The sequence below is a fragment of the Halanaerobium sehlinense genome, assembly GCF_055379485.1.
In genome coordinates, this window is record NZ_AP042442.1 from 57672 (window position 1) to 115342 (window position 57671).

The following is a 57671-nucleotide window of genomic DNA, read 5'->3' on the forward strand; positions in this document are numbered from 1 at the left end:
GAAAAGGTTGGTTTAGTCAAAGTAAGATTATATCGTCCATTCTCTAAAAAGTACTTCATGAAGGCTCTTCCAGAAACTGCTGAGAAGATTGCTGTATTAGATAGAACAAAAGAACCTGGTGCAGTAGGAGAACCACTTTATGAAGATGTAAGATCATTATTCTATGATCAAGAAAACCGTCCTGTAGTTGTTGGTGGCCGCTATGGTCTTAGTTCAAAAGATACAACACCTACTCACTTTAAGGCGGTATTTGATAATCTTAAGCAGGATGAGCCTAAAAATGGCTTTACAATTGCTATTAATGATGATGTTACACATACTAACCTTGAACCAAAAGAACATATTAATACTTCTCCAGAAGGCACAGTTCGCTGCAAGTTCTGGGGTCTTGGTTCTGACGGTACTGTTGGAGCTAATAAAAACGCAATTAAGATTATCGGTGATAACACTGATAAGTATGCTCAGGCATATTTCTCTTATGACTCTAAAAAATCTGGTGGTGTAACAGTATCCCACTTAAGATTTGGAGATCAGCCAATTAAGTCAACTTACTTAATTGATGAGGCTGATTATGTAGCCTGCCATAACGAATCATATGTAGATAAGTTTGATATGGTACAGGACTTACATGATGGTGGAAGCTTTGTTCTAAACTGTACCTGGTCAGAAGACGAATTATCTGAGAATATTCCGGCAAAAATGAAGAAGTATATCGCTGATCACGATATTAACTTCTATACAATTAATGCTGTAGATATTGCTCAGGAAGTTGGTTTAGGACAGAGAATCAACATGGTTATGCAGACTGCCTTCTTTAAGGTTGCTGACATCATTCCTGTTGATGAAGCTGTTGAATATCTAAAAGAAGCTATTCAGAAATCTTATGGTCACAAAGGTGACAAGATTGTTGAAATGAATAATAAAGCTGTAGATAAAGCTCTGGACGCTCTAGTTAAGATTGATGTACCAGCAGAATGGTCCAGTGTAGAAGCTGCAGAGGAGGAAGAGGAAGAAGACGTGCCAGCATTTGTTAAAGATGTACTCAGAGTTGTTAATGCACAAAAAGGTGATGAATTACCTGTTAGTACATTTGTAGGTCGTGAAGACGGACACTTCCCTCAAGGACTTTCTAAATATGAAAAACGTGGTATTGCAATTAATGTACCTGACTGGTTAAGTGATAAGTGTATTCAGTGTAACCAGTGTTCATTAGCCTGTCCACATGCTGTTATTAGACCTTTCTTACTGGACGAAGAAGAAGCTGCAAATGCTCCAGAAGGATTCGAAACTCTGGATGCTCGCGGTAAACAGTTAGAAGGACTGCAGTATAAGATTCAGGTAAGCCCTTATGACTGTACAGGTTGTGGAGTTTGTGCTGATGTATGTCCTGTTGATGCTCTAGAAATGACTCCATTTGCAGAAATGGTTGAAAAAGATGCAGACAACTGGGATTATGCTATTAATGAAGTAACTCCTAAAGAAGATAAAATGGATCAATTTAATATCAAAGGTAGTCAGTTCCAGCAGCCATTACTTGAGTTCCACGGTGCTTGTGCAGGTTGTGGAGAAACAGCTTACGCTAAGCTTGTAACTCAGTTATTTGGTGACAGAATGATTATCGCAAACGCTACAGGTTGTTCTTCAATTTGGGGTGGATCTGCTCCTGTATCTGTTTACACAACTAATAAAGAAGGACACGGACCTGCTTGGGGTAACTCCTTATTTGAGGATAATGCCGAGTATGGTTATGGTATGTTCTTAGCTAACGAACAGATCAGAGCTAAAATTGCTGATCTAATGCAGGAAGCAATTGAGCTTGACTTAGATGCTGAATTAACAGAACTAATGCAGGAAATGTTAGATAACTATAATGATGGCGAGAAGACTAAAGAAATCAAGAAGAAAATGATGCCTTTACTTGCTAAGTATAGTGACAACGAAGTAATTGCTGAGATTGTAGACCGTAAAGAATTTATTACTAAGAAGTCTCAGTGGATCTTCGGTGGAGACGGCTGGGCTTATGATATTGGTTACGGAGGTTTAGACCATGTTCTTGCTTCTGGTGATGATGTAAACGTACTTGTATTTGATACAGAAGTTTACTCAAATACCGGTGGCCAGTCTTCTAAAGCTACTCCAACTGCTGCAGCTGCTAAGTTTGCTGCTTCAGGTAAGAAGATTAAGAAGAAAGACTTAGGTCAGATGGCTATGACTTATGGCTATGTTTATGTTGCTCAGATTTCACTTGGAGCTAATATGAATCAGGCTATTAAAGCTATCAAAGAGGCTGAAGCATATGATGGACCATCTCTTGTAATTGCTTATGCTCCATGTATCTCTCATGGACTTAAAGCAGGAATGGGTTGTAGTGTTAGCCAGGAGAAAGATGCTGTTAAAGCAGGATACTGGCACCTATTCCGTTTCAATCCTGAATTACAGGATGCTGGAGAAAATCCATTTACTATGGATTCTAAAGAGCCTACAGAAAGTTTCAGAGATTTCTTACTCAGTGAGGTACGTTTCTCTTCCTTACAGAAGACATTCCCTGAAATTGCAGAAGAGCTCTTTGAACAGTCAGAAAAAGATGCAAAAGCACGCTACAAGTCTTATAAGAGGCTGGAAGCAGCTTATGCACCTGAAGATGAATAATAAAATAGCTTAAAAAATAATATAAGTTCAAGGATAAAAGACCAGCGGGACACCGCTGGTCTTTTTTGCGTTGTGTGCGTTTATGTGCACGCATTATGTGCACGCACCGTGAACCTGTCGAAATAAGTTTAATTATGTCTTTTCCAATAGCTTTTTATTTAAATTGTAAAAAAATTGAAATAAATTTAGTAAAAGGATATAATATAATTAAAGTAAAATATTGGAAAGGGGTAGTGGAAATGGGACATAAAAAAAGAATATGGTATCCAGGAACAAAATATCATATAATCTCTCGGGGGAATAAAAAGAAAAAAATTTTTACGATAATTTTGTAATGTATAATTATAAGAAAAACAATCATAAAAATAGACATTAATCGACAGGTTCACGGTGCATGTACATATAGGTGCACGGAACTTAAAATATATGTTATAATAAGGTAAAAGAAATATATGGAGGTGCTTAGATTGATTTTAGATTTGGTAGGTGTTTTTCGACTCGTTTTATCAGCTGTTTTAGCATCCTTAATTGGTTATGATAGAGAAAAGCAGAATAAGGCAGCAGGTATTAGAACAAATGTTATTGTTGCTGTTATTTCCTGTGTAATAATGATTTTATCAGTCGAAGTTGCAAGATTCAGCAGCTCTGTTAGCGGAGTAGAAGGAGATCCAGCACGCCTTGCTGCCCAGGTTGTAAGTGGGATTGGGTTTTTAGGTGCAGGTACTATTATTAAACAGGAAGACAAGGTAGAAGGTTTGACTACAGCTGCCAGTCTCTGGGGCGTTGCTGGCCTTGGACTAGCAGTTGGTTATGGTTTATATGATATTTCGATTGCTGCAGCTTTGATCATTTTTATTAGTCTGCGGGTAGCACCTTCCTTAAAGAAGCGAGTTTAACTATGACAGTTATTGTACCAATCGTATCAGCAGCACTATTAACAGCAGCTAATTATTATCCGAGCTTATTTTTTTTAAGTTGGATTGGTTTTTTGCCTTTCTTATATTTTATTTTTATTTTAAAAAAGGGACAACTGGATTATAAGAAATCATTTTTAATGGGCTGGAATCTGGGCTTTTGGATTTTAGTCTTTTCTTCAAATTTTCTCTACTACTCAATTGAGATGTATACAGAACTTTCATTTTTTTTAATAGCATTTGTTTTGCTTTTATTATTTTTATTATTATCTTTAATATATGGATTGTTTTTCACTATTTTTTTCTATTTGCAGCAAAAATCATTGGCAAATAAGCAATTTAACCCGATTCTTTTTGCAGTTATTTGGACTTTAATGGAGTTTGTTCGTTATCATTTATTCTACTTTTTTCCCCTTGCAAATCTGGCTTATACACAGGCTGAATTTTTATCTTTTATTCAGCTGGCTGAAATCGGTGGTGTTTGGATTTTAACCTTTATTATTGTTCTACTAAATGCCTTGATTTTTAAACTTATTTTTTATAAAAATTATAAAAATGCTTTTATTACAGCATGTATATTTTTATTGATTTTTACTTTTGGTGATCATCGAGTCCAAACTATTTCTGAAAGCAGCAGTCAAAATGATCGTATTCAAAACCTTAAAATAGGTATAATTACCAGCAGAATTGATCAAAATAAAAAGTGGGATTTAAAGCAGCTTAAACAAAACATTCAGCTTACCTTAGATGCATTTTCCAATTTAGAGGGAGCAGAATTAATAATTTCTCCTGAAACGAATATTACTTTTGACTTTCACGCTAATCAAGAGTATCGAGAAGACTTTCTGAATAAAATTGCAACAGAATTTGATAAACCGGTTCAAATAGGTTCTCTTGCAGGCAAAAATTTTACTAGCGAACGTTTTAATAGCTCATTTTTAATTTCTCCTGCAGGAAAAATAATTTCTCGATATGATAAGAATTTGCTTCTTTATTTTGGAGAAAAATTTCCGTATGAAGATACTTTGAATAGATATATTCCTTACAATTTTTCTTCGCTTAATGCCGGGCAAAAGAAACATATTTTTAAATATGGGCATTTGAAGTGGAAAACAGTAATTTGCTCTGAAATATTGTATCCAGATTATGTTAGAGCTGAAACTAAAAATATTGACTTTATAATAAATCAAACAAATGAGGCCTGGTTTAAAGACAGCGGGCTGCTTAAAAATGTGATGTGGCAGGCAGCTGTATTGAGGGCGGTAGAAAACAGAAAAACAGTTATTAAAACAGGAAACTATTCACATAATGGAATAATTTATCCTTCTGGAAATTATAAGAAGACTGATTCAGATCAAAATTATCATTTATTAAAATTAAATTAATTTCTCCCAAATACTTTTCAAACACTATTTCTTTCTGATATAATCAACTAAGAAAATGTTTTCAAGAAATTTTTATTATGGTAAAAAATCCCAAAAGTAGGGCTTTTGGGTAAAAATTAATACTTAAATGTTGTGGATATATTAAAGCAAAGGCTTAATATCCACATTTTTTGTCGCTCAAAATTTTTTGCCAAGCAATTTTTGTTGATTATAAATTTAAATTTGGAGGTGCCTAAATGGCAGTTGAAGATGTAAAAAAATTTCCTATTGGTGGAGTTCATCTACCTGAGAAAAAAGAGCTAACAAATGATCAAGAAATAAAGATAATGCCCGCCCCCAAAGAAGTAGCTATTCCCTTATTACAACATATAGGAGCTCCGGCTGAACCGATTGTTGGAATTGGAGACTTGGTTAAAAAAGGAGAATGTATAGCAAAACTGCAGGGTAAAATTTCAGCAAATGTGCATTCCAGCGTAAATGGAATAGTTAAAGGAATTGTAGAAAGAAAAAAGCCGGGCCAGGGAAAATATAAATGTATTTTAATCCAAAAAAAAGAGAAAGAAAAAATAAAATTAAAAAAGGAAAATTTGGATCGGACTGTGCTGCCTGAGGTTCAAACTATTAGAAAAAAAGTTGAAGCAGCTGGAGTAATAGGAATGGGAGGAGCAGGTTTCCCAACTCATGTTAAACTGACCCCACCTGCTGATTTAAAAATTGACACAGTAATCATTAATGGAGCTGAGTGTGAACCTTTTTTAACAGTTGATCACAGATTACTATTGGAAGAATATGAAGACCTTTTTAGAGGTTTAGAATTGATAAAAAAAGCAGTTGGAGCAGAAAAAGGGATTGTAGCAATTGAATTAAATAAAAAAAATGCAATTGAAAAGCTGCAGGAAAAAGCAAAAGCCTGGCCAGGAATTGAAGTTCAGGCTTTAGATACACGTTACCCACATGGGGCAGAAAAACACTTGATTAAAGCTGTTTTAAATAGAGAAGTTCCTAAAGGTGAGCTGCCAATGGCTGTCAATGTGGTTGTTAATAATGTTCAGACTGCAGTTAAAATTGCCAGAGCTGTTGACTTTGATGAACCGGTAATTGATCGAGTAGTAACTGTAAGCGGAGATGCTCTTAAAAATCCAGCTAATGTCAAAGTTCCGATTGGGACTTCAATTAAGGATTTAGTTGAGTTTTGCGGTGGTCCCAAAGATAGGGAAGATTATCAAGTAATTATTGGAGGACCGATGACTGGAATTAATGTTAATGATGAAAATATTCCGATTGTTAAATTAAGTTCCGGTATTGTTTTAATAACTGCAGAAGAATATGCAGACAGTGAGATCCGTCCCTGTATTAGATGTGGCCGCTGCGGAGAAGTTTGTCCTATGTATTTAACTCCAAATCGGATTTGTGCTTTTATTAATAATGATTTAATTGAACGTTCAAGAGAAGTTGGTTTAATGGACTGCATAGAATGTGGTGCCTGTGCTTATATCTGTCCATCTAAAAGGCCTTTAGTCCGCTGGATCAAAAGAGGAAAGGCAGAGCTTAGAGCAAATGATAAATAAAAGAGGTGGTAATTTAAATGGCAAATTTATTTAGGTCGAGTGGACCTCATATTGAGAGTCCAGAAACTATAGAAAAAAATATGTGGAGTGTTGTGATTGCATTAATTCCTGCTTTACTGGCAGGGGTCTATTTTTTCGGCTTTTATTCTCTTTATCTAGTTTTAGCCAGTGCTTTAAGTGCTGTTATATTTGAAAAACCTTTTGTTAAAAATAAAGCCACCTTTGGTGATGGGAGTGCCTTTCTTGCAGGTACTCTGCTTGGGCTAAGTCTGCCTCCTACCGTTCCCTGGTGGCTGCCGATACTTGGGGGCTTTTTAACAGTTGTTGTTGGAAAACACTTATTTGGCGGGCTCGGGAGTAATATTTTCAACCCGGCTTTGGTTGCAAGAGCAATTTTGCTTTTATCCTATCCAGCGTTAATGATTGAGTGGATAAGTCCGGTTGATGGAGTTTCTACAGCTACTCCGCTGCAGTTAGGTGCTGATTCTTTTAGTTATACAGAGTTGATTGTGGGAAATATTCCAGGTAGTATAGGAGAAACATCAGCGGTTGCTTTAATAATTGGCGGTATTTATCTATATTTAAGAGATTATATTGATTTAAGGATCCCAATTTCTTTTGTCGCTGGTGCTGCTGGAGGAGCCTTGATTTATGGTCAGGACCCCATTTTCACAATTTTTTCTGGAGCTGTAATTTTTGCTGCAATTTATATGGCAACAGATATGGTAACTTCTCCGGTAGCAAAATGGGCCAAAATAGTTTATGGTCTCATGGGAGGATTTTTAACAGTTTTTATTCGGAGATACACTCCTTATCCAGAAGGAATAACTTTTGCTATATTGATTATTAATGGAGCTTCTTATTTTTTAGATAATGCATTTGAAGGCCCACACTTTGGTGAAGTTGAGATGGTTAAGAAGAAAGTTGCCCACTTTAGCGCAATTTTTCTGGCCTCAATCTTAATTTTACTGGTAGGCTTGACCTTGATTGATGATGAAGCTCCATATCCAGGAACATTAACATACAGTCACCTTAAGAATGCTGCTCCTGCTGCAGAGAGTTTTGAAATTACTGAACGCGATGGTGATGATATCTTATTTGCAGCCCGTCAGAATGATGAAGTTATTCAAGAACTAATTTACATATCACGTAATGGCTTTGAGGCGCCAATAGAAATCTTAATATTATTAGGGGAAAAAGATAATGTTAAAGAAATAGAGGTTATCAAGGAAAGCGAATCTCCAACTCTTGGTGCAAAAATTAAGTCTGAAGATTTTTTAACTCAATTTGAAGAATTTTCTTTAGCAGATGTAGATCAGCTAATGTCTAAAACAGATATGATTTCTGGAGCTACTTTTTCCTCTCAGGCAGTTTCTAGAGCGGTTCGTGCTGGTTTGCAGCTGATAATAGCTGCAAGAGAATCAGGTCTTCAGGATGGAACTTATCAGGGCCAGGCTGAAGGTGTTAATGGAGAAATTCTCATAGAGATAACAGTAGAAAATGGAGATATAACTACTTTAGATATCTTAGAGGAACAGGAAACTGAGCATTTGGCTCAGCCAGCTTACAAATCATTGGAAGCACAACTTTTAAGAGAACAGACAGCTGATCTGGATGTTGTATCAGGTGCTACTTATACAAGTGAGGCTTTTATGGAGGCTGTCCAGAAAGCTATAAATAAGGCAAAGCCTGATTCAGAGTCTAAGTTTGAATTAGAAGATGGAGAATATATTGGTTCAGCAGAGGGTCATATTGGAGAGGTTGAATTAATGGTAGTCCTGGAAGATGGAAAAATTACAGAAATTGAAATATTATCACAGAATGAGACAGCTGGCCTTGGTGATACTGCGATTGAAGAAGTTAAAACAGCAATTATAAATGAACAGAGCTTAGAAGTTGACACTATTGCCGGTGCAACAAATTCTTCTAAAGCAGCAATTACAGCTGTTAAAAATGCTCTAAATAACTCTCGGTCCGCAGCATCAGTTTCCGAAACTGCGTCAGAAAGTGAAACAGCTTTGGGAGATAAAAAATCAGAAACTGAAGAGACAGATGCTGATTCTTCAGCCACCTGGGAAGAAGACAGTGAAGAAAACAAAAATGGAGAAGATGATGCTGAATCAGAAAACAGCAGTGAACAAAACACATTAGAGATTGATCTTCAAGACGGGGTCTATCAGGGAGTTGCTTCCGGTCATGTTGATGAGATCAGATTAAACGTAGTAATTGAGTCTGGCAAAATTATGGAAATAAAAGTACTCTCACAAAATGAGACAGCTGGCCTTGGTGATACTGCGATTGAAGAAGTTAAAAAAGAAATTATAAATAAACAGAGTTTAGAAGTTGACACTATTGCTGGTGCAACAAATTCTTCCAGAGCTGTAGTAGAAGCTGTTAGAAATGCTTTAAATAATTCTGAAGCGGAAGGAGGTTCCAATGAATAAAAATTTAACTATATTAGAAAAAGTAATGCTGATGGGGCTGCTACCTCTGCTTGGAGCTACTAATAATTTAAGACAGGCTTTGATCACTGCTTCAGCAGCAGTTGTGATAGCTATTTTGATAAAGTTTTTGGCTGGATTTATTTCTGACCGAGAAGATTACCACTGGTATCTATTGATTGGGGTTGGCATTACCTTAAGTTATATTTTTTATGTAAGTATTATTGATATTTTTCCTCAGTTTGAGGTTTATATTAATAACTATTTATTACTCTTAGGCGTAACTCCTTTAATTTATCTTGGTGCAGGCAAAAAAGAAGTCGATTTTTTTGCTTATCAGAAAGATTTCTTTATTTTAATGATTTTTGTTGGAGCTCTGAGGGAAGTTTTAGGTTATGGAAGTATATTTTCAATTAATTTAACTCCAGCAGGTTACCCACCGCTTGGATTTGTCAAAGATTTCCCGGGTGCCTTTTTAATAGTAAGTATCATCTATTTATTGGTGGAACTTTTTAGAAAAGATAAAGACTGCTTAAAGGAAGGAAGTGAAAAACTTGTCTGAATTAACTCGTTTATTTTTAAATTCATTATTGAGTGAAAATATGAGTATTGCTTTTTTCCTGGGCATATTATTTATGATGGTTGAGTCTGGAACAATAAAGGCTACCATAAACAGAGGTTTGAAATATGCAGCAGCTGTTTTTGTAATTAACGTCTTAGGCTGGTTTTTACACACTATGCTGCCTGGAGCTTTAGATCCATTAAATCCAGCAATTTTCTTCCTAACTACTATTTTGGGAATTAAAGTTCTTAGATACTGGGGAGAGCTTCAGGGCGATTGGTTTGGCTTGCCTAAGTTTATATTAGCTTTAGGTCCCTTATTTGGGAGTCAACTATTGATTCAAAATAATGGATATTCTTATGCTGAGATGATGACTGTCAACTTGGCTTATATCATTAGTGGGTATCTGCTTTTTGTATTGATTGCAGCTATCAAAGAAGAAATAATTGTTTCAGATGCAGCACCAGTATTTAAAAGCTATTCTACTTTACTGGCGGCAATTGCAATGATTGCTCTAGGTGTAATTGGAATTCAGATAATCTAACTGAAAATTAAGGAGAGCTTATGAATTTTCTATCATTTTTACCTACAGCAATAATAGTCTTAAATATAATTTTTATTATTCTGCTGATCTTTTTTGAAAGAAAAGATCCAACAGTTACCTGGGCCTGGCTTTTAATTCTAACGCTAATACCTGTTTTAGGGTTCATTTTGTACCTGTTTTTTGGATTAACACCTAAAAAAAGAAAGATTTATCAGAGAAAACAGCAGGAAGATGAATTAAATAATAATCGGGCTAAATACGGCAGTTCTAAACTAGAAGAACAGAAACCATTTTTTGATCATTTAGAGCAGAGTATAATGAGGGTAGGATTTAAAAACGAACTTCCTTCAGAAATTGGATATAATAAATTGAAAATTTACAGTAGTGGAGAGCAAAAATTCAAAGATCTCTTCCATGATCTAAGGAATGCAAAAAAATTTATTCATGCTAACTATTATATAATAAATGATGATGAGCTGGGAAATAAGTTTTTGCGGATCCTAGCCCAAAAGGCAGAAGAAGGATTAGAAGTAAGACTTCTTTTTGATAAAATGGGATGCAGGAACCTTTCGCGTTATTCAATATTTAGTTTGGAAGATTCCGGAGTTGAAGTTGTGCCCTTTGCGCCTTTTGTTTTAGATATTAACTATAGGAATCATCGTAAAAATGTGATTATTGATGGTCAAATTGGTTATCTTGGCGGTATAAATATTGGTGACGAATATCTTGGCTGTTCTGATCGATTTGGTGATTGGAGAGATACTCATCTTAAAATTCAGGGAGAAAGTGTTAACAGTCAGCAGTATCGTTTTCTGCTTGACTGGAAATTCGCCTCTGGTAAGGATCTTTTGGAAAAAGAAAAATACTTTCCTGAAAATAAAGTTCAGGGAAATTCTGCCGTTCAGATTGTAAGCAGTGGTCCTGATTCAAAAGAAGCAGAAATTAAGGCAATGTTTCTAAAAATGATATATGAAGCTGAGGAGACTATTTATATTCAGACCCCTTATTTTATTCCTGATCAACCAATGCTGGAAGCATTAAAACTGGCCTCAAGATCTGGAGTTGATGTTAAAATAATGATTCCTGACCGGGGAGATCATCCCTTTGTTTATGCAGCCAACAATTCTTTTGTTGGGCAACTTCTAGAAGTTGGTGCCCGTTGTTATCGCTATACTAAAGGATTTCTGCACAGTAAAACAATTTGTATTGACAGCCGGGTGCTTTCAATTGGAACAACAAACATGGATGTGCGCAGTTTTAAGCTTAATTTCGAGATTAATGCTTTCATTTACGATAAAGAAAAGGCTCGCTGTCATGATGATTTATTTGAAGATGATTTGAAATTTTCTGCTGAGATAACTCGCGAAGAATTTGAAAATAGAGGTTGGACAATGAAAGTAAGAGAATCAGTATCCAGGTTGCTTTCTCCGATCCTATAATATGCAACCTACGTTTTCGGGACCAATTATTTCCAATTGATAATTTTATTTATGATTGAATGGTGGTGTCAAAAATACATTTTTTGCAGGAGAATAGATTTTTTTGTTGAATATTGTTTAATGACAATAATTTGGGAGAAATGAAGTTGAAACTGAATTTCAACCAGTAATATTAAACTTAAGGAAGAGAAATAGGATTCGGCCTGTTTTGATCCTGAGCCAACACATTACTGTGTTGGTTTTTTCTATTTTGTTTACATTTTTTTCTATTTTACATTTTAAATTGGGGGAGCTGGAAATTAGTGAACAAATATGCAGCCTTGAATCATGAATTAAGCAAATTGTATAAAAATATAGCTGGAAAGGGGCCTAAATATTTAAAAACATATGCAGTGGAAAATATTTTAATTGTAAAAATTAATTGGTATTCAGAAAAAATATTTAATAATTTTAATGATAATCATGGTCAGCAGATAATTAAAAAGGTTTATAAGTATATTTTTGAGTTCTGGGGTCAAAAGGCAAAATGTATTATCGAAAAAGTTCTTAAATTTAAGGTAACTGATTTTTATTATGATGAAAATATGGCTTTATCAGAAAATGAAAAAATAATTATATTTATACTGGATGATATTCTAGAGTAAATAACTTTATTAGTAAGAAGGGAGATGGAGATGGAATTAGGTAAACGTTTACTTACAGGTGTAGAAGGTTTGGATTTGATTTTAAATGGAGGTTTGATTTCAAATAAAACATATCTATTGAGGGGAGGTCCTGGGACTGGGAAAACAACTCTTGGAATTCACTATCTGATGGAAGGTGTAAAAAAAGATGAAAAGTCAGTTTTAATAACTTTGACAGAGAATAAAAACAAACTAATTAGAGATTTTAAAAGTAGAAATTTTAACTTAGAAAAAATTAGTTTTATTGACTTGAGTCCCTCTTCTAATTTAATTGAGAGCAGTGAAAGCTATAATGTTTTTCCTGTGGAAGAGGTTGAAAAGGAGCCCTTAATTAATAAGATAATTACTAAACTAAAGGAAAGTAATGCTGATAGGGTATATTTTGATGGCTTAAAACAGCTCAGATTTTTATCTAAAAATGAATATGAATTTAGAAAATACATGCTTTCAATGCTGCAATTTGCAGCGGATAATGAAATAACTTTATTAGTCTCTTCTGAAGCCAGCAAAAATGAGCCTGATGATGACCTTCAATTTTTATCAGATGGTGTTTTAAATCTAAATTTTATTGATAAAAACAGAAGATATATTAATATTAGTAAATTCAGAGGTTCAGATTTTATTAATGGAAAACACTCTTTTAAAATTAAAAAGGGGGGAATAGAAGTTTATCCCAAACTAAGGGTTCAGAAAGATAGAAAAGATCACAAGAAAGAAATGATTTCGTCGGGAATAGCTGAAATAGATCAATTACTTCACGGTGGTATAGAAAGTGGTACTACAACTGTAATATCTGGAGCGAGCGGAGTAGGAAAAACCACCTTTGGAATTCAGTTTATGCGGGCTGCGGCGGAAACAGGAGAAAGATCTGTGATTTATACTTTTGAGGAAGATGATAAGACTCTTTTAAAAAGATCTGAGTCAGTCAATATCGATTTAGATAATGTGATAAATAATAATAAGCTTGCAATAAAAAAAGTGGATCCTTTAGAATATACTCCGGGAGAATTTACTCATCTTTTAATTAAAGAAGCAGAAAAAAATAAAACCAAAACAATTATGCTCGATAGTGTTTCAGGATATAAGTTATCTTTTGCCAGTTCAACAGAAGATAAAGACGAGATTATTAGAAGTTTACATTCATTAACTAATTACTTAAACAACAAAGGGATTACAGTTTTGCTGGTTAATGAAATAGCCAATATTACCGGTGATTTTAAGGTAACAGAACTGGGGATAAGTTATCTGGCCGATAATATAATGTTCCTGCGCTATTTAGAATTTAATGGGGAATTAAATAAGGCAATAGGAGTTTTAAAAAAACGATTGAGTGATTTTGAAAAACAGCTGCGTGAATTTAAAATCAGCAGTCAGGGAATTAAAGTAGGGAAGCCATTAACCAACCTGCGGGGGATTTTAAGCGGGAATCCTGAATTTGCAAATACAAAATTTAAGGAAATTTCAAAAAATGAGTTTAAATAAACCAGTAAATCTAAACAGATTGTTAGAGAAATTTAAATTGAATAGAAAAAATAAGATACTAATTATAAATAATAACGTGCAAAATATTAAACTTCTTAAAAGATTTTTGAAGAAAGATTATCAGGTGGAACTCTTTAATGAGAGATCAGAAGTATTTGTTGAAGACAGTGATTTAATTATTATAGATGAATATTATTTTCAAAAATATCAGGAAAAGCTAAAAAGATTAAGAGAAAGCAAAAACCCTATATTTTTACCAATAGTACTACTGTCCAGTTCAAGTCATGATAGTCTTCGATTTAAAAAATTAAATTGTATATACGATGATATTTTTATGCTCCCAATAAAAAAACAAATAATGAAGCATAGGCTAAATAACTTATTAAAGATCAGAAAATTATCCTTAAAGTCTGAATATAGATATTACGAGCTTGCCGAAAAATCACCGATTGGAATTTTCATCTTAAATCAGGGAAGAATTATTTATGCTAATCCTGCCTTTCTTAAGATACTAAAAACAAATTATGAAAGACTTACTTGTAAAGCACTTACTTCTCTTATCTACAAAAAAGATAAAAGACGAATAAAAAAAATATTAAAGAATAGTAAAAATAGTGGAATAAAAAACGAAGAGATTAGAGTTATAGATTCTCATCAGCAAATAAAGTGGCTCAGTTTAAACAGCAGTCAGGTGAGCTTTAATAATAAATTTTCGGTACTGATAACAGCTCAAAATATTACCGATAAAAAAGAAAATCAAAATAAAATAAGGTTCTTAAATTATCATGATAAACTAACAGGATTATATAACCGCAACTATTTAGAGGAAGAAATTAAAAGGTTAAATACTATTCGTCAGCTTCCTATTTCAGTAATTATGGGAAATGTAAATGGATTAAAATTGGTTAATGATGCATTTGGCCATCAAAAAGGGAATCAGCTGCTAAAATCAATAGCTAGTGTTTTTAAAAATGCCTGTCGAGCAGAGGATATAATTGCCAGATGGGGTGGAGACGAATTTGTTATCTTATTGCCCAGGACTTCAATTGGAGATGCTCGTAAAGTTTCAAATAGAATCAGAAAACTCTGTGCTGAAGCAGATAAAAATCCAATCAAATTAAGTATAGCACTTGGGGTGGCTCAGATAATAGAAGAAAATCAGTCTTATGAAGAGGTTTTTAAAAAAGCTGAAGACAGGATGTATAGGAATAAAATTGCCGGTAGTGAAAGTGCAAGTAATTCAATTATTTTATCACTGGAGAATACTCTGCTGGAAAACAGTCATGAAACAAAAGATCATGCAGAACGGATGAATAGATTAGTGATTAAATTTGCTGAAGAATTAAACCTTTCTACAAGCCAAATTGATAATTTAAAACTATTGAGCCGCCTACATGATATAGGAAAAGTTTCTATTCCTGAAAAAATATTAAAGAAACCGGGTAAATTAAGTAATCAGGAGTATAAAATTGTTAAAAATCATCCGGAAAGTGGCTACCGGATTGTTAAATCAATACCGGAGCTGGCATCAGTAGCTGAAGGAGTACTATCACATCATGAGCGCTGGGATGGTGGGGGCTATCCTCAGGGTCTATTTGGAGAAGATATTCCATATACAGCAAGGATTATAACAATTATTGATAGTTATGATGTGATGACCCATCAGAGATCATATAAAACTGCAATGACTAAAAAAGAGGCTCTAGCGGAAATTGAAAAGTGTTCAGGTAGTCAGTTTGATCCATATCTAGCAGGAAAGTTTATAGAAATGATTAGAAATCAGATAAAAACGGGGGAATTTGATGTTTTTTAAAAAAAGTTTTAAGTTTAAATTAATGGTCGTTGTTTTTGTTTTAATGCTTATCCCACTTGGGATCTACACTTATGTTACACTTAGCAATAATGTTGAAAATCAGACTGAGGCAGCTTTTGAAAGTAATCTGGAACTTGCACTCGGTTTTAAAAGTGAAATAGAGAGGATTCTTGATTATGTAGAAGAACCTGTTGATATAGCAGCCAGGACTGACATAGTAAACACTTTAGAGATAGAAGAAATGGAGGACCTACTTTTAAAAACTGTTGAGTATAACAGTTATATTGATGGAATAGCTGTTTATGACAGCAGCAATCAGGAAGTTTTTAGTAAAAACATGAAGGTAGATGATAAAATAAATTTATTGGTACAGGAGAAAGGATACTCAGATATTTTTATTAATGATCGTGGTGAAGCAGAATTTATCTATCGAGTACCAGTTGAAAGTGATGGTAAAACTCGTGGTATGATATATGCTCAAATTAATTTAAGTGTTTTAAGCCGCATCTCGAGTGATTCCAATTTAGGTGAAAATAGTTTTGCCTTTGTCGTGGATAATCAGGGCAAGATAATTGGCCATCCCGACAGTCAGTTGGTAGAGAACAGAGAAAATTTAACTGACATTTTGGTAGTGTCTGAGGTTGCAGAAGGAAATCAGGGGAGTGGAGAATATACATATCAGGGAGAAGAAAAATTTGCATCCTATACACCGCTTGCAAGAACAGGTTGGGGAGTTGTAGTTCAGCTACCGCGGGATCAAGTCTTTACAGGACTTATAGATCAGTTGGTAGCAAGCTCAACAGTAATTATTATCTCACTGCTGGTAGCCTTAATCATCACCTTTTTTGCTGCTGGTTACATAACCAAACCGATTTTGAATGCAGTTAACTTTGCTGAAGAAATCGCAGCAGGTAAATTAAATATTGAACAGCTGGAAGTTAAATCTGCAGATGAAATTGGAGATTTAAGTAGGGCTCTTAATCTTATGCAGGAGAATCTGAGGTCAACTATGATAAAAATTGATAAAATGGCACAGGATATAGCTTCTTCTAGTCAAGAACTTTCTGCCGCGGGAAGCCAGCTCAGCCGTTCTGCAGAAGAGGTGGGTTCATCAGTTCAAAATTTGGCCTCCGGAGCTGAAGAACAGACTGCTCAAATTACAGAGATGAATCATAATATGGGAGAACTGGATGATCAAATAGAAAATGTAGAGAGTGCTTCTCTAGAGATGGATCAGGCTTCAAAACGAGTGGTTAGAAATATAGATCAGGGAAATAGAAAAGTTGATCTGACAATTTCCAAAGTCAATGAGGTAAAGAATGATTCTGAAGAGGTGGCAAATACAATTTCTGCTTTAGACAAATTATCAAAACAGATTGGCAAAATTGTTGAATTTATTAGTAACATCTCAGAACAAACTAATTTACTAGCACTTAATGCAGCTATTGAGGCCGCTCGGGCTGGAGAAGCAGGCAGAGGTTTTTCAGTTGTAGCAGATGAAATTAGAGAGTTAGCTGAAGAATCATCTAAAGCTACCGAGAAAATAACAAAAATCATTAATGAAATTCAGTCTGAGGTGGAGAAAGCTGTTGATAGAATGGAAGAAAACGCTGAAACTGTAGAAGAAAGTGTTGATGCAATTAATAGTACTGAAGAAGTTTTTGATCAAATTGAAGCAGCATCAGACCAATTTAGAAAAATAGTTAAAAAGTTAAAAAATAATTCTCAAAAAATGGCAAACAACAGTGATTATCTTGAAAATTCAATGAGCGAAGTCGCATCTGTAAGTGAAGAATTTGCTGCCAGCAGTCAGCAGGTTGCAGCTAATGGGGAAGAACAACTCGCAGCTACTGAAGAAATATCAAGCAGTGCAGATAGGTTGGCTAAAATAGCTGAAAATCTTGAATCTGATCTGGACAAGTTTGAATTATAAAGTAGCTAACTTTCACCTTGCTAACTTATTAAAGTAAATATTACTTATTTTACCGTCCCTTTTTCTCGGGACGGTTTTTCTATCCTATGATACTGGTAATCAATGATTTATAAAGGGATTTAGATAGTTGTATAGAATATAATTATTAATAACTATTATTATTTCAGGATAAGCTGTAATGTGAGGTGAGCAAATATGAAAGAGATAAATATGATACTGGATACAATTGAAACTCAGGTCTGGTATCTAAAAGATCCTTTTACTTATGGAAAAGCAAATCAGGCCCACGCAGAGTTTTTAGGAGTCAATAAATCAGATATAGAAAATAAGGAGTTAAAAAATTTTATGTCTGATAAAGAGGTTCAAATATGTAGTTTGAGCAATAAAAAAGTCTTTAATAAAAAGAAAAAGATTAAAACAGAAGAATGGTTAAAGAATCATCAGGGTGAGAAAAGATTACTTGCAATAACTAAAAATCCTAAATTAAATAAAAATGGGCAGGTGGATTATGTCGTCTGCTCAGCTGAAGATATTACAGATCAAAAAGAAAAAGAATATGTGGTTAAAGAGTTGCATAAGATAGCTGTAGAATTTAAGGATTTAATAAAAGAAAAAGAAATATGTAAAATGACTGTAAAAGCAGCTGAAAGCCTCTTAGAATTTAATCTCTGTAATGTTATACTGGCAAAAGAGGGAGAATTTATACCATTAGCTTCTTCAAGTGATTTTAAACAGGATAAAATATCAATTTCGGAAAAGAGCATAGCTGCTAAAACTTATAATGAAGGAAAAAGTATTATTGTTGATGATATTCATAATAGCTTTGAAGCTGTCTCTATAAAAAATATTTTTAAATCAGGGATAAGCATTCCTATTGGCAGCTATGGTGTTTTTCAGGCAGCAGCTTCTGAAAAAAATGCCTTTAGTGAAAAAGATTTAGAACTGGCAGAAATTTTAATATCTCATGTTACAGCCTCACTGGATAGAATATATGCCCAGGGAAAGATAAAAGAACAGAAAGATTTTCTTTCAACAATTTTAGAGGTTCAAAGTAGTCTTGTTATATTAATAGATTCTAAAGGAAAAATAATTCTTTTTAATAAAGCTTGCGAAAAACTTACAGGCTATAAAGAAGAAGAGGTTAAAGGCAAGGAAGTTTTGGATTTATTTATAAAAGAAAAAGAAAAGCAGGAAATTATAAAAAAATTTAAACTACTAAAAAATGAAGACTATCCTAATGAACATGAAAATTACTGGCTGACAAAAGATGGAGAAGAAAAATTGATTCTATGGTCCAATAATATTATTTTAAATAGTGAGAATAAGATAAAATATATTGTAGCAACAGGTATTGATATAACTGAAAGAAAGATTCAAGAAGAAAAACTTAAAGAACAAAAAGCATACTTTGAACAGCTCTTTAATAATTCAACAGAGGCAATAGTTCTTTTAAATAAAAGTCATCGGGTAATTAAGGTTAACAAAAAATTTGAATCTTTATTTGGATTTAAACAGTCAGAGCTTTTAAACAAGAATGTTGATGACTTTATCCTACCGGAAGAGTTATCAAAATCGGGCAAAAAATATACTGAGGATGTTAAAAAAGGAAAAAAAGTTGAGGCCGAAAGTATAAGAAAAACAAAAAATGGTGATAGGATTAATATTCATCTGCAGGGCTTTCCAATTAAATTAGAAAATGGTCAGATTGGAATATATGGATTGTATAGAGACATAACTGAGAGGAAAAAGAAGGAAAAGCAGATAGAATATCTTTCTTTTCATGATGAAATGACCGGTTTATACAACAGAAGATATTTTGAAAATGAATTAAAAAGATTAAGTTCTTCCCGTCAGCATCCACTAACAATTGTGATTGGAGATTTGGATGGACTCAAAAAAATAAATGATAATTATGGGCATAAAAAGGGTGATGAATATCTAATTAATACAGCAGAAGTATTGAAAAAAACTGCCAGAACAGAAGATATAATTGCCCGCATAGGCGGCGATGAATTTGCTATGATTTTACCCATGACCAATTATCAAGAAGCAAAAAGTTTTTGCCAGAGACTACAGAAAAATATTAATCAATTTAATAAAGATAGAGACTTAGAAAAACCTTTATCAATTTCATTTGGGTTTGAAGTTATGATAGACGAAAGCAGCAGTTTAGATAAAATTTTTAACAAAGCAGATCAGAATATGTATCTAAACAAGGGCAGAAAGTAGTTTCATTATAGTAAATGTCGATGACTGGAAAATTAATTTAATTCGAAATTTATTTGATTAAATTAAAATGCTTCCCCCCTTTTTAAACTTTACCCTTATTAAGCTGAGTGATATAATAAACTTTAGATTATTATTTCATAAAATTTTTAGAAGGTGATTAAAGTGCTTTGTGACACACCGTGTTTTCTTAATTCTCTAGCATATAAGAGTGTGATTTTGAATAAAGATCTAGAAATAATTTTTATAAATGATGATTGGAAGAAATATGTTTCAAAAATCGAAAAGAATATAAAGAACAATAGTGTAGGCTTAAACTATATAAAACTTATTAAAAAAATCAAAAATGTCTCTGCAGAAATAATTTCAGATATTAAATCCGGGATTAAAGCTGTTATTGAAAATAGGGAAAATAAGTTTGAGCTAGAATATCCGGATGGTTTACTTAAAGAGGATGCCTGGTTTAAACTGATAGTAACGCCCTTTGCTGCGGGAGTATTAATTATGCATGAAAATATTACTGAAAGAAAAAATGCTGAATTGGCTTTAAAAACCAAGGAAAAACAATATAAAAAAATCTTCAATAGTGCTCCAATTGGGATGCTGGTTGAAGATTCAGAAGGTAATATTCTGGAAGTTAACGAGGAATTATGTGAAATGACTGGTTTCAGTAAAGATGAATTAGTAGGAGATAATATTTTTAATAAGTTAGTTACTGAAGAGCGAATTGAACAGGCCAAAAAACATATCGATACCATTTTAGGAGGAGAGGACTTAGAGTTTAATCTTGATAATATTAATAAAAATGGAGAGCATTATTATACTCATTTTAAGGAAACTAAGATTAAACTGCCTGATAGAGGAACTGGTATTTTATCGATGCAGGTAGATTTAACAAAGCTACGAATTAAAGAAAAGAAGCTTGAGTACTTAAGTTATAATGATCAGCTAACCGGACTATACAATAGAGCTTATTTTGATCAGGAGTTAAAGAGGCTTAATAATAAAGATGAGCTGCCATTAAGCATGTTAGTTATTGATGTAAATGGTCTGAAGATGATCAATGATGTTTACGGTCATTTAGCTGGAGATAAATTAATAAAAAAAGCAGCAGAGGTGCTTAGGTCAAGCTTGAGAGAAGGAGATGTTTTAGCTAGATTTGGCGGTGATGAGTTTGCAATTATTCTTCCCCAAACTTCTAAAAAAAATGCTGAGAAAATTGTAAAAAGAATTAGGGAAGAAAGCAAGAAGATTGATGTTGAGGGGAATAAACTTTCTTTTGGGATTGGTTTAGCAGTTAAAAGCAATTCTAAACAAGATATTAAGGAAATATTTAATAAAGCTGATAAGAATATGTATGAAGATAAATTATTGAAGAAAAATAATTTATAAATAGTTGATTGTCGAAAAAAGTTAAATTTTGTCTCAAAATTAGTGTTTTATTTTGTAAAAGTATGTTATATAATTAACATATAATTAATTTTATTAAATATTTGGCAAAATCATTGAAAAATGATGACGCAAAGCTATGGGTCTAAGGAAATTAAGTCTATGACTGCCAGGTTGCCTGTGATAAAAATGTTACAGTACTGAATAAATACTACGCAATTAAGCGAGAAGTATTTATTTTTTTATTAATAAAGGAAAATTATTACTTTTATTAATAAAGATTGTTAATAAGGCGGCCTAACAATTTCTTGACTTTAAAACTTTTTACTTGGAAAAGATGATTAGACTTTTAGCTTTGTCTCAAGTGTTTTATTAATTAATTAATTAAAACATGACAAGGGGAGAGTAAAATGTTTAAAAGCTTAAAAGGGAAAATGGTTCTTATCATTGCAGTTATGATCTTGGTTTTGATGGCTGGTACCTCTATTGCATTTAACTATTTTATTAGTGATCTTATCCAAAGTTCGACAGCTAACAGCTCATTGAACAGTGCGGAACAGAATGCACAGATTATTTTCGAATGGCTTTCTGGCTTAGAAACTCAAGTAGAAGACTTTTCAAATACAGAAAAAATTAAATCTATGAACTGGCTAGAGCAGTCTGAATTCTTATCGCAGATTAACAACCCAAATATAGAATCTATTTTAATTGTTGATACTAATGGTGCTGGAAATATCTTGAATGGGGGTAGTATTGACATTAGTGATCGCTTATACTTTCAAGAAGTATTATTAACCAAGGAGACAGCTATCTCTATTCCTATGACAAGTAGAATTTCTGGTGAAAAAGTTATTGTTATTGCGGCCCCAATAATTGATAATAATAATCTGCTTGGAGTAATGGGAGCTACAGTAAAAAGTGAGTATTTACAGACTTTAATTAAAAATATGGAGATTGATGGTTTTGGTTATGGATGGATCATTGATCAAGAAAAAAGAACAATAGCTCATCCAGATGAACAGTATATAGGTAATACAGATGTTTTAACAGGTCAGACCGAACTTCAAAACTTAACAGATAGAATGATAGAAGGTGGGTCTGGAACTGGAGAATATACATATACTGGAGTGGAAAAAGAATTGGCTTATGCTCCAGTTGGGATTGGAGGTTGGGTTGTAGCTATGACAGCAGATGAGAGTGATGTTTTAGCAGAATTGGTTACTTCCAGGAACATGAGTATTTTGATTGCTGTTATTGCTGTAATCATAGGTATGATTACAACTTATTTTATAGCCAGATATATTGCCAATCCAATTTTAAAAGCAGTCTCTATGGCTAATGAAATTTCAAAAGGTAATTTGGCACTTGATGATGTTAAAATAGATAGAGATGATGAAATAGGAACTTTAGCTTCTTCCTTGAATAAAATGAAAGAAAATTTAAATGAGATAATTACTAAAGTTACAGAAATTGCTGAGAATCTTTCAGCTTCAAGTGAAGAACTTTCAGCCTCAGGTGAAGAAGTAGCAACTGCAGCAACCCAGGTTGGTCAGTCTATTCAGCAGGTTGCATCTGGAGCAGAAGAACAGTCAGCTCAGGTCGAAGAGACAACAAGCAAAATTGATGAACTGATAGATCAGATTCAAAATGTAACTCTGATGTCAAGAGATATGGAAGACCAGGCAGATAAGGTTATGAATAATATTGCAGACGGTAATGATTCAATAGAAAACTCTGTTGAACAGATAGAAAATGTTAGGGGTAATACTAAAGAGGTAGCAGGAACAATAAATAATTTGGGAGATTTATCAAATGAAATTGGAGAAATTGTGGAGTTAATTAACAATATCGCTGCTCAAACTAATCTTTTAGCTTTGAATGCTGCTATAGAAGCTGCCAGAGCAGGAGAAGCTGGAAGAGGGTTTTCTGTTGTTGCTGACGAGATAAGACAGTTAGCAGAAGAATCAGAAGATGCTACAAACCAGATTGGCGGCCTGGTAAAAGAGATTCAAAATGGAGTTGGAGCTGCAGTTAATCGGATGGATGCTACCGAAGAAGTAGTAAATGGCAGTGTTTATGCGATTAGAAATACTGGTAAGTCTTTTGAAGAAATTAATTCAGCAGCTGTAAGATTAAGAGATTTAATTGAAAATATTAATGATCGCTCAGAAAGAGTAAGTTCAAATGGTAAAGATGTTGAAGCAACAATTAGAGAAATAGCTTCGGTTAGTGAAGAAGCAGCCAGTAATGCAGAAGAGGTAGCAGCTGCCAGTGAGGAACAGAGTGCTTCTACTGAAGAAATTGTGAATGCCTCAGAAGACTTAACAAAAATGGCTGTTGATTTAACAGAAGTGATCAATAAATTTAACTTGTAAGTCTTAGCTATATAAACTTTATTAATACATTTTAGAGACCAAACCTTTTTAATAAGGTATGGTCTCTAAAAATATAGTCAGCTAACTTAATTTAATAAATTAAAGCAATAAATGATTTTTAATGGATATAAAGAATTAGTTAATAGTAAAGTTGTTGCCTTAAATAGTTTTTTATTAGAATGTAAAACAAAAATAAGAAAAGAAAGATTAAAAAGGGAGTGTTAATCAGTGAGTGATAATGACAGTAGTATATATAAGAATATGTCAGAAGAATATTTTGATTTTCTTGATAAGGCTCCTATAGGAATTTTTAGAACTACCTTCAATGATAAAATTGAGTATATTAACTCCAGCATGGCAGAAATGCTGGGAGCTAAAGATGTTGAGCAAATTTTAAAAGAATACAAATATCTTAGCAAAGATTTTTATGTTGATTCGAAAAAAAGGCAGAAACTTTTAGAGAAATTAAAAAAAGACAATGAAATCAAAAATTTTGAGTACCAGGCTTATAAAATTGATGGTAAAAAATTATGGGTAAGCATGAATGCAAAAGTAGTTTCTGTTAACAACAGTGGTGATACTAAAATCGAGGGTTTTGTTATTGATATTACAGATAGAAAAGAAAAGGAAATAGAGCTAAGAGATCAAAAAGAGGAGCTTGCTTCATCAAACGAACAGCTTTCTGTATTTAATGAGGAAGTTATGGCAATGAATGAGGAGCTGGAACAGTCATTTGAAGAAATAAACTTACTTAATCAAAGATTTGTAAATATGGTTCAACTTGTATCAAATATTGAAAATAAAACTTATATTAGTGAGGAAGAATTCTTTTCTGACCTGTTAGAACATGCTATTGAAATTGCACCTGAAGCAGACTATGGTAAAATGGTTATTATAAATGAAAATGATAAATATAAGTTTACAGATGCTGTAGGTCATGACATTGAATTGTTAAAAGAGTTAGAAATAGAAAAAGATTTACTTTATAATTATAAGGGTAAGAAAATCTATAATACTAAAGATTATTTTCTGAATTTAAATAAGATGGAAAAACCTCAACGAGAGATCTTAAAAAAAGCTTTAAAACCAATTAAAGATTCGCTTTATATAAATATTACTGTTGACAGCCAGGTAGTTGGTAGGTTAGCTCTTGATATTAAAAAAAATAGCAGTGGTGAATTCAGTGATATCACTCGTAAGATTATAGAGTCTTTTTCCACACTGGCTTCTGCGTTTTTTGCATTCAAAAGATTTGATAATTTACAGACCAATTTCACCAGGGAATTAATAACTTCTATCATTAAAATCATGGAGATGTATGATCTATATACAAAGGGACATTCAGAAAATGTAGCAGAAATAGCTTCGGCAATTGCCAAAGAGATGGATCTCCCCAAAAAGACAGTTAAAAACACTTATTGGGCAGGTCTTGTCCATGATATTGGTAAGTTATTAGTGCCTTTGGATATCATAAATAAAAATGGTAAATTAACTGATAGCGAGTATAAATTAATAAAAAAACATCCAGTTTGGGGTAGTGAAGCTTTATCTGATTCAGGGTCCTTAACTCCCATTTCAGAATACATTTTATACCATCATGAAAAATGGGATGGAAGTGGCTATCCAGAAGGGATTTCAGGAGAAGAAATTCCCATAATATCTCAAATCTTAGCTGTAGCTGATGCCTGGGATGCAATGCTATCTAAAAGGGCATATCGAAAACCTCTAAGCATAGAAGAAGCGTTGCTTGAGCTGCATCAAAATAAAGGAAGTCAATTTTCCCCACGGGTAGTCGAGGCTTTTGTTAAGATAATAAAAGATAATAAAGTTGATAAACTAAGAAAAGAAGTTTTAGAAAATGAAATAAACACTTCTGGAAATAAAAAATATTTACTAGGTAAAAAAGAATATTTTGAAGATTTATTTAAGCAGTCAAATGAAGGAATAGTAATTTTGGATGCAAACTTTAATATTCTTAGGGTAAATGATTATTTCATTGAGATGTTCGAATATAGCAAAAAAGATCTAATAGGCAATAATATTAAGAAGATTGTTCCAGAAACAAAAATACTAGAGACTAAAAACTATATAAACAGGTTAAGTAATGGAGAAAAGGTCATTTCCAGAACTATAAGAGAGAAAGATAATAAACAAAAAATTGAAGTTTCTATCCAAGCTTTTCCTATTTTTTTAGAAGGTAAAAATGCTGGTTATTATGTTATTTATCGTGATATAAGCGAACTTGAAAATACAAAAAGGAAATATAAAAATATTAAAGACAGATATAAGGCACTTTTTGAAAATGAAATTACAGCTATGTTGATTATTGATCCTGATAGTGGTGATATTGTTGATGCTAATCCTGCAGCTGTATATTTTTATGGTTGGAGCAAAGATGAATTGACTTCAATGAAAATAACAGATATAAATATTTTAAGTGGAGAAGAAGTTATAAAAGAAATGAAAGAAGCCAGAGAAAAAGAAAAAAATTATTTTAATTTCAAACATAAAATAGTTAATGGAAATATTAAAGATGTAGAGGTTTACAGTCAACCTATACTTTTTGAAGAGAAAGAATACCTTTATTCTATAATTCATGATTTTAAATAGAAAAACATTATCTTTACAATCAGTATAATTTTAAATACGACAATAGGAGGTTCTAAATTGTTGGGTTAATCATATTCACAAAGAAGATAAAGAGGTTAAATTATTTTAATTGATTTAAAACCTCATCCGATCAGGATTAAAAATCTTGACTTTTCAATTAAAATAATATAGTCTAAACACACGCAGGAATAATTGAATCAGAAGTTTTGATGCTTAAAACAGCTCATAATAGTTGTCAGGTCAGTGGATATAATTTTTCTTAAAAAAGGACTTGACGAAGATAAAAGTAACTGTTATAATATTTATTGTTGCGCTGGAAATAACACCAGCAAAATAATGCGCCTGTAGCTCAACTGGATAGAGCGTCTGACTACGGATCAGAAGGCTAGGGGTTCGACGTGTAAAGCCCTTAATGACGGGGATTTCCAAAAAATACAGGCTTTCAAGCCGTCTGATTATTTAGGTTCATTTAACTTAATAAGAAGTGTCAATTATTCCCTACGAATTTATTAAATTCGGGGGTTTTTTTATGCCTAAAATGAACCTAATTAAGTACAGTGATCGGATGACTGTGGAAGAGGCTTATGAAAAATTTATTAAGTTTTGTAAAGCAAAAGATTTAAGTGAGAGAACCCTGAGGTATTACAATAATAATTTCAAAAGGTTCAATGGTTTTCTCTTAGAAGATGATGTTGTTTTAATAAGTCAAGTTGACAGTGAAGTTATTACTGACTACATTCTTCACTTGAAAGAAGGAGACAGATCTAACAGTTCTATAAATACTTATTTAAGAGCAACAAGGGCTTTTTTATATCACTGTATGGATCTGGGTTATTTAAAAAGCTTTAAGATCAAGATGCTCAGAAAAACAGAAAAGATTAAAATGACCTATACAGATGATGAGTTAAGAAGGTTATTAAAAAAGCCAAACATTAAAAGCTGTGGATTTGCAGAGTATAGAAACTGGGTTTTAACAAATTGGCTTCTAGCCACCGGGAATCGTTCAAGGACTGTTAGAAATATTAAGATTGGTGATCTTGATCTAAATGATGGCTATGTAGTCCTCCGGGAGGTTAAGAATAAAAAGCAGCGAATAATTCCCATAGCAAAATCGCTGATAGTAATCCTACAGGAGTATCTGACCTTTTTAAATCAAGATAAAGACCAGTATCTTTTCTGTTCAATTTATGGTGAGAAGTTAACCGCTGAAGGAATTAGTTCTGCTATTCCTTCCTATAATCAGAAACGAGGAGTAGATAAGACTTCTATCCATTTATACCGCCATACCTTTGCCAAAAGGTGGATTAAGAACGGTGGTGATATCTTTAGGCTGCAGAAAATCCTGGGCCATAGTAATATGGAAATGGTGAGAAAGTATGTTAACATGTACGGTGAAGATTTAAAAGAAAACTTTGAGGAGTTTAATCCAATTAACCAGTTTATTAATACTAGAAAAGAGCACATTAAATTAAAATAGATAGAGTTTGTATGAGAGAATGAGCAATTTGTTTATCTTTCTGTTAGGATGGTGGAGCTCTTATTGTATTATCCTTTCAACAATATAAAAAGCTGCTGGAAAAAGCTATATAGAAAATCAAAAATCTAAAAAATTCGTGACCCCAACTATTAGTATAACAATCTAAAAAGAAAAACGTTCGGAGCCCCACCCCCTTAGAAAAAGTGAGAGAAGAAATTTTTTTGATATTAAGATTCAAAATATTAAAACTTTTATTTTAAAAATCATATTTGGACAGGAGGAAATTAAATGTTTACAGACCAGAGAGATTTTGAGTACTTAGTTGGGGTGATTCAGGGAGATGGAAATGTTAGAAAAGATCACAATTTAGTTCGGATTTCAATCCATGCTGAAGAGAAGGAGTTTTTGCAGACCATTTATGAGTTAGGAGCTAAAACTTTCAATGTTAAACCTACTATTCATACTGAAAAAGATGGTACAATGAAAATCTTACATTTTAAATCCAAAAAGCTGACAAAATTAATTTCTCAGTATAAAGATTCAACAACAGGCTTGTGGTCAATCCCAAAGAAATTAAATTATCCTGAAGAGTGGCTGGCAGGAGTGTGGGATACTGATGGTTATGCTAAGTTTGAAGAGGGAAGACTGGATTGTATATTTTCTCAGAAATCTAATCACAATATTGATTTTGTTAAAGCTGCTTTAGAAGAGGTGGGAATATCACGCTATAATGTGAGCACCTTTGAAGATGATAGATGGGAAGAATTAACTGAGACAGATTATTTGAGAATTTGGAGTATTGATACAGAAGTTTTTGCAAATAGAATTAAACTAAAGTTTCCGAAGAAAAAGCAAGCTGTAGAAGCTGCGTTGGACCACGATGAGTTTTATGCTTATCGCCCGAGAGGAGATTTTAGAATAGAAGTTTTAGAACTCATTATGGCAGAAACTGATTTAAGTAATAAAGAATTAGCAGAAAGACTAGAGACTTCTGGTAGTCAGATTACTCAAAAACTGGCAGAGTTATTTGATGAAGGTGAGATATCGAAGGCAAAGAAAAATGATAGCTGGAGTTTAAATAGCGATGTAAAAGTTGAGGAGTGGTAAAATGGCTAACTGTATCTGTGGTAAAAAACTAAAACCAGGTCAAAAATATTGTTCGAGAGAATGTGGTGGCAAAATGCATTTATTAGAGTGTGTAATTATTGATCAGAAGTATTTCAATTATGCTGTTGGAGTTTTACACGGCAAAGGAACATTTTTAAAAAAGGGAACTGTAGTTACAGAGATTGATCCAGGAGAAGCCCCTTTTGCTCAAATTTTAAAGGATAATTTAGACAAGGCTTTTAATATACAGCCGAAGCTTTATGAGGTTATTAGAAAGGATACTAAAAGCAAGCGTTACCAGTTAAGTTATAATAGTAAATCCCTTCAGGATAAATTAAAAAAGATTTTTGGAGGGTTTCCCAAAAATAATATAGAAGTAGATTTTCCGAGAGAATATATTGCAGGCTTGTTTGATATAACAGGACTTACTTATAAAACAGCTTCAGGTGAAGATTTATTTATGATCACTACTAAGAATAGAGGTAGTTTGAATACAGTCATAAAAGAATTGAAAAAATTAGGTCTACATCATATTTATATTCAACATAAATACGGAGAGTATCTAGCTATAAAAGAAGAATCAAAAGATGACTTTATCAATAAGATCCCACTGAGAAATCCATATAGAATACCTTCAAAAGATATTGAAAGGACTTCTGAGTATCGAAGAAGAGGTGAGCTGCAGGCGGTATTAATTTATTACTTGAAATCAGAGAATAGTCTTGAAGTTGATGAACTGAGTAAAAAAATTGGAGAAACTAATAGTGCTATTTCAAATAATTTAGCTCGTTTAAAAAAGAAAGAAATTGTTGATTTATCCAGGAGAGGTACAACCTGGTCAATGAATTAAATAAAAAAATTAGCTTAACTCTTGAAAAAGTTATTAGAAAATGTTAATAAAAATTGAATAAGGCTCTCTCTTTTTTAGACCTATTTTAGCAGCTGTAATAATTGCTAAAGTGGGTCTTTTTTTATTGCCAACTTATTAGCTTGTTTTATACCATCAATATAAAAAAATAGCTGATAAAAGCTTGATTTAGAGAAAAATTTAAGAGTAAAATAATTTTTTTACATTTTTACAAATTAATTTAATTTTTCATTAAAAAAATATTTGTTGATATAACGGGGCTTAAGAACGTTATTTGAGATTATGAAATAAGAAAAAATAAAAAAATACTAATCAAAGTATAGAAAAAGTAATCAATTAGACATAAGCTATATTTAGAATTTAAATTCTTGGAAAGGAGGAATTTTTATTAAAGAATTTCATAAATGTGTAAATCCTTATTTAAATGAGTTTACAAAAATAACTATTCCGAATAGTCGGGTCGACAAAGTTTATTCATTTGTAAAAAATATCGTCAGAGCAAAAAAAGATGATGAAAGTTATTTTAGAGATAATAATAAAATGAGCAAACGGTTTTTGACTGGAATTTTAGGAGAAGTTGCTGTAGAAGAGTTAATACAGAAGCAATTTGTTAATTGGACTGTTGGTGCAGCTAAATTTTACAATAAAGCAGATTTAACAAAACTTAATTTAAATATCGGGATTAAGACAGTGGAGATGGGTAAACTACCAGTAATACATAAGAAACCAAAACGCCCGGAAATAATCAACTTGAAAGTTAATGATCATTTCTTTTATATATGTGGTTTGGCCACGAGAGAAACGTTATTGAAGTATCAAGATGATGATGGGATTTTGAGTCCGGCACTCAGAAAGAAGGGTAATAAGACAGCCTTTTATGGGTTTTCAGAGCTGATTAAATTCAATAATTTTGCTGAACTAATTAAGGCTTATTATACTGATTTATTTATTAGCAAGATTGCAATATAAAATACAATGGAGGTAAAAGATGACAAAATTCAATAAGTACAGAGAAATAGAATATAAGGGACAACTCGTTGATTTTTATGTAAATGAACTGCGTGAATATGATGATGTGACAATGTTGTTAGAAGATCTGGTTGAAGTGCTTGGTTATTTTAATGAAAATGAAATTATAGAAAAGCTGTTAAATGAAAAATATCTTTTAGATTATGTTTATCAGGGTGAATTAAATGGAAAAACTGAACTATTTATTGGTAGATATGCGATAGATAATCTTGCATTTAATGACTCGTTAAATTCAGAGTTTAAAGATCTGGGCGATCTAGCAATTAGTGTTCATCGTTCTTTAAAAATTTATGATTCACTCAAGAATGAATATGATCAGATTATAGAAAATTTAAGCGACTCACCAGTTTATAAAAGGCATTTATATACAAATGAGAATAGGGATGGGAAATATGAAAGGTTATTATACACCGATTAAAAATGGAATGAGAAGTACAATTTATATTAACAAAAAAATAAAAAGAAAGGTAAGATTAATAGATGATTGAAAAAATGTATGGAAATAGTAAAGCAAAAAGGGTCATGAATGAAATTATCGACAAAAGTGAAGAAATAGTAGTTGACCAACTTGAACAACCTTGGAGTAAAGTAAAAAATAAAGACATTACAGAAGTAAGGCCAATTAGTATGAATGGTAAAGGATGGATAAGACTTAATTATATTAACCGTTATAATGAGCCAGTAACAGATGGAACCATAGAAACAGCAGTTAGTAATCTTATTGCATTGGCGAGAGCTAATTGCAAAAAACAAGATCTTTTTTTACGAGTGGCAGAGCACAAAGGTGATATTTATTATGATTTATGCAATAAAAAGTGGCAGCAGGTTCGAATAACACATGGAAAGTGGGAAATTATAGAACAAAGTGATTCTCCAGTGATGTTTAAGAGGTATATCCAAATGAATGAACAAAAAATTGTTGAGAAAGCATCAGTGGAAGATGCAAAAGAGATATTGAATTTTATAAATATAGATAAAGATTCTCCAAAAGCAATGTTCTTATTAGTATATATTGCTACTGTTCTAATTCCAAACATTCCACACGCAGTTCTACATTTAAAAGGGGTTAAAGGAACTGCGAAAAGTAATTTATCTCGAATAATTAAAAGAATTGTAGATCCAGCTATGCCTGAGCTTATAACATTAAATAAAGATTTAGAACAGAATTTAGCACATAATTGGTTTGCATTGTTTGATAATATTTCGCAGATTAGCAAACAAGAATCTGATATACTTTGTCGTGCTTCTACAGGTGCTGGGATAGCAAAAAGAAAATTATTCAAAGATGATCAGGATGTCTTCTATAATATAAAACATTGTGTAGCACTGAATGGAATCGATTATAAAATTCCTAAATCAGATTTAATGGATCGCTCAATAATAATAGAATTAGATCCTATTTCCAGCAGAGATAGATTAAGTGAGAATAAATTACATAATCTTTTTGAAGAAAAAAGACCGTCAATTGTAAGTGGATTTTTTGAAGTTATAGCAGAAGCAATGTTGATAAAAGAGACCTTAGAATTTGAGCATCTTCCCAGAATGGCTGATTTTTTTGAATGGGGTACTGCTATTGCTGTTGCATTAGGTTATGACAAAGAATATTTTGAGTCAAGCTATTTTGATATGATTCATAATAGATTAGAAAGTTTTCATAGTCCGAGTGCTTTTATTAAGGCTTTAAAGCTTTATGTTGAAGAAAAAGGTGCTATAAAAGCATCTGCATCAGAGGTTTTAGAAACCATGAAAGTTTATGCAGAAGAGTTAGATATAAAAATAGAAGATACTTTATCAGTTGCATGGGTTACCAGAAAAATTAAAGCTAATCTTGAATATTTCAATGACATGGGTATTGGCGTAGAGACAGGTAAAGATAAAAAAAGTAAGAGATATATTCACTTATATAAGTGATATTTTGACAGTAAAGACAGTAAAGACAGTAAAGACAGTAAATTTCAACTTGTGATCTTTTAAATTATAGAGTGTTAGAGTTTATAAAATATTAAATGCTGTCAATACTGTCAATGCTGTCAAATTAACTAACTTGTTTTTGGTGGGATGGTTTTAGAAAAAAGAGTTTAAAGCATTAATTTAATTAGAAAAGAATTATTAACTGTAAACTTTCAGATTAAAACCATCCTTTCAAAACAAAAAAAGGCTGGTTAAAAAGCGGCAGCTTTTTATTTTATGTTGGGATAATAATCGAAAACCAATGAATGCTGAAATAAAGATTGAGAAAGTCATTTTAAGAATGTAATTGTTTGTGAACTTGGATAAGCTAAAAAATAAGTTTAAGGAGATGAATGAAAGTTGAAAATATATTTCGACAGAATTAGAAAGATACTGGATGAGTTAAGGGAATTGGTTGGGAAAAGCACAGAAGAAATAGCATATTATCTTGAGTATAAAAGACCTGCAGATATTGAAAATGATATACCAGTTAAATGTTTTGATGATGAAGTTTTTGATGAATACATGTTTTATGATGAAAATGATGATCTGCATCTAACTGAAAATGGATTGCTTGAAGTAGTTATGACATCTAATCAGTATAAAGCACTTGAGTTTCAAAATCTTGTCAGACCTGTAGTGAAGTTAGCCAAAGAAGAATACGATATAGAGCTGTAAAATCCGTGGTCGGTTAGATCGACTACGAAATAATATAAAAATAAACTAAAATTATAAGAGGAGAAATGAAAATGAATAATGTAATAGAGTTAAGCAAAGTTAAGGAAGAAAAGTTTGGTATTGTGAATTGTGATTTTTACAGAGATGAAAACTCAGATGAAGTTTTTATGACAGCTGAACAGCTTGGTGAAGTTTTGGAATATGCCAATCCAAGAACTGCTATAAACACTATGTTAACAAGGAATCCATACTTAAGAAATAAAGAGTTTTCAACCGACTTCAAACTGAAGTCACTTGACGGCAAGCTTAGAAATACTAGGGTTTTCAATGAAGATGGAATATATGAAGTGACAATGCTATCAAATCAACCAAAGGCTAGAGAGTTTAGAATGTTTGTTAGAAAAGTAATTAAAGAATTAAGAAGAACTGGTTATGTAAGTGTAGAGCAGTTTGATGATCCGTATTTAGTTGTAATTGAAAATATGTTCAAAAGTATGAAGTTAACTAAAAAAGAAATAAAAGAAATGAAGCGAGCCCAAAATAAATATCAAATGGAATTAGATAAACATAAGAAAATTGTTGAACAGCAACAGAAGAATTTGGATTATGTAAATAAAATAGTTTCTGTAGAAGATACAGCAACACTTAGGAAGACTTTTACAAGTTCAGTTCAAGCTTTAGCACTAAAAAAACAGATTGGATTTCCAGTTGCTTATGGTAAAGTTTATGGAAGAATAAATAAAAACCAAGGAATTAACCTCAAAGCTAGAGCTAAAAAAAGGAATATGAAAATTGTTGAATACTTAGAACAAGAAAATATGCTGGAATATGCTATGAGAATTGTTAATGATATGCTAAATAATGAAGAAAATGCAGCTTAGAGAGGAGGTATTAAAGAATGAATAAATATATAGTTTTCTGGACAAAAGAAGGAGAAAGTCGTTGGGATATTTTAAATAAAAATATTTTGTTTGATTTTTTATCATTAAATAAACTTTTAGATAATGAAAATACAATAATATTTGGACCCGATATTGAATATAAAACCGTCCCACAGCTAGTAGAAAAAGGCTTGTCAATGCCCTAAAAGTGGTGTTTCCACCCGATGAAACATGCATAAATAAACTTGAAAAGTGCTATAATGCCTGAAATAGCAGAGGTTTAGGGAAAAATAAGCTAAAATTTAAGTAAAAATAGCTCTATTTTTATGTTTCTACCCGAGAGTACCTTCATTCAACCCTGTTATTTCGGGAATCTTAATTTCAGATATTTTAGCAGTTAGGTTTAAAATTAAAAAAATAAACTAATTGGACAAGAGGTGGTGTTTCCCGCTATTAAATAACTATTTAAAAGCTCATCTACAGCTTTTGGAGTTGAATGCACACAATTAGATGTTTAAAGCATAAGTGCTGTATATAGCCAAATATAAAGGATATAAAGCTAATTGAGTTTTTAAAAATATCTATTTGGCTAGTTATTGTCGTTCACTACCTATATGTGCTTTGTGCCTGTCTGTAACACTTCAAATCCAATTTATGTAAAGGATAAACAATATAATCTAAAGTTTAGCCGGGTCAGTTTTCAATTATTATGGAATCTAATTTTATTTCACAAAAAGTTATTGCAACTATTTAAAAAGTAATAGAATTGGTGTAGAGTATAATCATGGAGCGAAAATAACGAATATTCTTGAAATAACAGTGAGTTATTTACAACAATTATATTAAACTTTATGGAATCACTCTATATAAATAGCAAAAATGAGTTATTTCGTGACCGCAACTATTATTAACTTTAATACCTAAAAGTTTTGTTTCGAGCCCCACCCTGGCCTGCAGAGGGCAGGGTGTTAACATAAATGAATAACATTTAAGAGGTCCACTGCTTTAATTAGCGGTGGGCCTTTTTGCATTTGTTGACCTATTAAAAAAGAAGGAGGTGATTTATTTAATTTTTGTCGGGATAAAGATTCTATATATAGAGATTGGAGGAGAAGAATGAGTAAATTATTGGAGTTGGTGCTTATCTGTCTAGTATTGGTGATTATCCTTTCAATAATAAAACAACCTGGATTAGAAGACTTTGTAAAGCTGCATGATTGGGAGCTGGTCTATACAGTAGAACAGGGAGACACTCTCTGGAATATAGCCGCAGATATTGAAAGTGAATTTGATATTAGACTTGTTGTAGCAGCAATTAAAGAAGTTAATAAAATCGAAAGCTTGATTTATGAAGATCAAAGAATAATATTACCTAAAAATTAGCCGCTTTGCAGTTAGCCCTGTAGAGTGTTTTTTTATTTCAACTAAGCGAACATTAGTTTTTAAACTTAAATCAAAATAAAAAGGAGATTGATAAAAATGATAAATATCCAAAAATATTCATTGAGAGTTGTTAAAGAAAAGGGTGGCAGATATGATCTAGAAAGAAAGGTAAATAATCCTGAAAGTGCCAAAAATGTGTTTATTGATGTTTTAGATCTGGACAAGAGAACTGAAGAAGTCTTTGCAATAATTACACTGGATGTCCAGAGCCAAATAACAGGGGTATTTGAGGTTTCGATTGGTAATCTATCATCTAGTCTGGTATCACCAAGAGAGGTCTTTAAAAGGGCAATCTTGCAGAATGCAGCTGCTATTTTATTAGGACACAATCATCCAAGCTCAATTCCAGATCCAAGCAATGATGATATTCAGGTAACTAAGAAATTAATTAAGGCAGGTGATATAATCGGGATCAAAGTTATGGACCATATTATAGTGGGTTCTAGAGATAATTATGTGAGCATGAAGGAGAGAAACTTAATCTAAAATTGCTCTTGATTGCTATAAAAATAATTATTTTAGAGAAAATTAAAAAATAATTTAAATTTATAGTTGTTGATATAACAAGGATTATAAGCTCTCTAACTAAAAAAGAAGATTTTTTTCTAAAAAAATATTGATCGAAGTATAACAAAAGTAATCAATTTGTTTTATAATTAAAGAGTGTTAAAAAATGAGTCAACAAAACTGAATATAGAATTGAGTCTGGCAGAAATTATCGGTAATTTTTGTACACCAAACAGATTCACCCTGAGCTTCTGGTCGCCAGGGATATCAAGGTTTTTCATTTCTTTTCCACACCAACAAAAAAGAAGGCCATGTTACGCCCACATGTTTTAGCAGAATCCAAAAAAAGGGCACCGCAGGTGAGGATATAACTACCGCCTTAGCTAAGGGTAAATTTAGCCACTGAGTGAGCCGTGAGGCGATTATAGCACAAAGTGTTACAGTAGGCCACCGCTGGTGAGCCGTTAGACTACTCGGATTAAAGAGCAACCCGTCCCAGTGCTGAAAGCTGTATCTAAGTAATGTAACTACCGTATTGCATGAAAGGCTATGGAGGAGTAAGCAGGGGGTAAGAGAGCAAGTGATTGGGATGAACACCTATGGCAATGTAAGGGGGCATAGAGTTAATACTCATTCTGATCTACGATGATAAAGCTGGACCTAAGCACGTACCAATTATTGGTCAAGGCTCTCATGGTGACAAGAAGCCATCTGTAGATAGGAAGACCTCGTCATATCTTATAATATGTTCCTGAATTCTACAAGTTATCTCTCTAAATTAGGCAATAGGAAAAGACCACTAACCCAGTAATAGCAAAGTGTTATGAAGGGTTAACTCTTTTCTTCTTGTCTAATGCAAAGGGGATAACTGTATCTAGTTTCCTGTCTCTCTTTTAATTTTATAAAGCACAAGAAATGATAAGCAAATGAAATGAGCTGGGTTTTGATACCATTTAAAAAGCGTTATTGCAAAATGGTTCTGATGAAAAAGTTAATGCTTAAAACTTTTATCCTGACAAAAAATAAAATGCTGGTCTCAGATTTGAAAAGAAAATGAAAAAGCAGCTGTTACTCAAATGCCTGTTGGGATAAAAAAATAAAAAGTTTACAAAAAATCGCTTAAACAATAATTGCAGCGAAAAAGTGATTCTCCTCAATGGGTTTAAAAAAAGAAAGCTAAAACCTATCCTAACAGAAAATAAGATTTGTCAATTTAATTACACTTGATAGAAGATTGCATTTAAGCTAAAGTCACTGCTGCTAAAAGCTTTGGTAGATGAGTAAACACTGAGTAGATCAGTTAGAGTTCACACTTAAGATTTCATAAACATTTCTATTACCATTTGTAGTGAGCTCAAACATATCTCCTGCCTCTCGCTTGAGCAGTGCTTTACCAATTGGAGATTTAAAACTGATCTTAGAATTAAAAACATCAGCTTCATCTTCTTCGACTACCTTATATTCAATAACCTCATCATTCAGTCTGTCTTTGAGCTTTACAGTATCACCAATGGAAACAAAGTTGCTAAACTTAAGATACTCCAGTAAGGAGCTGTATCTGTTCTCCACAATATTATTATCTATCGCTCTCTTGAGAGTGTTCAAATCACTTAGAAGCATCAACTTCGTTTGGGTTCGAGTAATCCCAGTATATAGCAGATCCCTCCTGAGCATAATATTGTGAGAGCTGCTCAAGACCATAATTAAGAACGGGAATTCACTACCCTGGCTTTTATGAACAGTACAGGCATAGGCATGTCTGAGGTAATTTAGCTCATCAGATTTGAAGTTAACGACTCTTTCTGATTCATGAATTTTTACAGCAAGAGATCTTTTATTATTGACCTTGATAACCTGTCCAAACTCCCCATTAAAGACTTCTTTATCGTAGTTGTTCTTTATTACCATTACTTTATCACCAAGCCTAAATGGACCAATTGAAGGCTTTGAGCTAACAGCAGGATTAACACAGGCTCTAATTTCTTTATTGAGATTATTAACACCAAGTACACCATTTTTTATCGGTGAAATAACCTGTATATTAAAGATATTAAAGTTTCGATCTAACCGTCTAAAAACAGCCATAATCTCTTCGAGAGCAGATTCTTCATTTTTAATTTTTTTGAAGACAAAGTCCGGGCCATCATTTAGTTGAGGCAGCTCTCCTTCGGTAATTTTTTTGGCCAAAGGAATTATTACTCCCTCATCAGATTGTCTAAAATTTTCCTTAAGCTCTGTAATAGGAATAATCCCTGAGCTGATCATATCTTTCAACACATTGCCCGGGCCAACACTCGGGAGCTGATTAGTATCTCCCACAAAAACTACCTTTAAATTAGCATTAACGGCAGAAAAAAGGTGATAGGCTAAAGGGATGTCACACATACTAAACTCATCGACAATTAAAAGTCCGGGATGGGCAAGTACAAAGTGTTCATCAAATCCCTCACCACGAAAGTTTAATAGCCTGTGAATTGTCTTTGCTTTAATATTAGTCAGAGTTTCCAATCTGGTGGCTGCTTTACCTGTTGGGCTGGCTAGATGGATTTTATGGTGCTTATTTTTGTTCTGGTAAATTTCACAGATTGTTTTAACGATCAGTGATTTTCCAGTGCCCGGGCCACCAGTGATAATAGAAATACTATTATTTAACGCTTTTTTAATAGCTTCTTTTTGTTCTGGAGCAAATTGTATTTCTGCTTCAGCTTCCTTTTCTGCTATTATCCGATCAAGATTTTTAAATTTAACTTTTTTACTTTTTGACTGGATAAGGGTTTTGATCTGATAAGCAATCTCCTTTTCAGCCTGATAGAGAAAGTACTGATAGATTTTGTCAGCTTCAATAATCAATTTTTCTTCTTTTTTTAACTCCGAAATTGCCTTTTCAAATCTATCTGCTTCTATTTTCACTTCAAGTAGCTGCTGCAGTCTTTCCAGTAGCTCTGATTTAGGCAGATAGCTGTGACCTTCTACTTCAGCAGACTTAAGTAAGTGCTCAATGGTGGCTTTTATTCTAAAGATTGACTTTTTATCGTCATTTAAAGAAAGAGCAATTCTATCTGCCTTTGTGAAGCCAACATTGTCGATTTCATCAATCAGCTGATAGGGATTATCTAAAAGGTCTTTAAGAATTTTCTCAGGTGTCATTCCTTTTTTGAGATAATGCTTCCAGATACTATTAGCCTTATTTGTTGAAAAACCTAAATTACAGATAGAACTGATGAATTTTGCTCGATATTCGTCAGAGAATAATTCTTTTTTTATTTCCTGCAGCTGCAGATCACTGATGAAGTCAAATTGTTTTAGGAGATTAGGATCATTTTTTATTTTTTCTAAAGCATCAATACCAAGTTCATCTATAATTTTATTTGCTCGAACATCTCCTACCTTTGTCATCACCGATTTGAGATATTTAATCAAACCTTCTCGGTTATCGGGCATTGAACTTCTATATTTCTCAAACCTAAACTGGATTCCATATTTTTGATCTCTGATAAATTTACCTTTGAGCTCATAAGTGTATTCTTTTTTGGGTGAAGACATGTTGCCAACTGCTGTAATCTTTTTATCATTTTCTGTTTTAAATAGCAGAACGACATAATTCGACTTTTGAGTCTGATAGATTATTTTAGTTATTTTTCCTTTTAGGACTTTAGTTTTGAAATTAAAGCCTGACATTCTGACACCTCCTGAAATAGCAGCTATTATAACTATTCTTGATCTATGAAGTTCTTTCCTGCAAATAAAATAAGAAACAATTAACGTTGACATTTAATGTTCCTGATATCGTTGTTTTAACAGTAGTTTTGGCTTAAATTAATATTAAATGTCAACGATAAGTAGAAACTTTACTAAATGCATATTAAACGTTGACATTTAATGGATGGTAATTTTTATAACCGCTGTCATAACAGTTTTCTTATTTTATTTTTCGTTGACATAAAATAATATAAATGGATTTTTCGCTGTTGAGTTTGTAAATGTTTATTTAAGCTGTGATAATTTAAAACATATTATAATTTAAGGACATCAATAATAATTATGGTCACAGCATCGGTGATAGATATATTAAAAAGCTACAGAGGTGATTAAAAACTTTGTCAGTACTGAAGATGTAGTTGCCAGAATTGGTAGAGATGAATTTGTGGTATTATTATCAGAAACTGATGAAGACACAACAAAAAATATATATAAAAGAATCGAATAAAATTTTGTTTTTATAAATAAAGATGTTGTGATACCAGAAGAGCTTATTATTTCTTTAGGATGGGCACAGCTAAAAATAGCGAAATAGATATAAATAGAGTGCATGAAGAGCAGATAACAACATGTATAAGAATAAAGGTAGAAGATAAATCACTTTATTGACCGCTTGTAAAACTAATATTGTGAAGAAAGAAATGTAAATATAAATAAAAAAATCATTTGCCTGCTCCTTTTTAATTAAGTAGGTTGCACACCAAAAATTAAATAAAAGAGTCAAGCAAATACATAATATTCTTATCACCAATTTATTTGAATTACGAAATCTTGTGGCAATAGAACAATACCTAAAAATTTTAAGAGTATGCCTGATCATTCAAAGAAAATAGGCATTTTAAATTTTATCTTTTAAAACAGATTGATGTACGTGAGTATTCAAGAATAGCAGGATAAAATAAACTAAGCTATACCAGTATTAATGAATTTACAATCAAGAAAAAACATAGACATGAAGTTGTTTTAACTGACCCAATTAACAATAAGTTAATTGATCAGACTATTTGCTTTCTCTAAAGCTTCCTCTGGAGTAACTGCATAAGCATCGGCATTAACATTTTTCCAGGAAATTTGATTTTTATCAAAAGCTCTACCCCCGACAATTATTTTTGTTTTTTCAACTGATTTAATTTCTCTAATAGTTTTTATTATATATTTAACTAAAGTTGAATCTTGAATATTTGCTACCGAAATTAAAATTATTTGTGGATTATATTTATACAGATAACTTAATAAATAACTAATTTGTGATTTAGATCCAAGAAATATTGTATTCCAGCCATTAATTTCAAAATAGTCGCTTATCATTTTTAATCCAATATCATGGGATTCGTTGGATAGTGTAAAGGCAATAACAGTGTTTCGGTTAGCAAGCGAATTTTTTGGAAAATATAATTTGAGCTGAGCCATAACCTCCTTAGTTTTTTGAGTAAAATAATATATTTCGTCAAAATCAATTTTATTATTTTCTACTAGTTGGTCTAATTTATCAAATGAAGGTTTTAAAATTTTAAGATAAATTTCACTTAATTCCAGATCTCTATTTAAACAGCTTAACAGTTCAGAAAAAGCAAGGCTTTCATTACCGGCCATAATATTTGAAATATATTTTTGTTGAATTCTATTGTAATAATCTTTATGATTATTACTTTTAGAATTTTTTTTGTTTTTAACTATTTTGTTTGTAATTCTATCTTTAATTTCATCCCTTTTTTCTTTTTTTATGGGGGTTATATGGAGTGTTAAAAGGTTATGTGAAAGTTCCAGTGAGATAATTTTTACTGTATATAAAAAACCATCATTAGTTTTATGAATATCGAAAAATATATTATTTAAATCAGCTTCAAGCCTATTATTCAAAGCTTTGTCAAGATAAACACTTAATTCACTAAGTCCCATTTCAATTAAACTTTTTCTTTCATAACCATAAAAAGAGCAGGCTCCAATACTGCATTTTTTAATTTTTAAGTTTGATTTTTGAACAGTAAAAATAATATTATTACTTTCCTGGAGCCAGCACTTAGAAATTGTTTTTTTATTGCTTTTTCCTAAAAGATAATCAAAACTCACATTAAAATAATTAGATATTTCATTTAATGTCTCTATATTGGGAGTTCTTAACCCCTGTTCATAATTGGCAATAGTAGTTTTAGAAAAAGAAAGTTCATTAGCTAAATCTGCCTGAGTTAAATTGTTTTCCTTTCTTAGTTTTCTTAGTCTATTTGCTAAACCTTCCATATTCATCACCTTTATTTGTTTAATATAATAAATAAAAAAGTATATTATTATATAATTATACAATAATTTGCTTCGCATATAAAGAATATTGCAAAAAATATAAAGATATGTGTATATCAATCAATAATAGGTTTTATTGCTCCTTAAAATTACAAAACGTGTATTTATTTCTTATTTTAGCTAATGTTAATAATAATAAAACATGTTAAAATATAGATAATATAGAAAATAGTCTAAAAATACACACTTTATTTAAGTTGTGATCAAATAGATATAAAAAAATTAGGGAGGAAATAAATTGAAAATTAAATTCAAAGGATTTAGCTTAAAGTATAAATTTATTTTGATAATGCTGGTAGTTAGTTTAATACCAATGGTTTTTTATAGTTATTATTCCATAACTAATAGTAACCAGGCAATAAAAAATGGCGACATGGAGAAATTAACAGCAGTAAGAGATATCAAAGCAGCTCAGGTTGAAAACTTTTTTAATGATAAAATTGATTCACTTTTTATTTTAAGTCAAACACCAACTTTAATTGAAGCTTTCGAGGAGATTAATAATACATTTAAAGACAGTAGATTAGACAGTAGAGAATATAGTAATATTGATCAAAAATACAGGTCTTATTTGGAAACAGCCTCTGAGAGATTTGGGTACAGAGACCTGTTATTAATTAATAATCAGGGTGATATTGTTTTTTCTAGAGCACAAAATATGGATCTGGGAACAAATTTACTCAATGGCCAGTATGATAATAGTAATTTAGCCACTGCTTTTCAAAAAGGGTTAAAAGAACTATCGATTACAGATTATAAATATTATTCACCAGTTGATTCTTCAGCACTTTTTATCTCTGCTCCGATTAGGGATAATAATCAGGTGATTGGAGTCATGGCAGTTCAAGTATTGGACAGTAGAATTGATAGAATAGTAAATGAAGTATCTGGAATGGGGAAAACAGGAGAGATATTTTTAGTTGGAGAAGATAAATTAATGCGTTCTAACTCTCGTTTTAGTGAAGAAACTACTATTTTAGAAAGAGAAATTAATACTACAGCTGTTGCAGAAGCCTTTGCTAATAAAACAGATGTTAAAATTATTGATAATTATAATGGGGTTCCAGTATTAAGCACTTACAAAACTCTAAATATACCGGGAATAAACTGGGCAATTGTGGCAGAAATTGACGAAAACGAAGTTTTAGCAGTAGTTAACAAAATTCTTAAGGCTACATATATTCAACTAGCTGTCCTTGCCTTACTGGTAGGGTTAGTTGCTTATTTCTTTGCTAATAGAATAACCAAACCAATATTACAGGCCGTAAATTTGGCCAGAGAAATTGCAGAGGGGAATTTAAAAGCACCGCAGATTGAAGTTAAATCAAAAGATGAAGTTGGTGTTTTAGGAAATTCACTTAACAAAATGATGCAGAGTTTACAAAAAATAATTAATCAGGTGGCTGATCTCTCTGATGACCTTGCAGCCTCCAGTGAAGAATTGTCGGCTTCTGGAGAAGAAGTTGCAGCTTCTGCTGAACAGGTGGGAGGAGCAATCCAGCAGGTTGCCTCCGGGGCTGAAGAACAGACCGCTCAAATTATAGAATCAAAAGAGCAGATAGGTAGCCTAATTGACCAGATAGAAGATGTAGATAAAGATTCAACTGAGATGAACGAACAGGCTGATGATGTAATGAATATTTTAAGTGATGGACGCAAGCTCTTAAATGGCTCAATAACTAAAGTTATTAATGTTAGGAATAATACCAGTGATGTAGCAGTTAGAATTAATGCTTTAGGAGATTTGTCAAGGGAAATAGGTAATATAATAGAGCTAATAAACAGCATAGCTGATCAAACTAATTTACTTGCTTTAAACGCAGCTATAGAAGCTGCCAGAGCTGGAGAGGCCGGCAGAGGATTTAGTGTGGTAGCAGATGAGATTAGGGATTTAGCCGAAGAATCAACTTCAGCAACAGAAGAAATAGCACAATTAATAGCAGATATTCAATCTCGGGTAGAAAAAGCTGTTTCTGATATGAAAGAATCAGAAGTTATTGTTGGAGAAAGTGAAGAATCAATTAAAGAAACCGGGCTGATCTTTACAAAGATTAGTAAAGCTGCTGAAAAACTAAAAGAGTTAATTGAAAATACTTCTTCCAATACTAAACAGATGAATCAGAAGAGTACTCGAGTTGAAGCACTGGTAGAAGAAATTGCTCATGTTAGTGAAGATACAGCCAGTAATGCAGAAGAAGTAGCAGCTTCAGGTGAAGAACAGGCTGCTTCCACAGAAGAAATTGTTAAATCTGCTGATGATCTGGCTCAAATGGCTATTAATCTAACTAATCTAGTAAGTGAATTTGAAATTTAAAAATGTTTACTATTTAATTTTGATTATATGTCAACTAGATTTGGAAATGAGAGTTAAATAAGAAATAAATAAAAGGGGGAAGTTAACTTTTCCCTTTTATCAAATCATTCATGGTTTACAGAATAATATCTATTTATGTTTCAAATTGAATGGGGTGATCAAATCAAAATGAAAGCTATTTTAAATTATGAGGAAATTGATATTAGGCTTTTAATAATACTGGCGATAGCTGCAACTTTAATTTTTATAATTTTGGGTTATTACAGCATTCAGCTGATTGAAAATCATTTCTATGATGAGATGGAGAAAAAAACTTTAAGAATTGCAGAGAGTTATTCGTATAGTTTAAAAAAAGGAGCAGATGCTAATTTACTGGTTAATCAACTATTGGTAGAAAAATTGACTGTTATTAGTAAGCTTATTAGTTCTCTCGAGGAAGATTACAACAGTCAGTTTGAGGAACTGGCTGCCACTTTAAATTTAGATGCAGTTTATATATATAATGATAATGCTGTTATTGTAGAATCCAATCATCCAGAATATTTGGGCTGGAAACCCAGACCAGGCCACCCTGTTTATGAATTCTGGCAGAGTGATCAAGAAAGCCGGGTTGAAGATATTAGACCGGATTCAGAAACTGGAGTATTGTATAAATATGGGTATTTTAGAAATCCGGATGGGTCTTTTATTCAGGTAGGAATCAAATCCAGTTCTATTGATAGTCTTCTATCCAATTTCCGTTTAGTCGATATAATTAATGAAATCGAAAGTGTTGCCGAAATTAAAAGGATATCTTTTATTAATAATGATTTTATTACTACCCACAGTACAGATGAAAAGCTGATAAATAGTCAAATAACTAACCCAGATGTAATTAATAATCTGAAAGAAAATAATAGATGTTCGGCTGTTGTTGAGATAAATAATGAAGAATTCTACAGGGTTATTACCAGATTTGATTATAATAATCAGGGTTATTTATCACTTCTCTACCCAATGGATGAGACTAATAAAATGATAGGTATTTTCTCTAAAATTGCTTTTTTAGTTCTTACAATAGTATATATTATAATTCTTTATTCATTTTATTTGAATTATCAAAAAAACAAAAATTTAGTTGAGCTGGCCTATAATGATAAATTAACAAAGTTACCCAACATAGAATATTTAAAAGAATATTTAACAAATGAGGTTGTAGAAGATGAGAAAACTGCTTTATTTTTAATAAATTTAAATAATTTTAATCTGATCAACCTCAGTTTTGGTTATGATTATGGCAGCCAGTTAATTAGAGACTTTGCACTGCAATTAAAGAATCTGGAGAATGATAACAAAAAGTTATTTAGATTTGATGCTGATCGATTTATACTGGTCTATCAAAATTATTCAAATGATAGAGAGATTATAAGAGAAATTAAAGAAATTCAGCAGAAATTAAATTTAATATTTAAAAAAGCTAAATTTGATAATCAATACTTAAGTGCCGGTATAGCTGTTGAAAAAGAGATTAATAAATATAAAGATATAGATACAATTCTCAGTAATCTAAATATTACTGTCGACTACCGAAAAGAATCTAATAAAAATTATGTTATTTTTAATCAGGAAATGAAACAAAAAATTATCCGTAGAGATGATATTGAAAGAGAATTAAAAGAGGCTATTTCACTGGAAAAAGAAAGCTTATATTTAGAATTTCAGCCAATGCTGGATTTAGTTTCAAAACAAATCATAGGGTTTGAAGCACTGGCAAGAATGGAGTCTGATAAATATGGCAAAATATCTCCTGAAGAGTTTATAAATATTGCAGAAAATAGACATTTTATAATGTCCCTAACTAGATTAATATTCAAAAAAGCAGCAGTTTTTTCAGCTAAATTAGAAAGCCTGGGATTTAAGGATCTAAAAATCTCTGTTAATGTCTCCGGACTGGATATCATTCAGGACAAATTTACTGAAAATATTCTAAAAGTGATAAGAGAGAATGGAGCCAGCCCAAACAATATAAAAATAGAGATAACTGAATCAGTATTACTTAATAATTTTGAGATAATAAATGCAAAACTTGCGAGACTTCAGACTGCAGGAATAACAGTTGCTTTAGATGATTTTGGTACAGGCTATTCGTCTTTCCACAGATTAACGGAATTAAATCTGGATACAATAAAGATTGATAAATATTTTGTGAATATGATAACCAAAAAAAAGGAAGAAAATATCCTGGTTACGCCTATTATTAACATTGGTCACAGGTTAGGCCTGACAGTTATTGCTGAAGGAGTGGAACTGGAAGCAGAAAAAGAGTATCTGTTGGAAAATGATTGTGATATTATTCAGGGATATTTTATTAGTAAACCTATATCCGAAAAAGATGCTATCAATTTGTTATTAATTAATCTGGTTGAGTCTTTACCTCAATTAACTTGAGTGATATAATATAGATTGAATTGTATTAATAATTATATATAGAAGGTGATAAAATGCTCTGCGAAACTCCATGTTTTCTAAATTCTTTAGCATATAAAAGTGTGATCTTAAATAAAGATTTGGAAATCATATTTATAAACAATGACTGGAAAAAATATATTTCAGAAACAGATAAAGTAATAAAAAATAACAGTATCGGTTTAAATTATATTGAGCTAATTAAAAGTTTCAATAATTCTGCAGCAGATTATTCTGCTGAGATAAATTCTGGAATCAAAGCCGTTGTCAAAAACAAAAAAGACAAGTTTGAATTAGAATATCATGATTCATCTTCGGAAAATAGATCCTGGGTAAAGATGATAGTTACCCCTTTTGCTGAGGGGGTTTTAATTATGCATGAAGATATATCTGACAGAAAAAATTATGAAGAAGCATTACAAATAAGAGAAGAGCAGTATAAAAAGATATTTAACACTGCTCCAATTGGGATGCTGGTCGAGGATCCAGACGGAAATATCCTCGAGGTTAATGACGAACTATGTGAGATGACCGGTTACAGTAAGGAAGAATTAGAAGGGGATAATATTTTTAATAAGTTAGTTACACCAGATAGAATTGAAGAGTCAAAAAAAGATATAGAAATAATACTGAGTGGTCAGGATTTAGAATTTAACCTTGATAATATTAATAAAAATGGAGAGCACTATTATACTCATTTTAAAGAAACTAAAATTAATCTACCTGATAAAGGAACAGGTATTTTATCAATGCAGGTAGATCTGACAAATCTGAGAATGAAAGAAAAGAAACTTGAGTTTTTAAGCTATAATGATAAGTTAACAGGACTTTATAACAGGGCATATTTTGATCAGGAGTTAAAACGGCTGGATAATAAAGATGAGCTGCCGCTGAGTTTGGTAGTCATTGACGTTAATGGTCTCAAAATGATCAATGATGTCTACGGCCATTTAGCAGGAGATGAACTGATCAAAAGTGCAGCGGTTGTGCTTAAGTCATGTCTGAGAGACGAAGATATTTTAGCAAGATTTGGCGGCGACGAGTTTGCCCTTATCTTACCCCGGACTCCCAAAAAAGATGTTGAGAAAATTATAAAAAGAATTAAAGAAGAAAGCAGTAAGGTTGATGTTGAAGGGAATAAACTTTCTTTAGGTATTGGTTTTGCGACTAAAACTGAGCTGGAAGAAGAGATTGAGCAGATATTTGATCAGGCTGATGATAATATGTATAAAGATAAACTGGTAAAAAATAAGGACAGTAAAAATAATATTATAAAGAATTTAATGATTACTCTGGAAGCCAAAAGCAACGAAAATAAGGAACATGTTCAGCGGCTGGAAGAATTAGCAGTTAAACTGGGACGAAGGTTGGATTTAAGTTATGAGCAGCTGAGTAATCTATCTCTATTAGCTTCGATCCATGATATAGGAAAAGTAACAATTTCTGAGGGGATTTTAAAAAAACCGGATAAGTTAAATAATAATGAATGGGAAACAATGAAAGAGCATGCTGAAAGAGGCTATAAAATAGCGAGCTCTACTGAGGAGTTTTCAGCAATTGCTAAATATATCTTACACCACCACGAAAAATGGGATGGAACAGGTTACCCGAATGGGTTAAAGGGAGAAGAGATTCCACTTTTCTCCAGGATAATTGCGATAGTTGATGCCTATGATGTAATGACCCACGACAGACCTTATAGTGAGCCATTGTCAAAAGAAGAGGCTTTAAAAGAAATAAAGAAATGTTCAGGAAGCCAGTTTGATCCTGAACTTGTAGATGAATTTGTTAAGATGACTTTGGAAGTTTAATAGTAAATTTGTCTTTAATTATCTTTCTTTGTCGAAAGTGATTTTTTTAAAAGGTTATTTATATTGCTTAATGAATTATATATATAGGTTAAAAATTTTTTATTATTAATATACCCATAACCCCTATAGGGGTTAATTGTCTATATATAAATAATTATATTAAAAATAGAAAAGAAGAAATTTAAATAGTGTTATGAGGTGCATTTAAATGATTGAAATTTTTGAAACAAAAAAACTGAGAGAAAATATAAAACTTGAGTTAGAAATTATGGCTGACTTTTTTGATGTTCAGGAGTTACAGATGATGGTAATTGACTCAAATAACATGACTAAAGTTTTTAATTCAGGCAGCAAAAGTTTTGAGGTTGCTTCTGCTAAAATAATACCTGGAATTAATATCTATGACGAATTATTTGAAGCAGATGAAAAGCAACAAAGAAACATTTTAAAAAAATATTTTGATGATTTTAAAAAAAAGTTACTCAGTTTTAAATTGACTATAAATAATTATATTTATATAGTATATTTTCCTTATGATAATTTAAATTCAAGGCATGATAGTAGTTATTTAGTAAAGTTTAGAAGACAGATGGAACTAATATTAAAAGATATTTATAGTGACAAAAAAAGAGAAACTGATCTGGAGAAAAAAGAAAGAGAAAATAAAAACTTAAAAAAAGAAAAGTATATTGCTGCCTCTGCTCTTGATTCCGTGCCAGGTAATATATCTATTTTAGATGAAAAAGGAAATATACTTTATACTAATATCTCCTGGGATAAATTTGCATTTGAGAATGATGGTTTGCTTAATAATACAGGTGTTGGGAATAACTATTTAAAAGTAACAAAAGAGGCAGCAGCTGATGGCGATAAAAAAGCTCAAGCAGCCTATGATGGTATTTTAAAAGTATTAAATAAGAAAAGCGAATATTTCACTTTGGACTACCCTTGTGACTCTCCTTCTGAAAAAAGATGGTTTAGGATGTATGTTTCTTCTTTTAAAGGAGCAGGAGAATATGAAGTCCTAATTTTACATCAAGATGTAACAAAAGAGATTATGGCCAAGAAAAACTCCGAAATGATGATGGATCAATTACCAGGTGTTTTTCTAAAGTTAAATAACAAAAAGGAATTAATTACTTTCAATCAGAAGGCTAAAAAAATATTTAACTTAAACAAAGTTGATATTGGTCAAAAATTTAACAAGCTAAAATTAAAAAATAAAAAAGGAATCACCTATGAAGATAAGCTTAAAGAAGTCTTAACTGAAAATAAAAAGATAACTTTTAGAGTGATGATTGAAGATGATCTTGATCATTCTTATAAAAATATATTAATTCCGATTACAGAAGAAAGTAATTCTAAAAATATAATTTCAATCATTCCATATGGTAAAAATAGAACAAGAAAAGAGAAACAAAAAGTTACCAATCATTATTTGCAGCTATTTAACAATTTTCCTGAGGCTTTAGTTTTATTGGATATTGACAAAAAGGTAATCAATGCAAATAATAAATTCAAAGGTCTTTTTGGTTATCAATTAAAAGAATTAAAAAATAAAAAGCTTGATGAGCTAATAACAAAAAGTGGGAGCAAAACTGATACAGATGATCTTATCCACCGAGTGTTAACAGGTGAAAAAATAGAAAAAGAGGTTCGCAGAATTACATATAATGGTAATAAGTTAAAACTTAAATTGACAGCCTTTCCTGTACTACTGCATGATAATAAAATTGGTGTTTACGCAATATATAGAAAGCTCTAACGAAAAGAGCTAAAACGGGTGGTGTTGTTTGTGGAAAATAAAGATGGTGTAGTGTATTTAAAAGATGGTAAACTTACAATTGTTGATCCAGAAGGTCTGGGGAGATATCCTAGAATCACAGCAGCTGAAAATGTTGAGATTTATATTAATGGTAAGCCAGAAGGAAAAGAACTGGTCGTGAGTCAGGATTTAGAATCTAAAATTGATTTTAAATTCAATTCAATCAAAAAGAAAAAAGAGTTAAAAATAGAAGTTTCTAACGATAAGTTAGAAGCTTATTTAATAATAGATATTATTCCAGAACAACAGTTAAAACTTAAAGATACTGACGCTAAAAATCAGATAACAATCGAGACCCATAGTGTAGAGAAAAATTATCCTGAACTACATAAAAAAGAAATAATTGATCTACTTAATTATTATAAAATAAGTCATGGAATTAAACATGACTATATTAATCAGATTATTTCCAAAGAAGAGAATTTGAGTGGTAGGTATTTAATTGCTGAGGGTGAAGAACCAAAGCCAGGAATAGATGCAAAAATTATTAAAAGTGATAAATATAAAAATAAAGATCAAAACCAATTCAATATTATTGATTCTATAGATAAGGGAGAAATTATTTGCTTCAAAAAAGAGGTGGTTTCTGGTAAAGCGGGTGTTAATGTTTTTGGCGATAGAATTTCTCCTCCTCCTGTTAAAAATATAGAACTAAAAGCTGGAAAAAATGTTCAAATAATTGATAATGGCTTAAAGGCCATTGCAGCTGAAGCAGGTCAACCCCAAATTATTAGGAGAAGATCAACTGCAGAAGTGAAAATTAATAAACAGTATGTGCTAAAAGGTGATGTAGATAAATATACTGGACATATAAAATACGATGGTGATTTGCTAATTAAAGGAAATGTTCAGGACTATTTTAATATTGATGTTGGTAATGATATAAAGGTGCAGGGTAATATAGCAAATACTAAGATTAATAATAATGGTAATCTTTTTGTGAAAAATAATATAATAGCAAGCAAATTATATATTGGTTATTATTTAGAACAGGAAATTGTGGCAAATATAAAAAATATAATTTCTGCTCTGAATAATCTCAAAAAAGCTGTAGAAGAAATTTTAGGTGAAGCGAGTAAAAGGCAAATGAATACAAATAGTTTTAGATTGGGTAAGGTTATTAGACTTTTAGTGGAAAATAAGTTTCGTGCCTTAAGAAAACTGATTTTAAAAACTAACAACAAAATAGAAGATGTTAACCATATTAAAAAGTATTTTAAAGAAATTGTACCTTATTTCAATAATGTTGTAGCTCTAGAACGGATTACTGATGACACAATATTATATAATTTTAAAGAAGAACTGGAAGATATTCTTCAGTCTCAACTAGATAACAGTGGTTTATTAAAAATTTATGCTGGTTATATTCAAAATTCTGAGATTAATATTGGTGGTTCAGTTATTGTCAATAAATTGGGATGCTATAACACAACTATTAAGGCAAAAGGGTCTATAATTATAAAAAATAGATCTGGATTTTTAAAAGGAGGAAATTATCAGGCTGAAGGCGTTATTTACTGTCAGGAAGCTGGTAGCAAGCTTGGTAAAACTCATTTTAGAATTGGTAAACAATTATTTATCAAAGAGGCTTTAGGAACACTTATTATAAAAAGTGATAAAGATCGTAAGGTGATTAATGGAGGGACTAAAAATGTTAATTTAACTGTAGATGAATTTGGTAAGTTAGTACAAGAAATTAAACTACCTAATATTAATAAATTTCTTTGTTAATATTTGTTAAATAAAAAACAAAGATATTTATAGAAAGGATAAAATTAAAAATGTCTAGAAAAAATTACAAAGTAATTAGTTTAAAATATTTAGTAATCCCCATAATTATGACTACAATTATATTTTCACTAATTACTTACCACAGCATAAACTTAATTGAAAAATATTTCTGCAGTGAGATGCAGTCTAAAACTGAAAAAATCGCAAAAGGCTATTCTTATAGTGTAGAAAAGGGTCTGGATGCAAATCTATTGATTGACGAAATGCTGGGAGAAAAATTATTTGTGTCCTCTCAGATTGCAGCTTTAATGTCAGATGATTATCAGGATAAAATAAATCAACTGGCCGCACTTTTAGCGGTTGATGCTATCCATATTTATGATAGCAGTGGGATTATTATAAATTCTACAAACAAAGAATATCTGGGCTGGCGAGCAGAATCGGGACATCCGGTATATAACTTTATGGAAAGCAGTGATTTAGGATTAGTCGAAGATATTCGACCGGATTCTGAAAGCGGTATTAACTATAAATATGCCTATTTTAAAAAGTTAGATGATTCTTTTGTTCAGGTTGGGATTAAAGCAGAAAATATTGTTGGGTTGCTATCCGAATTTTCCCTGGAGCATTTGTTAGCTGAAATAAGAGAGATAACAGATGTAAAAAGAATTGCCTATTTAGATCCTGATTTCAAAATTAGAACTACTACCTCTGAATTCAGAAATAATAACTATTTTTTTGGTCCAGAAATTCAAAAAGAACTTAGTAAAAACAACAATTATTCCGATTTGATTACTATTGAGGGTGAAAATTATTATAATACTATATTCGAAATAACCCATGAAAAACACCCTGATCATGATTTTGGTTATCTGTCGATAATCTATCCATTTGAGGAAACACAAAATACTATTAATACTTTCAAAAAAATTTTGCTGGCAATTATAGTCCTGGTATATATTATTTTAATTTACACTTTTTTTCTGTCTTATAGAAAAAATAAGAGACTGGTAAAAATGTCATATTATGATCGCTTGACAGATCTTCCAAACAAAGAATATCTTTACGATGTTTTACAGAATGAACTTGATAACAGGAAAAATGCTCTTTTTTTAATAAACTGTAATAATTTTACTTTGATTAATCTCAGTTTAGGTTATAAATATGGGGATCAGTTAATCAAAGAATTTAGTAATCAGTTAAAAAATCTGGAAGATGAAAAAAGAAAATTATTTAGATTTGATGCGGAAAGATTTATTTTACTCTATCAAAATTATAATGATGATCAGGATTTATATAATGAAGTTGAAGCAATAAATAAAGAGTTAAAGAAAATCTTTGCAAAATCAAAATTTGACAACCAGTATCTATCTACAAGTATTGCTGTAGAAAAAGAAATTAATCAGTATCAGGATACAGAAGTAATAATCAACAATTTAAATATAGCCCTTGATTATGGGAAAAAAAGTGGAAGTCCATATCTCTTCTTCAATCAGGAAATGAAAGAACAGATAAAAAGAAAAGATAATCTAGAAAGTGAATTAAGAGAAAGCATTCGTCTGGAAAATGATAAAATATATCTCGAATATCAGCCAATCTATGACTTAAATAAGAATAAAGTAGTTGCTTTTGAAGCTCTTGCCCGGATGCAGTCCAGTCAATATGATAGAGTTGCTCCAGATGAATTTATTCAGATTGCTGAAGAAAAGCACTTAATTATATCACTGAGTCGACTAATTCTTAAAAAAGCAGCTAAATTTTCTGCTGATCTGGAAAAAGATGGATTTGGAGAAGTCAAGATATCAGTTAATATGTCAGGGCTGGATATTATACAGGAAGATTTCACAAAAAAAATTATAGAAATAATTAATAATGCTGGTATAAAAGCTGAGAATATTAAAATTGAAATTACCGAATCTGTTTTACTAAATAATTTTGAGATTATTAATTCGAAATTGGCAAAATTAAAAGAGGCAGGCATCACAACTGCTTTAGATGATTTTGGTACAGGATATTCTTCTTTCTCTAGATTAACAGAGTTAAATATTGATCTAATAAAAATTGATAAGTACTTTATAAACAAAATAACTAAAGGAACAGAAAATAATATTGTTGCTGCTGCAATTATTGATTTGAGTCACAGTCTTGGTTTGACTGTGGTTGCAGAAGGTGTGGAAACTGAATCTCAAAGAGATTATTTAATAGAAAAGAACTGTGATTATATTCAAGGATATTTATTTAGCAAACCATTACCTGAAGAAGACGTTTTTAAACTTTTGAAATCTGAGGATTGACTTGAGAATAATTCTGCTGCGATGAATTTTGGATTGAATGATAAAATCTTAAGTGGGCCTTTATGCTTAGTATAATGTATTTCCTGATGGTGTTCCTTATTTTTATTGTGGTAGAACCTGGTATATAATATAAGTATTATCATTAAAATAATGTCTGAGGCGAGAAATTTATGAAAGGAGATGAAAAGGAAAACCATCCCTTTTTGTAGGAGTTCATATTGATATAGATTGAGAAAAAAACGGCAGCAGAAGTTGGATAGCTTTCTAACCATTATGAACTAACTGGCCTTTATAACAGAAGATATTTTAATGAAGAACTTAAAAGACTTCATGACTCCAGAAAATACCCAATCAGTATAATTGTTGGAGATCTAAATGAATTAAAAGCTATTAATGATGATTATGGCCACATTATGGGAAATCGCTATATTAAAAGAGCTGCAGATTCAATTAGAAACGTTGTCAGAAATGAAGATGTTGTTGCTAGAATAGGTGGAGATGAATTTGCAGTCATCTTACCTGATACTGATTATTCTATGGCAAATGATATTGTTGATAGGATTTTAAAGAGGATAGAAAAAGATAATAGGATTGAAGAGCTGCCGGTGCCATTAACAATTGCATTGGGCTTTGAAACAACGGATTGTAATAACTATAATCCTAGTGGTAAAAATATTAGAAAATGTTACAATAAAGCTGATGAAAAGATGTATGAACAGAAATTTGCAGGTAGATGTTTATAAAAGTAATTAAATAAGATAATTACAGAGCTGGGGTTTTTAAATGAGACTTCAGCTTTATTACGTTATGAGGCGTAAAAAAGAAAATTTTGTCGACTTGTGAATAAAGGAAAAACCATATATTTCAAGAAGTATATATATTAGATGTAAAGAAATTGATTGACTTAAAATGAACTATTATACTATAAGTAAACTTATTTATGTCAAAATGAACAAATTATTAATTGAAGCAACTAATACAACATAATCTATCTTAAGTCGCGTTGGCTATAAGTTGCGTGTTCTTTGTCATCATAGGGTTAATGATGATTTTTCATCAACTAATTAGTTTCCAATGAACTATATCATATATACTTTTCCTATTTAATAGTGTATAATGGATCTAAATTATATTTATGATAGGAGATGGGTTTAATGAATAAAGTCGATCCAATCAGAGATAAAAGTTTAATTGAAGAAATTAAGACTGAGCTATTAAAGGATAATTACCGCAACTATTTGCTTTTTGTTTTAGGAATCAACACAGGATTAAGAATTGGTGATATCTTAAAACTAAAAGTACAGGATGTAAGAAATAAAACTCATATCATTTTAAAAGAGCAGAAGACAGGAAAGACTAAGAAGTTCTTTATTAATTCTGTATTGCGAGAAGCTCTGGATAGGTATATTAAAAACATGTCCGACCATGAATATTTATTTCAGAGTAGAAATGGAACCAATCAACCATTATCCCGCAGCCAGGCATATAGGGTACTAAATAAAGCAGGAGAAACTGTAGGTTTAGATAATATAGGCTGTCACTCCACCCGTAAAACATTTGGTTATCATCATTATAAGCAGTATAAGGATGTGGCCCTGCTGCAGGAGCTGTTCAATCATTCTGCTCCCAGTATTACTTTAGATTATATTGGCATTAATCAGGATGTCATGGATAATTCAATGAAGAATTTTTCATTATAAGTTAGGAGCATTATCATGAATTTAGAGTCTATTTTAGGTAAGATACTACAGTTAACAAAGAACATATATTTAAAAGAACCTAAAGAGAAATCTTATAAACATAGCTATTTAATAAGTTATGCCCCATTAGTTTCCTTTGAAGTTTGGTTTACTCAAACTGGAATTCATATATGTCGAGAAATTTCATTAATGAGTATCCAGTATGATTCTAATTTAAAAAATGGAAATGCGGATGATTTTAAGGATATAATAAAGAAAATTTTTAAAAACATAATTTTTAATGAACATCTTTTTGAAGTCAAATCAATTATGGCATTAAAAAAGAACAAAATCTTTAATGCAATGAATAAAAATCTTAAGAAAAAAGAATTTGCCTTAAAAGTTTGGCATATAATAAAAAATGAATTATCTAGTAGTTTAAAAGATTGGGTCATTTTTCACCCTTTACCAAGAGTGACAACAAAATCACTAAAATTAGAATTTGATGGGCTGTCTCTATTAAATTCAGAGGATAAAGAATTTTGGAATATGCTAGCAAATGAGTATCCTGCTTTAGAGTTTTGGGATCCTAAAAAAGGAAAACAATTTGATAGCAATGATAATATGTTTTCTAATAAATCTCCAAAATCATGGTTGGTTTGTGAAGTTAGTGGTTCAAAAGATATTTCTAAAAAAAGAGCTTCAATTTTGATGCGTAAATTTATTGGTGTTATATTGGCTCACTTATATATTGAAGATTCTTCTGTGCTTGCACATAGTGAAAGTGTGAAAACAACATATTCAATGCAAATATCTTCTGATATTAATACAAGGTTTAATTATTCATATATTGGAGTTATTTTGCATTCATTATTAATAGATTTAGAAATCACTTCTGAAGTTATGAATAAAGTTAAGAATTGGTATAAAAAACAAACTGAATCTGATAAATCTGATAGGGCAAGTAAAGGGGCTCAGTTTATTCAATATGGGATAACTAGAGAAACTGAGTTAGATAAATTCCTTCATTATTTTATTTCGTTAGACGCATTGTTTGGTGTGGACGGCAAAGTGGAGGAGAGTATAATTGAAGGAGTTTCTAATACTAATATGAGAGTAAATAAAGAAAAAATAAAAAGAATTTATAAATTGAGATCTGATTTAGTTCATGGTGGTTCTAGTTATATTAATGATTGGAAAGGCATAATAGGCTATCGAAATCATTTTAAGTCTTATCCTTTGAGAGATGTACAGGAAATTGCTTTGAAATCTTTAGTTAATTACTTTGAAAACTAATAATGCTTTTGAGCCTACTTAGAAAGGACTAATTATTATGGGTAATTATATTTATGCTCTGATAAAATTTGGTAAAGAAAAACATATAAAAAGCTTTCAGAATGGTATATTATATATGAATCCCCTTTCTTATTTTAAAGGGATAGAAGAACAAGATAGATCAAGGGGAGATAAAAATGAAGGACTACATAGGTATATACAGCCGGAATTCGCAAACATTAAGATTGGTGATCATGTAATTGACAATAATGATATTACAAAACCTG

The 57671-nt window shown here is 31.6% G+C and carries 39 protein-coding genes, 1 tRNA gene, 1 pseudogene and 1 riboswitch (2 of these 42 cut by a window edge); of the genes and pseudogenes, 39 read left to right on the top strand and 2 right to left on the bottom strand.

What is annotated here, in order from left to right; all coding sequences use genetic code 11:
- The 28 genes from nifJ to ACZ446_RS00455 form a co-directional block, all read left to right on the top strand.
- Positions 1–2649, top strand: the 3' portion of a protein-coding gene (gene nifJ, locus ACZ446_RS00320; protein WP_464393183.1) for a pyruvate:ferredoxin (flavodoxin) oxidoreductase. The gene continues 882 nt to the left of window position 1, outside the view; 2649 of the gene's 3531 nt are visible here — the last part of the coding sequence; its start codon lies off the left edge, out of view; the stop codon is at positions 2647–2649.
- A 467-nt stretch (positions 2650–3116) separates the two neighbouring features.
- Entirely contained in the window at positions 3117–3545 is a 429-nt protein-coding gene (locus ACZ446_RS00325) for an MgtC/SapB family protein (protein ID WP_464393184.1), read from the top strand.
- 2 nt (positions 3546–3547) lie between these two features.
- The gene (lnt, locus tag ACZ446_RS00330) at positions 3548–4948 is read left to right on the top strand and encodes an apolipoprotein N-acyltransferase (protein ID WP_464393185.1); all 1401 of its coding nucleotides are present in this window, start codon (positions 3548–3550) and stop codon (positions 4946–4948) included.
- Positions 4949–5184: 236 nt separating this feature from the next.
- Positions 5185–6516 carry an electron transport complex subunit RsxC gene (gene rsxC, locus ACZ446_RS00335; RefSeq protein WP_464393186.1) on the top strand — a complete coding sequence of 444 codons (1332 nt, stop codon included), beginning with the start codon at positions 5185–5187 and terminating at the stop codon, positions 6514–6516.
- 17 nt (positions 6517–6533) lie between these two features.
- Positions 6534–8960, top strand: a complete 2427-nt coding sequence (locus ACZ446_RS00340) for an RnfABCDGE type electron transport complex subunit D (RefSeq protein WP_464393187.1) — start codon at positions 6534–6536, stop codon at positions 8958–8960.
- The gene (locus tag ACZ446_RS00345) at positions 8953–9519 is read left to right on the top strand and encodes a hypothetical protein (protein WP_464393188.1); all 567 of its coding nucleotides are present in this window, start codon (positions 8953–8955) and stop codon (positions 9517–9519) included. The genes ACZ446_RS00340 and ACZ446_RS00345 overlap by 8 nt, the downstream gene beginning before the upstream one ends.
- A complete protein-coding gene (locus ACZ446_RS00350; RefSeq protein WP_464393189.1) occupies positions 9503–10063 on the top strand; it encodes a hypothetical protein in 561 nt (186 codons plus the stop codon). The genes ACZ446_RS00345 and ACZ446_RS00350 overlap by 17 nt, the downstream gene beginning before the upstream one ends.
- Before the next feature lie 20 nt (positions 10064–10083).
- Positions 10084–11502 carry a cardiolipin synthase gene (cls, locus tag ACZ446_RS00355; protein ID WP_464393190.1) on the top strand — a complete coding sequence of 473 codons (1419 nt, stop codon included), beginning with the start codon at positions 10084–10086 and terminating at the stop codon, positions 11500–11502.
- A gap of 302 nt (positions 11503–11804) precedes the next feature.
- A complete protein-coding gene (locus tag ACZ446_RS00360; RefSeq protein WP_464393191.1) occupies positions 11805–12146 on the top strand; it encodes a Na-translocating system protein MpsC family protein in 342 nt (113 codons plus the stop codon).
- A gap of 30 nt (positions 12147–12176) precedes the next feature.
- Positions 12177–13667: an ATPase domain-containing protein gene (locus tag ACZ446_RS00365; protein ID WP_464393192.1), complete on the top strand. Its 1491-nt coding sequence runs from the start codon at positions 12177–12179 to the stop codon at positions 13665–13667.
- Complete coding sequence (locus ACZ446_RS00370; RefSeq protein ID WP_464393193.1) at positions 13654–15480, top strand: HD domain-containing phosphohydrolase; 1827 nt, start codon at positions 13654–13656, stop codon at positions 15478–15480. The genes ACZ446_RS00365 and ACZ446_RS00370 overlap by 14 nt, the downstream gene beginning before the upstream one ends.
- Positions 15470–17413, top strand: coding sequence for a methyl-accepting chemotaxis protein (locus ACZ446_RS00375; RefSeq protein WP_464393194.1), 1944 nt, complete (start codon positions 15470–15472; stop codon positions 17411–17413). The genes ACZ446_RS00370 and ACZ446_RS00375 overlap by 11 nt, the downstream gene beginning before the upstream one ends.
- Before the next feature lie 195 nt (positions 17414–17608).
- A complete protein-coding gene (locus ACZ446_RS00380) occupies positions 17609–19642 on the top strand; it encodes a PAS domain S-box protein (RefSeq protein ID WP_464393195.1) in 2034 nt (677 codons plus the stop codon).
- 216 nt (positions 19643–19858) lie between these two features.
- Positions 19859–21031, top strand: coding sequence for a sensor domain-containing diguanylate cyclase (locus tag ACZ446_RS00385; RefSeq protein WP_464393196.1), 1173 nt, complete (start codon positions 19859–19861; stop codon positions 21029–21031).
- A 93-nt stretch (positions 21032–21124) separates the two neighbouring features.
- Positions 21125–21210, top strand: a riboswitch (cyclic di-GMP riboswitch).
- A 228-nt stretch (positions 21211–21438) separates the two neighbouring features.
- The gene (locus ACZ446_RS00390) at positions 21439–23403 is read left to right on the top strand and encodes a methyl-accepting chemotaxis protein (protein WP_464393197.1); all 1965 of its coding nucleotides are present in this window, start codon (positions 21439–21441) and stop codon (positions 23401–23403) included.
- Between the two features lie 228 nt (positions 23404–23631).
- Positions 23632–26013 carry a PAS domain S-box protein gene (locus ACZ446_RS00395; protein WP_464393198.1) on the top strand — a complete coding sequence of 794 codons (2382 nt, stop codon included), beginning with the start codon at positions 23632–23634 and terminating at the stop codon, positions 26011–26013.
- A gap of 343 nt (positions 26014–26356) precedes the next feature.
- Positions 26357–26429: transfer RNA gene (locus tag ACZ446_RS00400), tRNA-Arg, on the top strand.
- Positions 26430–26542: 113 nt separating this feature from the next.
- A complete protein-coding gene (locus ACZ446_RS00405) occupies positions 26543–27490 on the top strand; it encodes a tyrosine-type recombinase/integrase (RefSeq protein WP_464393199.1) in 948 nt (315 codons plus the stop codon).
- A gap of 288 nt (positions 27491–27778) precedes the next feature.
- Entirely contained in the window at positions 27779–28597 is an 819-nt protein-coding gene (locus ACZ446_RS00410; RefSeq protein WP_464393200.1) for a winged helix-turn-helix domain-containing protein, read from the top strand.
- A gap of 1 nt (position 28598) precedes the next feature.
- The gene (locus ACZ446_RS00415; RefSeq protein WP_464393201.1) at positions 28599–29447 is read left to right on the top strand and encodes a hypothetical protein; all 849 of its coding nucleotides are present in this window, start codon (positions 28599–28601) and stop codon (positions 29445–29447) included.
- Positions 29448–30005: 558 nt separating this feature from the next.
- Positions 30006–30434 carry a hypothetical protein gene (locus ACZ446_RS00420; protein ID WP_464393202.1) on the top strand — a complete coding sequence of 143 codons (429 nt, stop codon included), beginning with the start codon at positions 30006–30008 and terminating at the stop codon, positions 30432–30434.
- A gap of 19 nt (positions 30435–30453) precedes the next feature.
- Positions 30454–30912: a hypothetical protein gene (locus ACZ446_RS00425; protein ID WP_464393203.1), complete on the top strand. Its 459-nt coding sequence runs from the start codon at positions 30454–30456 to the stop codon at positions 30910–30912.
- 62 nt (positions 30913–30974) lie between these two features.
- Positions 30975–32405: a hypothetical protein gene (locus ACZ446_RS00430; RefSeq protein ID WP_464393204.1), complete on the top strand. Its 1431-nt coding sequence runs from the start codon at positions 30975–30977 to the stop codon at positions 32403–32405.
- A 399-nt stretch (positions 32406–32804) separates the two neighbouring features.
- Entirely contained in the window at positions 32805–33122 is a 318-nt protein-coding gene (locus tag ACZ446_RS00435) for a hypothetical protein (protein ID WP_464393205.1), read from the top strand.
- 71 nt (positions 33123–33193) lie between these two features.
- Positions 33194–34003, top strand: a complete 810-nt coding sequence (locus ACZ446_RS00440) for a BRO-N domain-containing protein (RefSeq protein WP_464393206.1) — start codon at positions 33194–33196, stop codon at positions 34001–34003.
- Between the two features lie 17 nt (positions 34004–34020).
- Positions 34021–34209 (top strand): hypothetical protein, encoded by a 189-nt coding sequence (locus tag ACZ446_RS00445; protein ID WP_464393207.1) that lies wholly within the window; start codon positions 34021–34023, stop codon positions 34207–34209.
- A 910-nt stretch (positions 34210–35119) separates the two neighbouring features.
- Positions 35120–35386 (top strand): LysM peptidoglycan-binding domain-containing protein, encoded by a 267-nt coding sequence (locus tag ACZ446_RS00450; RefSeq protein WP_464393208.1) that lies wholly within the window; start codon positions 35120–35122, stop codon positions 35384–35386.
- A gap of 96 nt (positions 35387–35482) precedes the next feature.
- Positions 35483–35932 carry a JAB domain-containing protein gene (locus tag ACZ446_RS00455; RefSeq protein ID WP_134060043.1) on the top strand — a complete coding sequence of 150 codons (450 nt, stop codon included), beginning with the start codon at positions 35483–35485 and terminating at the stop codon, positions 35930–35932.
- Positions 35933–37249: 1317 nt separating this feature from the next.
- Here the strand turns inward: ACZ446_RS00455 and recD2 are convergent.
- The gene (recD2, locus tag ACZ446_RS00460; RefSeq protein ID WP_464393209.1) at positions 37250–39631 is read right to left on the bottom strand and encodes an SF1B family DNA helicase RecD2; all 2382 of its coding nucleotides are present in this window, start codon (positions 39629–39631) and stop codon (positions 37250–37252) included.
- A 406-nt stretch (positions 39632–40037) separates the two neighbouring features.
- Here recD2 and ACZ446_RS00465 point away from each other — a divergent pair, with 406 nt between their 5' ends.
- Positions 40038–40160, top strand: coding sequence for a diguanylate cyclase domain-containing protein (locus ACZ446_RS00465; RefSeq protein ID WP_464393210.1), 123 nt, complete (start codon positions 40038–40040; stop codon positions 40158–40160).
- Positions 40161–40699: 539 nt separating this feature from the next.
- On the opposite strand, the gene ACZ446_RS00470 is transcribed toward ACZ446_RS00465, so the two are convergent.
- The gene (locus ACZ446_RS00470) at positions 40700–41950 is read right to left on the bottom strand and encodes a helix-turn-helix domain-containing protein (RefSeq protein ID WP_464393211.1); all 1251 of its coding nucleotides are present in this window, start codon (positions 41948–41950) and stop codon (positions 40700–40702) included.
- 298 nt (positions 41951–42248) lie between these two features.
- Between ACZ446_RS00470 and ACZ446_RS00475 the strand changes: the two genes are divergently transcribed.
- The 10 genes and pseudogenes from ACZ446_RS00475 to ACZ446_RS00520 all read left to right on the top strand — a co-directional run.
- On the top strand, positions 42249–44324 hold the full coding sequence (locus ACZ446_RS00475; RefSeq protein WP_464393212.1) for a methyl-accepting chemotaxis protein: 2076 nt from the start codon (positions 42249–42251) through the stop codon (positions 44322–44324).
- Positions 44325–44492: 168 nt separating this feature from the next.
- A complete protein-coding gene (locus tag ACZ446_RS00480; protein WP_464393213.1) occupies positions 44493–46751 on the top strand; it encodes a putative bifunctional diguanylate cyclase/phosphodiesterase in 2259 nt (752 codons plus the stop codon).
- A 53-nt stretch (positions 46752–46804) separates the two neighbouring features.
- Positions 46805–48580 (top strand): diguanylate cyclase, encoded by a 1776-nt coding sequence (locus tag ACZ446_RS00485; RefSeq protein WP_464393214.1) that lies wholly within the window; start codon positions 46805–46807, stop codon positions 48578–48580.
- Between the two features lie 208 nt (positions 48581–48788).
- Positions 48789–50345, top strand: coding sequence for a PAS domain S-box protein (locus ACZ446_RS00490; protein ID WP_464393215.1), 1557 nt, complete (start codon positions 48789–48791; stop codon positions 50343–50345).
- A gap of 30 nt (positions 50346–50375) precedes the next feature.
- Entirely contained in the window at positions 50376–52136 is a 1761-nt protein-coding gene (locus ACZ446_RS00495; protein WP_464393216.1) for a flagellar assembly protein A, read from the top strand.
- Between the two features lie 50 nt (positions 52137–52186).
- Complete coding sequence (locus ACZ446_RS00500; protein ID WP_464393217.1) at positions 52187–54430, top strand: putative bifunctional diguanylate cyclase/phosphodiesterase; 2244 nt, start codon at positions 52187–52189, stop codon at positions 54428–54430.
- Between the two features lie 329 nt (positions 54431–54759).
- A pseudogene (locus ACZ446_RS00505) lies at positions 54760–55173 on the top strand (GGDEF domain-containing protein); the annotation flags it as partial.
- Between the two features lie 411 nt (positions 55174–55584).
- The gene (locus tag ACZ446_RS00510; protein ID WP_110300677.1) at positions 55585–56130 is read left to right on the top strand and encodes a site-specific integrase; all 546 of its coding nucleotides are present in this window, start codon (positions 55585–55587) and stop codon (positions 56128–56130) included.
- Positions 56131–56145: 15 nt separating this feature from the next.
- Positions 56146–57405, top strand: coding sequence for a hypothetical protein (locus ACZ446_RS00515; RefSeq protein ID WP_464393218.1), 1260 nt, complete (start codon positions 56146–56148; stop codon positions 57403–57405).
- Between the two features lie 115 nt (positions 57406–57520).
- Positions 57521–57671 carry the 5' portion of a hypothetical protein gene (locus tag ACZ446_RS00520; RefSeq protein ID WP_464393219.1) on the top strand. It continues 116 nt past the right edge of the window, so only the first 151 of its 267 coding nucleotides appear in the window; its start codon is at positions 57521–57523; the stop codon falls past the right edge of the window.

Coding starts and splice junctions, on each gene's coding strand:
- lnt (WP_464393185.1), top strand. CDS start 3,548: ATGACAGTTATTGTACCAATCGTATCAGCAGCACTATTAACAGCAGCT.
- rsxC (WP_464393186.1), top strand. CDS start 5,185: ATGGCAGTTGAAGATGTAAAAAAATTTCCTATTGGTGGAGTTCATCTA.
- ACZ446_RS00340 (WP_464393187.1), top strand. CDS start 6,534: ATGGCAAATTTATTTAGGTCGAGTGGACCTCATATTGAGAGTCCAGAA.
- ACZ446_RS00345 (WP_464393188.1), top strand. CDS start 8,953: ATGAATAAAAATTTAACTATATTAGAAAAAGTAATGCTGATGGGGCTG.
- cls (WP_464393190.1), top strand. CDS start 10,084: ATGAATTTTCTATCATTTTTACCTACAGCAATAATAGTCTTAAATATA.
- ACZ446_RS00365 (WP_464393192.1), top strand. CDS start 12,177: ATGGAATTAGGTAAACGTTTACTTACAGGTGTAGAAGGTTTGGATTTG.
- ACZ446_RS00370 (WP_464393193.1), top strand. CDS start 13,654: ATGAGTTTAAATAAACCAGTAAATCTAAACAGATTGTTAGAGAAATTT.
- ACZ446_RS00375 (WP_464393194.1), top strand. CDS start 15,470: ATGTTTTTTAAAAAAAGTTTTAAGTTTAAATTAATGGTCGTTGTTTTT.
- ACZ446_RS00380 (WP_464393195.1), top strand. CDS start 17,609: ATGAAAGAGATAAATATGATACTGGATACAATTGAAACTCAGGTCTGG.
- ACZ446_RS00390 (WP_464393197.1), top strand. CDS start 21,439: ATGTTTAAAAGCTTAAAAGGGAAAATGGTTCTTATCATTGCAGTTATG.
- ACZ446_RS00405 (WP_464393199.1), top strand. CDS start 26,543: ATGCCTAAAATGAACCTAATTAAGTACAGTGATCGGATGACTGTGGAA.
- ACZ446_RS00410 (WP_464393200.1), top strand. CDS start 27,779: ATGTTTACAGACCAGAGAGATTTTGAGTACTTAGTTGGGGTGATTCAG.
- ACZ446_RS00415 (WP_464393201.1), top strand. CDS start 28,599: ATGGCTAACTGTATCTGTGGTAAAAAACTAAAACCAGGTCAAAAATAT.
- ACZ446_RS00420 (WP_464393202.1), top strand. CDS start 30,006: ATGAGCAAACGGTTTTTGACTGGAATTTTAGGAGAAGTTGCTGTAGAA.
- ACZ446_RS00425 (WP_464393203.1), top strand. CDS start 30,454: ATGACAAAATTCAATAAGTACAGAGAAATAGAATATAAGGGACAACTC.
- ACZ446_RS00430 (WP_464393204.1), top strand. CDS start 30,975: ATGATTGAAAAAATGTATGGAAATAGTAAAGCAAAAAGGGTCATGAAT.
- ACZ446_RS00440 (WP_464393206.1), top strand. CDS start 33,194: ATGAATAATGTAATAGAGTTAAGCAAAGTTAAGGAAGAAAAGTTTGGT.
- ACZ446_RS00445 (WP_464393207.1), top strand. CDS start 34,021: ATGAATAAATATATAGTTTTCTGGACAAAAGAAGGAGAAAGTCGTTGG.
- ACZ446_RS00450 (WP_464393208.1), top strand. CDS start 35,120: ATGAGTAAATTATTGGAGTTGGTGCTTATCTGTCTAGTATTGGTGATT.
- ACZ446_RS00455 (WP_134060043.1), top strand. CDS start 35,483: ATGATAAATATCCAAAAATATTCATTGAGAGTTGTTAAAGAAAAGGGT.
- recD2 (WP_464393209.1), bottom strand. CDS start 39,631: ATGTCAGGCTTTAATTTCAAAACTAAAGTCCTAAAAGGAAAAATAACT.
- ACZ446_RS00470 (WP_464393211.1), bottom strand. CDS start 41,950: ATGGAAGGTTTAGCAAATAGACTAAGAAAACTAAGAAAGGAAAACAAT.
- ACZ446_RS00480 (WP_464393213.1), top strand. CDS start 44,493: ATGAAAGCTATTTTAAATTATGAGGAAATTGATATTAGGCTTTTAATA.
- ACZ446_RS00485 (WP_464393214.1), top strand. CDS start 46,805: ATGCTCTGCGAAACTCCATGTTTTCTAAATTCTTTAGCATATAAAAGT.
- ACZ446_RS00490 (WP_464393215.1), top strand. CDS start 48,789: ATGATTGAAATTTTTGAAACAAAAAAACTGAGAGAAAATATAAAACTT.
- ACZ446_RS00500 (WP_464393217.1), top strand. CDS start 52,187: ATGTCTAGAAAAAATTACAAAGTAATTAGTTTAAAATATTTAGTAATC.
- ACZ446_RS00510 (WP_110300677.1), top strand. CDS start 55,585: ATGAATAAAGTCGATCCAATCAGAGATAAAAGTTTAATTGAAGAAATT.
- ACZ446_RS00515 (WP_464393218.1), top strand. CDS start 56,146: ATGAATTTAGAGTCTATTTTAGGTAAGATACTACAGTTAACAAAGAAC.